The following is a 45,000-nucleotide window of genomic DNA, read 5'->3' as shown; positions in this document are numbered from 1 at the left end:
TTCTACCAACATCAAACACCAAGTAAAAAAAACTCAGGTTCTCACGAATATATATAATGCTATTAATACGAGATTAATATTTTATAATAATAAATTTATAAACATAAATTTAGCCATATGTGGAAAAGCAGTCATCATAGTAATGTAAATACATATACTTAGACCAACGCCATAAACACATGGCACAGTTAATAAAGAAAGTTACAACATTTACAAAAATAAAAATAAACAATTGCAAAAAATAATTCTTTATTTAATAAATAAATCAATATCTATAAAATTAAATATAAAGTTTGAATTGGCCAAATATATTAATTTAAAAAAATAAGACAAATAAAAAAAATAATCAATTATTAAAAAGTATTACTAATTTTAAAAAATTTAATAAATATGAAGAATAGTAGAAAAAATATTAAAAAATTAAAAAAATCAAATGAAGAAAAAATAACTAATTAAATGAATAATAATCCATCATATATGAATATAAGCTTATAGGTATATTATAATTTAAAATAATAAGCATATCGAAAGTTAAATTTGAAATAGAAAATACAAATATAATTAAAATTAATATAACTATTTAATATTTATATTTTAAAAAAAAGAATTGATATTTATAGTTAATATATAAAATTAACGAATAATATCTGATTAAATTTAAAATAATAAAAACTATTATTAAAAAATAAGAAAAAAATTCAATGCAAAATTAAAGTTTATGAATTTTTTAAAAAAAAGAAAATAACATCTAATATATAAATTTAACTATTTTTATTAGATACCATTTAAAAACGTATTAGACACTATTTAAAAAGTGAAAATTTTACTAGTATTTAATCACTAATATTTAGTCACTATTATTTGTCACTAAATAATTATTATTTAATTTATAGACTCTTCAATCTAAAATAATTCAAATTAATATAAATTAAATGTAAAATATAACTATAAACTATAACTTATATTATAAAATATTAATTAAAGCTATCTTTTTAAAAAAATAGAAATTGATAAAAAGGGAAATAAGATTTAAGAAAATATAACAATTGTTAAATCAATGAGGCTAAAAAAAAAGAAAAAATTAAAAAATTAGGAATTGTAGCTTCCTTAGAAGCTAGCAATTACATCTCCTAATAATTTAATAGATTCTTCTACGTTTTTACCTACAGGAGATCCTGCTACATACTGAGTTACACCCATTTCAGCTAAGCCTTCAATTTTTGGAATAAACTCATCAGGAGTACCACATACAGCGAAAGCATCGAGTGCTTCATCAGTTACTGCACCAATAGCTCCACCAAAGTCACCTTTAGCTAAGAATGCACCCATTTGTTCGTTGAATCCATCAGGTAATCCATGTCTTGCGATTACTGGAGGTGGGGAACCTGCTGCAATAAATGCAACTACGATTTTTGCTGCGTTTTTAGCTGCATCAGAGTCAGGACCAATTGAAGTAGCAGTGTATGCACCTACATCAAATGTTTTATCTTGGTCGCCAATTCCTTTTTTAATCATAGGCATAGCGGATTCATAATCTTTAGGGTTAGAAGCATTAATTAATACACCGTCAGCAATTTCACCAGCAGTTTCTAACATTTTAGGACCTTGTGCACCCATGTAAATAGGTATGTGTTCTTGTACAGCTTTTACTCCACCTAATGCTGCTCCACCTTCAGTTTTTCCACCTGCTAATAATGTGTTAATATCAGCGATAGCTGCTTTAATAGTAGATACAGGTTTAGTCCATTCAATTCCTAATGAATCGAAAGTAGCTTTGTCACCAGGACCAATACCGAAGGTAGCTCTTCCATCAGAAATTTCGTCAATAGTAGCAATTGCAGAAGCAGCAATTGCAGGACTTCTTACATATGGGTTGGTTACACCAGGACCCAATTTAATAGTTTCAGTTGCATTTGCAAGTAATGCTAAGGTTTCATATACGTTTTTGTTGTTGTAGTGATCAGTAATCCATGCGTATTCAAAACCGACATCTTCTGCTAATTTTACTAAACTTACAATTTCATCCAAAGGTTGATTTGGAACAAATTCGATACCGAACTTCATATTTATCACCAATTTTTATTATGTTATCTAGCTTATAAAGTATTTGTTATTTAAAAAATATAGAAAGATTTATATATTAAATCATAACTGTTTGATTTTTTATTAAAATAATAAACAAATAATAAATTTTTTTATAAAAATTAGTGCAAAATTAATTTTTTTAAAAAAAAATTAAAAAATATAAAAGTGGAAAAATCTTATTAAAAAATTGATAAGACTTAATAGAATATACAAAATAAATAATAATTCTTATAGAATATTAAAATAAACTACATTTTAATAATGAAATTAAAATTAAAATATAAATAATTAATTTCAATAGAATAGAATATTTAATATTATTCCAAGAAAATATTAATTAAATTATTAATAATATATCTTGATTTAAAAGATTATGCGATAGTTTAGAAATAAAAATAAAATTAATAAAATCTTCTATTAATAAAATCTTCTAATAAATTAAAAGTTTATCTGATTAATTAAAAAGAAAAATAAAAGATAAGAAATTATTGAAATTAATAAAAAATATAAATAAAAAACAACAATTAAATTATAGTGTTATAAAAATACTATCATTAAAATACAATTATTAAGATACAATTATTAAAATACTATTATTAAAATGTAATTATTAAATAAAATGTTTTTATTAGTAATGTATTAATGTGAATGTTAATTATAAAAAATTAGGTTAGAAAAAATGGAAATTAGAGAATTAACAAAAGAAATAAGGGATAAGTCAATAAAATATGCTAAACCTAAAGAATTAGATAGGCTTTCTACAAGCTGGTATCAGGAAGATCTTTTATATTCTGGAAAAGGAAAAACCATATTTTTAATCTTACCTACACCTGGTTGTTCATGGGCACTTGGACCAAGTGGTGGATGTACCATGTGCAGTTATATCTCAGATTGTTATCTTAAGCCAATTGAAAATTCTAAAATAATTGAATTATTTGAAAAAGAATTAAATAAATGGGATTATGGTGAAGATTATAAAAACGGTGATAAAATAGCTATAAAGCTCTTTGCAAGTGGAAGCTTTCTTAATCCTAAAGAAGTTCCAAAGGAAGCAAGAGATCATATATTAAACAAATTAGCTAATATGGAAGAAATCAGCGAAATTGTTGTAGAATCTAGACCGGAATATGTTAAAGAAGAAGTTTTAGATGAAATCTTCGATATTATAAATGATAAATTATTTGAAATTAGTATCGGTTTAGAAAGTTCTAATGAAGAAACTAGGTTAAATAAAATTAACAAAGGATTTAGTAATAAAAGCTTTGAAAAAGCAATAAAGCTAATCAAAGAATATAAAAAAAACTATAATATTAAATCTAAAGGATATATATTTGTTAAACCTATATTAACCTCCGAACAAGAAGCAATCGAAGAAGCAATTGAAACAGCAAGTTACTGTGAAAATATAGGTATGGATAGAGTTTCATGTTGTCCTGCAACAATCCATAGAGGAACATTGATTGAAAGACTTTGGAGAAGAGGGTCTTATCAACCTCCTTGGATTTGGTCAACTATTGAGGTAATTAACAGAATTAGGCAAAATGTAAAAATTCCAGCACTAATGGATACTTCAGGATTTGGTTCTAGAAGAGGCCCTTACAACTGTAAGAAATGTAATAAAGAATTAAAATACAGAATAATTGATTCAAACTTTGACCAAAGCCAAATTGAATATGATTGTGAATGTAAAAAGGAATGGGTAGCAGAAGTAAAATTCTCAGATTTAAATAAATCTAAAACCCCTATAAAACATTTGCCATTATATTAAGAAATATTCTAAAAATAATATATTAAGAAATATTCTAAAAATAATATATTAAGAAATATTCTAAAAATGATTATATTAAAAATATTTCATAAATAATTATATTGAAAAATATTCTAAAAATGATTATATTAAAAATATTCAAATATTTATAAATAATAAAAATTATAAAATTTAAAATAGGTATAATAAAATATATTAATAAATATAATAAATTTTAGCCAAATTAAAAAAAAAATAAGGAGGAAAAACCTTGCATAAACAAACTACAATAAGCATAATTGCAATTATTTTAGGAATTATTATCATTTCATTCCCAATGCTTGGAGTAATTGCAGCATCTAATATTCTCGGATTATCTGTTTTACTACTTGCAATCTTCTTATTAACCAATGGAGTTAGTGAAGTAGAATATAATACAACAAAAGGATTATTAAATACCATCTTAGGAATAATAATGTTAATAATAAGTTTAGGGTTAATCTTTAATCCAAGCATATTTACATTTTTAACTGCTTTAACTATTTATTTAGCAGGAATATTCCTAATTATAATTGGTTTAATCATCATCGTTGGAAACAGAGACAACAAGTATGGATTCTGGATGGGAATATTAGGAATAGTCTTAGGTGTAATATACATAATTATTGGAACCTACATTAACAATCCACTTATTCTTGGTTCATTAATCGGAATCTGGTTATTAGTAACTGGAGTATTAAACCTATTAAATGATGGTTATTAATCATCAATAAAATTTTGATATGAATAATAAATGAATAATAATTAAACTATTATTCATTCATAAACTACTTCTTTATAAATTATCTTAAAAATTAAAAATCTTTTTTTATAGTAGAAACTTATTAAAATTAATTATTTTTAAATTAAGCTATTAGGAAATAAACTATGATATCAATCAGTGCAGACTTTGATCCAGTTCATAAAGGACATGAAGAATTAATTAAAAAAGCTAAGGAAATAGCTGATAAAAAAGGTAGCGAGGTAGTTATCTATATGAACAAAGGATATAGTGCAAATCATGCCCCTTTTTTCACACCTTTTGAAGCAAGAGAGGAAATGGCTCTTGCATTAGGTGCAGATAAAGTAATTGCTATTGAAGGATTACACCACAGACTTATTTTATCTTATAGCGTTCCAATAAGACTTGCTAAAATGCATGAAGATGGAGTTACAGACTACATTACAGCAGCAGATATTAGTTTAAATCAAGTTAAAAGTTATGCTCAAAGATTTATTGATGAAGGTAGTTTTCTTGGAATGCCTCAAGATTTTCCTAACCGTAATGTAATTAGATGGTATGCCATAAATGAATTTTTATCAAAGAAGTTTAATCGTAAAATTGATTTCCATCTTATTCCAGAAGTCACATCTCCAAGAAAAATCTCTGGAAGATTTATTAGAAAAGATATTCTTAAAAATAACTTAGTTATAAGTGATGATATAAAAAAATTACTTCCTAAAACAACGATTGAAATTTTAGAAAGAGAAATCGATAATGGTACAATTCCTGGAAAAAGGAATATGAAAGTCTTAAAACATAAAATGAATACTTATTCTAGGTCCAGTCTGGCAAACATTGCTTATTTAAATGGTAAAGTAATTAATAAAATTGTGGAAGGTAGATTCTATAAAGAGGATGAAGAATCCATTTGGGCAAGCTTTAGAAGAGCAGATTATGGTCCAGTAATGACTCGTCTTGCAGCAACTTGTATTGAAGAAGAAGTTAGAAAAGAGGAAGTTTTAAAGTTAATGAGGGATTACGAAGAAAAAGGAGTTATTCCAAGTGAACAGAATGTTGATAAAATCATTGAAAGAGCATGGTATGTAGCTGAAGAAGTGGATAAAGGAGTATCTGCAAAAGAAGCTAACGAAAAATTCAGAAAAAAACACGATTTAAAATTGAATCCTCTAATGACACTTGAAGCAGGCCTTAATCTTACTAAATTCGAGGCAAAAAAAGTTCATGAAGGACTTGATGCTAATGTATTCATTGATAAAGATAATAAAATCTCATGTGAGATAAAAGAAAAAAAGATTAAAATAAAAACTAATTTAAAACTACCATCCAAAGAAGTTACATATTTAAGATATATTTTAGATTCTAGATATATTCCAGTAAGTGGAGAATTGATTAAAAATAAAAGAAATGATTATAGAGTAAAAATAACTATCCATAATTATTAAAAAAAAAAAGAAATGATTATAGAGTAAAAATAACTATCCATAATTATTAAAAAAAAAAGAAATGATTATAGAGTAAAAATAACTATCCATAATTATTAAATTATTTCTTATTTTTCTCTATTTTTTAATTTTTCAAATTTTTCTTTAGTAGCTAAAGCCATAATCTTAGTTTTTCTTCTCTCATCAACGTCATCTAAAAATTCTAAAACTTCTATTAGCTCTTCATATTTACGTTTAGATGAATTATATGAGCTAGATATACGTGACTTAGCAGAGGTTTCAAAATCTCTATTTTCAGTTAAGGATAATATTTGCCATAAATCTTCACTTAATCCTAATTTTTGAGCTGTTTCAAATGTTTCTATAAGAAGTGCTGAAACTCCTTTTGTATAAGAGCTTCTAAGAGTTTTTAATTTAGAAACATCCCCTATTTCCTCACTAACAACTTTAATATTTATTTTTACATTATCATTATGTGGAGGTTTAGTTCTAACCCTTTCAATAACATCTGCAAGTTCTTGAGCACGTTTACCTGAAAAAAATATGTTTAATTCCTCTGATTTTACTTTTCCCATAATAGCTGAATCAATAAAATGCTCATCACCAAGATAATTTCCAATTTGTTTTGCAGTGTTTGGGGATATATTATTAAAATCTAAAAATATTCCATTTGTTAATGAACCATATTTTAAAGCAATAGCTAAAGCACTTTGAGGAGTGTTAGCTGAAATTAAAATATCTGAATTATTAGCTACCTCTTCAAAATTATCTAGAACAGTTATATCAAGTGCATTAGCTAACTCTTTTGTTTTACTAGACCTACCTTCAGTTGAAGTTAAAACTTCAAAACCTTTAGATAATAATATTTTTGATAAAGTGTAGGATACTTCACCAAAACCTATAAATCCAAATTTCATACCATCACCATTATGTATAAAATGATTAAATAATTAAATAATCAGCATATTTAAAACTATAATTTATTATTAAATAATAATTAAATAACCTGCATATTTAAAACTATAATTTATTATTAAATAATAATTAAATAACCTGCATATTTAAAACTATAATTTATTATTAAATAATAATTAAATAACCTGCATATTTAAAACTATAATTTATTTATTTGAAAGTTTATAATGTAGTTAAAATATGAGAACCTTCTTTAACACCTAAATCTTTTGAAATAGCATTACATTTAGTACAGAACAATACAAAAACATCTTGCCCTTCTAAGTTCATCTCGGTTAATCCTTCATAATTTCCCATTCCTTTAGAAATAATAAAAGGAGAATTTTTCAAATATTCTTTAAAATCATCGGAAATCATAGATTCTACAACACCAACAGAATCAGATCCAGTAGTTATTAAATTAGCTACTTCATCAAGACCTGCTTCTAATGCTTCTTCCATACAAGCATCATTTAAAATAGGATTCTCTTTAACTGCTACTGTAATATCAACACCGTAATCTTTGATTTTTTCAAGTAAAAGCTTATCGAAAACAATCTCTCCAGTATTATCTACCAAATAAAGAACTTTATCATATTTTTTTAAAGCCTCTTCAAATTCATCAATCTTGTTTATTATTAATTCTTTTTCTAATCCTTCAAATATTAATGATTCAATATCAGTACCTAAATCAAAGGCGCCAAAATCAAGAATATTACCTACAATAGCTATTTTAACATAAGTTTCCAAGCTATCATCTTCTTTTAAAATTTCTCTTACCTTCGGCATTAAAGAAAGTGCAATTTCATTTCCTTGCTTTTTTTCATTAATATAAGGATCAAAGCATCCAGTTTCCTTTTTAATGTACTGATGAATCCTAGTTCCAGTAGCATTTGAAGACAATTCTTTAGAGAAATTTTCTCCAACAAAGGATAAAATATCTTTAATTAATTTAAATTTTAACTCTTCATCATCTGTTGCAAGTTCAATGGCCTCTTTAGCTTGTCTTAAAAAACAGGCCCCACATTCGTAATAAACTTTAATAGTATCACTACCAATAAATTAGAATAAAATTTTTAAATCATAACAATAATCAAAATATCCAAAAACTAATTTAAATATTTATGATAATAATCAAAATATCCAAAAACTAATTTAAATATTTTAAAAAATCCCATTATCCTCCATAGATAATTTGAATAAATTCTATTTCATCTTCATCTTCAATTAAAGCATCTTCAACTACAATATTTCCATTCTTTTTAGATACCATAGTTTCTGAAGATAAATCTAAATCATCTAAAAGGTCTTTAATGGTTATTTTTTTATCAGTTGACCTTTCTTCTGTTTTGTCTTTAATAGTAAATTTAAAATTCATATGAATCACTTTTATAAGTTTTTAAAATTATTTTCCCAATTCTTCTAAAAATGTACAATCTCCACAAAATATCATTTTCCCAATTCTTCTAAGAATGTACAAGCTCTACATAGCTTATTAGATGATGGTTCTCCACAACGTTTGCATCTATCAAATTCATAATCATGAGCTAATTCTTGACGAATAGCTGGCCTTATTTTATCAAATCCTCTAAGTGTAGAATACATTATTGTCGGATGTTCTTTAGTTAAATCTTTTAAAATATTAGAAACTTCCATTCTAAAAGATTCTTGAGCATAAGGGCAAGCTGCTAAATGAATATCCAAACCTTTGGCTAATGCATAAAGACCAATTTCTTTTTCTGGAATTTCTCTAAGTGGTTTAATTTTTACAGTAAACAATTCACTTTTAGATTCAGTTTTAGGACCTATTTTTGCTAAATTTTCAGTATTTCCCTCTAAATAATTCATTAAAATAGCTTGAGTTTCATCATCTAAATTATGACCTGTAGCAATTTTTGTTGCTTTAAATTCTCTTGCAGCTCTATTAATTATCCAACGTCTAAATACACCGCAGTAGGTACAAGATCCTCTATGGTCATCACGAGCCATAATCTCATCTAAGTCAATTCCAAAACTTTCTTTAAATGATACAACTTTATGTGGAATTCCTAATCTTTTAGCATGGGCTTTAGCTATTTCAACCCCTTCTTCTCTATAACCTGCAATTCCTTCATCAATAGTTACTGCACATAATTCTATAATATGTCTTTCAGCATAAGAATTAAGAATTTCAAGAGTTACTACACTATCTTTTCCTCCAGATAAAGCAACTAAAACCTTATCTCCTTTTTCAATAAAGTTTTCTTTCTTTATGGTTTGAATAACCTTTTTTTCAATGCTTTTTATAAAACAATCTTTACATAAAGCTTGTCCAGAGGCCTTTCTTTTAATAATAACATTTGGATTTCCACATTTAGTACAAGATTCCATAATAAAGTCATCCTTTATAAGATTAATAATATTTTTATAGGTATTTTTTAAAGTCATCCTTTATAAGATTAATAATATTTTTGTATATATTTTTTAAATCTGAAATATTTTAAATGGTTTTTAAACTATTCAAAATAATTCTTAATTACATATCAGCTACAAACTCTGCTAACTGATTTAGTGTACTTACTTCATAAACCTGAGCACCTGCTCCCCTATACAATGAAACACAGCTATCTACTACATCCCATTTCTTTTTATCTTCTGGATTTAAAATAATTATTTTTTTAGCCATAGTTGACATTTTAGAAATAAGTTCAACACTTGCAGGTATACCATTAACTTTTGGACCTGCCCAATCTCTACAGTCTGAAAGAAGAATTATATAAGATTTGTTACTTATATCCACCTGTTTCATAAATGATTCAAATGCAGTAAACATATTAGATGTTCCTCTAACCATCATATTACGCATACGTAGTAATCTAATCTCAGCAAAAGCATTTACCATATATTTTTCTTTAAGAAACTCAGTTGTTTCTATTGTTTTATTATCAAATTCAAACATACGTGAGTCTTTAAATGATTTTTGACATGCAAACATCAACATGAAAAACCAGCTACTAATCCATTCACAAGATCCACTGACATCATTTAAGAATAAATGTTGTTTCTTATGTGGCTTCTTTTTAACATGAACTAAGTCTATTGGTACTCCACCATACTTCATATTTTGTCTCATAGTACGGCGAATGTCAATCTTATTTGAACGAGCTAATCTTTTTCTTCTTGATTGTTTATTTGCAATTTTACGACCAAGTTCTACACAAAGTTCAAATATTCTTTCATCATATTTATTTAGTTTAGATAATTCACTGTTTAAAATATCATTATCACGAGCCAAATCTTTATTTCTCTCTTCAAGAACTGGTGTTCCTGCAAAGTATTCCATAGCTTGTTCTGCACCCATTTGAATTTTTTGTCCACCTAAACCATTTTGCTTAGTGATTTTCCATTCATGTTGAGAAAGTTTACCCTTCATACTACTAGGTTTGCTAGCTCTATTCAGTTCATCAGTTAAAGATTTCACTTGTTTTTTAACAAAAAAGCCATCAAAGGATTCATCAAATTTAGGAATATCATATTTACTTTTAACATAAATGGATCTAAAGGCATTTTTTAAAATGTCTAAATCATCATCTCCAAGGATATTATAGGTATCTATAGCAGATTGAGTAGACCTAATACTTACAGGCATTCCTTGACCTCTTAAATCATTTGATAATCTTACTATTCTCTCTTTCATGTTAAAACCTTTAACTAATAGATTAATAATCAAGATATTTTTAAACTAGTTAAACTGATTAGAATTATTTAACTAAATTCTAGTCATTTACAAACTCATTATTAAAATATTTAACTAAATTCTAGTCATTTACAAACTCATTATTAAAAATTTCTTTCATAACTTTTGCTTTGTCTGGTTCTGTTTTAATAGCTACTCCAATACTTTCTTGAAGTGCACCATCTACATTTTTATAATCTTTATCTAAATGCATTACAGAGTGAACCCAATCAATTGAAGCTCTTACAGATGGTTTTTTATTTAAGTTAAATGATCTAATTCTTTGAACAATATTAACAACTTTTTTAACTAAACCATTTTCTGCATCTGGCAATCTCGCTTTAACAATAGCAATTTCACGCTCAACTGAAGGATAAGAAATATATAAAAACAAACATCTGTCCTTTGTTTCTTCAAGTAAATTTCTTTGAGCATTTGAAGTTAACATTACTACTAAATCATTTTGCAAATCAAAAGTACCTAAATCATTTACAGTAATTTGTTTTTCACCTAAAGCTTGAAGTAAGAAACTTTCAACTTCTTCATCAGCCTTATCAATTTCATCAATAAGAAGAAGGGACGGGTTGTTATTCATAAAAGAAGTTAAAAGTGGTCTTCTTATAAAGAAATCATTTTCAAATATTGAATCTTCACCTTTTTTACTTCCTTTAAAAGCTTCTAGATGTAATAATTGTTTTTGATAATTCCATTCTCCAACAATTTGCTCGAATGTAATTCCTTCATAACATTGAATCCTAAAGAAGTCCCTACCTAAAGATTGAGCTACAGCCTTTGCAAGTTCTGTTTTACCTACACCAGGAGGTCCTTCAATTAAGACCGGTTTATTTAAAGATAAAGACAAAAAGACTGCAGTACTAATTTCATTATTAGAGATATATCCAGTACTTTCAAGCTTTTTTTCTATCTCATTTATAGCTAATTCTTCATCTGTCATTTAAAAACCTTTTTTAGTTAATTTAATATATAAAATTATAATAGATTTTAAGAAAATATTTAAATACATAACAAATTTTTAATTAAAAAAATATAAAAAATATATATTGTAGTATATAGTATATTAAATATTTGTTTAATTTATATAAATAATTTATTGTTTTATACTATAAAAACTAATAGATTTCAATGATTTAATTGATTTGGATTGTAAAATAATAATTATTAAAATAATCCATTAAAAAGAAATAATCATGTGATAGAATGAAAATTAAAAAATTAATTGCATTATTTTTTGTTTTTACCCTCCTTTTTGGAGGGATTTGCATTTGCACCATGTATATTTAAATAATCTTAAAACTATTAATAGATAATTACTTTTTCTAATACAATTAGTTTAATTAAAAAAAGTTTAATTAAAAAACATTTTAAATTTAGATTCATTTCAACTTAATTCATTTTACCTTAAATTAATTAGGAATAAAAAAATCATTAGAGTGCTCTTATTTTAAAAAAATAGATTAGAAAAAATTAATAAATTAATGAAAATTATAAGAAATTTTGAAAAATAGTAAAAAATTTCGAAAAACAGTGAAAGTTTCATGAAAAACAGTAAAAGTTTCATGAAAAATAGTAAAAAATCAGTAAATAATATTATTGGATAAATTCCTCTGGATCTTTGAATAAGTCAAAGTCTTGAACATATTCCTTTCCAGTTAAGATAGCTATTTCTGCTTTTTGTAATTCACTACCTAAATATGCAGCATGTTCCATCCTTGTAACTAATCCTTTTTTAATGATTTCTTCATAGATTTCACGAGCTGTTTTCCCTTTAAAAGTTATATCTGCTTGATTTCTCTTAAAGTGAGTTACTAGAAGAAAAGAATCTTTAACAGATGTTGCATGTTCTGCTCTTATTTTAAAACTACCTGCTTTATCCCTTATAAATTTCATCGGTTCTTCCTGTTTAACTATCTGAACTTCATAATCCTCTTGTTTTAAATCAAATCTTTTCCTTTTATCCTTAAATACAAGAAGATCAATTCCTAAATCCTTTGGAATAGATTGTCTATTTTTAGCTAAAAACATCATTTTAGAAGCAATAGCCAATTCTCTTACACTACCATGAGTTTTTCCACTTTCTTCAGGAGTAAATAGAATACTTGCACCAAGTTCCATAGCTATACCTGCAAGTAATGCATTTGCACCTACAGAATCCGTATCCATAAGTTCAATAACATTGCCAATTCCAAAGAACATTGGTTTTTTATCAAGTTTATGAAAATCATAAAATGAAATAATAGAATCTACAATACTTGCACTATTTACCGGATCAAGTATCAAATCACATACTAGATCAATACCTTCACAATTTGAAACTAGTTTTTTCATAGATTCAACACGCTCTTCTGGACTATGAGGCACAAAGCCTTCAGAGAAATTGGTTGGCAAAATCACAGCTGGAACATTCTTCTCTTTCAATAATGGAAGAATTTCTGCATAATTACCATTATCTAAACTTAAAACCAAGTCAATCCCATGATTTACAGCAGCTTCAATTTCTTTAGGATTTAAGGTGTCAATACTTAAAGGCCTATCTCCAACAATAGGTCTTAATGTATCTATTAAATCTGGTATTTCATCAGATCTATCTTCACCTGCAATCATACCAATATCTATCATATCAGAACCAGAAGCAACAAAGAACTCTGCTTTTCTGATTAATTCTTCTTTTGATAAAATAGGGGCACTTGCTATTTCAGATAATACTCTCATTGGGAAATCCTCACCTACTGGAAGGTTTCTAACAAGAATATTATTTTCCTTCTTTAAGAGTTCATCTCTTTTTTCCATATCATTTTCAAAGTCTTCAATGAATTTTAAAGCTTGTTTTTTCTTCTCTTCAATAATGAGTTTATCTGCAGGAGTGGACTGCGATAATTCTAAATCATCTACAAGGTCTAAAACCATAGCAAGGTCAGCTGCATCAGTAGATGCCTTATAACAAGGAATTTTAAATTCCTCTGCAATTAAAAAAGTATCTTTTCTTATTAAACCAGGAACTAAAATCAAGTCAATATCATCTAACCTATCTGAGAAATACTCATGTATTTCTTTTATTATTTGATTAGGAGTTAAAAAAGCAGCTATTTGTGTTTCTGCTATATGAACTACCGTTTCTTTACTTGATTTATCAGCCATTTCCTTTACTAAAGGATAAGCCAAGTGTCCAGTTATAATAAGTATCATAAAATTCCTCAGAAATATAAAAAAAGTAAAAATTCATTCATTTAAAACATTTTCGAGATATTGTTTAAGATAAGGTATGTCTTCTTGAATAGTTTCCCAAATAATTTCATCAATGACGGATTCATAATTATGAGCGTGTATATTTCTCATACAAATAATCTTGCTCCAAGAATATCAGGATATTCTGATTTGAATTCATCAGACAATCTTCCAACAAATTCACCAATATTTATTATAACTGAAGAACAAGCATCTTGAAATTGAATATCAGATAAATAAATCCCTTTGTCATCCCCAAAGCGATCCACATGGGCCTGCATACGATTACAATAGAAAATAATGCTTTCAACTGTCTTTTTATCTTTCTCGTTCATACAATAATACCTCATCCTTTTTAATGGCATTTAAAAAATTTTTATTAGAACTTCCTTTAGATACCAAATCGACATGACAATTGAATTCTTCTTCTAAATCCTCAACTAGGGACATATATTGAATTAAACCTCTTAATTCCCCTTTATCCATTACGAAATCCAAATCACTATCCTCATTTGCATTTCCTTTCGCATAAGAACCAAAAAGACTGATGCTATTAATACCGTATTTCATAACAATTGGAATAATCCTTTTTTGAATATCTTCAACAGTAACTACCATCATAATCACCTAAGGGAAATAAATTTTAAAAATCTTATTTAATGATACTATAAATTTTATTTATATTAAATCTTTTGAAAATCAAAAAATTCATGAATTCTTAATTATCCTCTAAACGAGCGTTTGCATGTCTATCTGCCCAACATTGAATTACCACACCAATTGGAAGCCCTGCAGTATGAGTATCCATTTTTAAAATCTTAACATCAAGTGCAGTTGTCCTACCACCAAGACCCATTGGCCCTTTTCCATCCTTATTTATCCTTTCAAGGCATTCAATTTCCATTTCTGCAATTGTTGGGTCTGGATTACGCTCTCCTACTTTTCCTAAAAGTGCCTTTTTACCTAATTTTAAAGCCATATCAGAACTTCCACCAATTCCTACACCTACAACAATAGGAGGACATGGCTTACCACCTGCCTTTAATGCAGTTTCTACAACAAAGTCTTTAACACCTTCAATTCCTTCTGCAGGTAATGCCATTTTAAGGGCATTGTTGTTTTCTGAACCAAAGCCTTTTGGCATGATAGTAAATTCTACATAATCTTCATCAATTAGTTCAATATCTATAATAGGTACTTTATCTCCCACATTACCTGAGTTTTTTCGTGTAATTGAATCTACTACATTTGGTCTTAAAGGTACTTCTGAAGTTGCTTTTGCTACACCTTTTTTGATTCCTTCATAAAGGTTTTCTACCCTGACATTACCAAGTTTTACAAAAATTATAGGAAGACCTGTATCTTGACACATTGGAATTGACTTTTCTTCAGCAAGTTCAATATTCTTTAAGATAGCCTTAATATTCAGTTGACCAAGCTCACTATCCTCTCGAATAAGAGCCTCTTCAAGTGCAGATTTAACATCATCTCCAAGAACGATTGCCGCTTGTTTATAAAGTTGATAAATAGTATCTTCAATTTGTTTTTCTCTTATCATAAAATCACATAAATTGACATTTAAAGAATAATAATTAAATTTTAAATTTTCTAAATAAATCTCATATAAAACTATTTAATTTATTTATTTAAATAATTTATTAAAATAGTTTATTAAAATTTATAACAAAATCATTAAAAAAAATATAAAAATCATTAATTAAAATAGAAATAAAAATAGTTTAAAAAAAATAGTAAAGATTAAAAATAAATAAAAAATAAGAATTTTTAAAGATTTAAAAATAGCTAGATTAAAATAAATAAAAAATAAGAATTTTTAAAGATTTAAAAATAGCTAGATTAAAATAAATAAAAAATAAGAATTTTTAAAGAATGAATCTTTAAAAATCTTTAGTTAAATTTTGAATAAACAAAACTAGCCTATTTTAATAAAGCTTGAATTTTCTTAAATCCCTCAGACATTTTTTCTTGTTTATCATGAATTATTTTTTCTGCATCATTTGTAAGTGCATGAGTTGGACAAGCTTCAACACATTTTTGGGTATCATAATTTTCACAAAGATCGCATTTAGTAGCTTGACCTATTTCATTGATGGTAATAGCTCCAATGGGACATACACTATGGCATAATCCACAACCAATACATTTTTCTTGCTTAATTGTAATAGCACCACCTAAAGCGACAATAGCTCCTTTAGGGCATACTGCAAGACAAGGTGCTTTTTCAGGACTACAATGCATACAGAATAAAGGGACCCCATCATGAACACGAATTGCATTATTTGGACAATTACGTTCACAAAGTCCACAATCTACACAAAGTTCGGGAGTAACTTTTAATTCATCCATTTTCACACCTCTTAATCTCCATCTAATGATTTTCTAGCTCTTGTATCAGTTGTAATAACACTGAGAAGACCTTTTTTCTTAGCAGGTTCATCCAAACTGCTAATTTTTTCAATGTGTTCTCTTTGTTTTCTTTTAATAACATTTGAAATATCATGAACCGCAATTGCTCTTTTAGAACAAGCTTGAACACATGCAGGACCTTCTTCTCTTTCTACACAGTGATTACATTTATGAGAATTACTATATTGAATAGTAATTGCACCAAATGGACAAGCCATTGCACAGAAACCGCAAGCAATACATTTAGTAACATCCACTCCTAAATTACTCATTGCACCAGTTGGACAAATAATCTCACAAGGAGCATCTTCACATTGTTGACAGCGAATAGGGAAATAAGAACCGTCTAATTCATGAATAGTGATTCTAGGAACTCCATGAACTCCTTCACATGCTTTTTCACAATCTAAGCATCCATCACATAATTCATTATCTACTATTAATTTCTCCAAAAGAGACCCTCCTTAGATACCTAATTCTTCACATTGATTATCAACGAATTCTTGTATTTCATTAATTTGTTCTTCTTTAAGATGTTTGAATCTTTTTTGAGCAGATAAGTATTCTATTACCTGTTTTCTTTCTTGAGGTCTGTAAGTTACTCTAAATTCACCATTTTCAATTTCAAATAATCCCCAAGCACCAGTTTCAACTGCAAGTCTTCCAAGTTGAATAGTTTGATCAGGTTTGAATCCCCAACCAGTGGTACATGGTTGTTGTAAGTGAATATAAGCAGGACCTTTAGTTTCAGCTGCTTTTTTAACTTTTTTCATAAAGTCCTCAGGATAAGCTATAGAAGCTGTTGCCACATATGGAATTCCATGAGCTGCCATAATGAAAGCCATATTTTTCTTAGGTTTATCTTCACCAAAACTTAAGTTTCCTGCTGGAGAAGTAGTTGTTGATGCACCAAAAGGTGTAGCTCCACTTCTTTGAATACCAGTATTCATATAAGCTTCATTATCATAACAGATATAAGTCATATTATGCCCTCTTTCCATAGCTCCAGATAAAGATTGTAAACCAATATCTGCAGTACCACCGTCACCACCAAAAGCAACGATATTTACATCTTCTTTTCCTTGTGTTTTTAATGCTCTTTCTACACCAGAAGCAACTGCCCCTGCATTTTCAAAAGCAACATGAATCCATGGGACTTCCCATGCAGTTTCAGGATAAGGAGATGTCATAACATCTAAACAACCAGTTGCACAAACAACAACAGTGTTTCTTCCTAATACTTTAAGAGCAAGTCTAACACCAATTGAAGCTCCACAACCAGCACAACCTCTGTGTCCAGGTGCCAATAATTCTTCTTCAGGAATTTTCATCCTATTCATCCTCCTTTAAGCCTAACCAAGTAACTTCTTTAACTGGGTTTTTAGTTAATTCTACAGCTTCTTCAATGTATTCAGGAATTACATCTCTTCCACCTAATCCTAAAATAAAGCCATAAGCTTCTTTGTGACATTTAGTTTTTAAGTCTGCGAAAAGTGCTCCACCAATACCAAATGAGAAGTTCTTATCAAGTACTGCTAATTTATCAGCATTTTTAACAATTTCATCAATTTCTTCAAAGGGGAATGGCCTGTAAGATCTAACTTTTAGAAGACCTACTTTTTCACCTTTAGCTCTTAATTCATCTACAACATGTCTTACTGTACTACACATTGAACCCATAGCTATAATAATAATTTCGGCATCTTCACATAAGTATGGTTCTACAAGACCATAATCCCTGCCGAATTTTTCACCAAATTCTGCACCTACTTCCTTAATTAAATCCATAGATTTATCCATAGCTACTTGCATGTCATATCTTGCTTCGGTATAATATCCAGGATCTGCAAAGTTACCTAAAGACATTGGTCTTTCAGGGTCTAAATATGCAAATTTAGGAACATATGGTCCTAAGAAGGTATCTACATCTTTTTGATCTAGTAAATCCACTGGTTCAACAGTATGAGTTAAAATAAATCCATCTAAACATACCATAACAGGTAACATAACTTCTTCATTTTCAGCAATCTTGTATGATTGAAGAATGGTATCAAATGCTTCCTGTGCATTTTCTACATAAATTTGAATCCATCCCGCATCCCTTTGTGCGATGGAATCTTGTTGATCATTCCAAATATTCAATGGAGCAGAAATTGCCCTATTTGCATTTGCCATTACTATTGGAGCTCTCATACCTGCAGCTGCAAATAATATTTCATGCATTAACATCAATCCTTGAGATGAAGTAGCAGTAAACACTCTTACCCCTGCCTCAGATGCTCCTAAAGTAGCACTAATCGCACTGTGTTCAGATTCTACTCTAATATACTCTGCATCTAAATCACCATCTGCAACAAACTGTGCAAGATATTCAGATATAGTAGTTTGAGGAGTAATAGGGTAAACAGGAACAACTTTTGGTTTAGCTAACTTTACAGCTTCAGCAACTGCTCTATTTGTTGTCATAATTTCTTTTGCCATAAAATTTTCTCCACTTATCTTATTTTATTAAATGATAGATATTCTCTATCCAATTATCAGCTTAAGAATAATTAATTATTATTACCAGAAGAATAATTAATTATTATTATCGAAAACTAAATCATTATTAACCAATAAGCTAATTATTAGTTTATCAATCATTAATCAATCTATTCTATTTCCATTTTAATAGCTTGAACTGGGCATTCTACATTGCAAATACCGCAACCTTTACAATAATCATAATCAATATCATGGTCCTTGTTTATACATCCTTCTGGACAGAACATGATACAGTTATCACAATCTACACAAGCATCTTTATCAAGGATTGGTTTAAAAGTTCTCCAACCACCTGTTTTATTTTTACGACTACTTCCAGGTTCACTAATTGCACATCCCATAGAAACCATTTAATCACCTTTTTTATAAATTAAATATGTAAATTTTATTCAACAGTTAAATTAAGCAATGTCATAAGCTTTCTGAGCTGCTGCTGCATTTTTTTCTCCTATTGGACCTGGGAAAGTTTCTTTAATTACTTCAAGAAGTGATTCAATACTTACTTCACCAGTCCTTTTAGCAAAGTATCCTAAAATAATAGTATTAACAATATTTACACCTAGATATTCTAATGCAATACCTGTAGCATCGATATCAAAAACTGTATGGTTTTCAGATTTAACTTCTTCATGAGTATTTATAATAACTTCACCATTTTCCTTCAATCCAAAATAAACATCAGCAACACTTAAAAGACCATCATCAAGAACTACCACATAATCAGGATTATATACCTGATATCTTAAATTGATAGGTTCTGCATCAATTCTAGTAAATGCCATAACAGGAGCCCCTCTTCTTTCTACACCGAAGAATGGGAAGGCTTGAGAGTATTTACCATCTTTAAATGCTGCTTTAGCTAAAATTTCTGCTGCAGTTACAGCACCTTGTCCTCCACGTCCGTGAAAGCGAATTTCAATCATTGATATTTCCTCCATTCTTTCATATTATTAATTTAATGTACATTATATATAAACATGTTGATTTATCATGATAAATTATTACAAATTATTATAAGATTCTTATAATTTTTATAATTTTTTATTGTTGATGAAATTAGCCTATTTAAAATTATAGATTTATTTATTTTACAAAATGAAAAAACTGAGTTTTTTAAAAATTTCAGGCTAATAAAATAGGCTAAAGAATTAGTTAAAAACTTCTTTTGAAGAAAATATTAAGAAAACATTCATAATAAAAAACATATATTATAAGATATTATAAGATATTATAAGATATTATAAGACATTATTAATTAAATTAAGTCTATAGCTTTAGTCAAAAGTATAAAAAATCTAAAAATTTATATCATATAAAGTTTATAAAGAATCTAGTAAAAATTTTTATAAAATTATTTAGAGTTATTCATAAATTTTTTAAAAAAAATATTCTAAAATAAATAAGAATTTTAAAATTTTAAAAAAATATTCTAAAATAAATAAGAATTTTAAAATTTTCTATTTAAAAAAAATAAAATAAATCATTATAAATAATGATAAATTGATTAATAAAATAGTAAAAAAATATCGAATAAAATACTAATAAAGCGATAAAAAAAATCATCAAATAAAATGATTATAAAGTGATAAAAAAATCATCAAAAATAATTATTAAATCATTAGTTTGGAGTGAATATTATGAGATTTTGTCCTAGCTGTGGTAAAGTTCTAATACCTAAAAACAATAAAATTGAATGTATCTGCGGATATGATGAAGAAATATCTGATGAAGATATATCAAAGGAATATAAGTTTGAAGGGGAGCGAAAAAAAGAAATAGAAGTTATTGTAACTGATAACAATGATCTTGCTCTGCCAACAAAAGAAATTACTTGTTACAAATGTGGAGGAACAAAGGGTTACTGGTGGACTGTTCAAACAAGATCTGCTGATGAAGCTCCAACTTATTTTATCAGATGTGCTAAATGTGGAAACACATGGAGACGGTCTAATTAAATAAAATATTAAAAAATTGATAAAATTAAGAAAATCAATCTAATAATATTAAAAAAATAAAAAAATTAGTAAAATTAAGAAAAACCACCAAATAATATTAAAAAAATAAAAAAATTAGTAAAATTAAGAAAAACCACCAAATAATATTAAAAAAATAAAAAAATTAGTAAAATTAAGAAAATTAATCTATCTCATCAACAATATACATATCATCATAATCCCCATGATCATTATAATCATTATCTTGTTTAACTCTTTTTAAAATTCTTTTTTTAATTGGATTATTAGGATCATCTGGATTGTTTACAAGAATAATTTCCTCTTTATAAATTGGAGGTTGCTTAGGATTTTTTTTATGATTAATATATGAATCATCATAATTAGAATCATCATAGAAATTACCATAATCATCATAATTTGGAGTATCGTGTTCCATATCTCCATTTAAAGAAACATCTTTATTAAATGAAGTATCTGAAGAAGCATCCTCATTAAATGAAGTATCTACTTTTCTTGCACCAGTTTTAGGTTTATGATTATTAATAAAACCATCTGAGCCAAGTATTTTTAAATTACCAGAAGATATTAAAATATTTAATATAACAACTATCAGTGCAATAACTACAAATAAAGCGAATAAGTAATCAAATCTATAGAACAATGCATAGAATATCTTTGATGTTATATCAGTTATGTCCATTAAACCTCTTAAAAGTAACAATACTCCTATTGATAAAACAACGGTACCATTACGTTTATCAATATTATTTGAATCAAAATATGGATAAGCTCCTAAAATGATTAAGCCAATACCCATCAATCTAAATAAATTATTTGCTACAGCAGCTTCTAAAATATCAAAAATCATATAAAATCTATAATGTAATGCTGATAGTAAAAATATTAATTCTATAATTCCTATAACAACTAATGGAAATATGTAAACTATTTCATTAGCTAATTTAGGTTTTCTCAAAGCACCTGCATCATATTTTTCTTCTGAATATCCTGAAAGTAATTGATAGAGAAATGAACTTAATACAGCTCCAATAACAGTACCTGAAACTCCTAAAACAGAGGTAAATAATGCTACAGTTCCAGAAATAAGTGCTGCCATTATAATATTAAAATGTTTAACCAATGTATCACCCACATTATTTCATTTATAAATTTGCATATTTACAATTAAAATTTATATTAATTTTATATTTTAAATCTTTATATTTTTCTAAACTCTAAATAAAATATACTTATTCTTATATTTAAATTAATTGATTATAAAATTTTACGATTTAGATGAAAAAAAGAAAAAATAATCTCTTGATTTAAAAAAAACTTAAAAATTACTATTTAAGTAATGATACCTTAAATAGACTAGATTAAAAAAACAACTTATCTTGCATTAAAAAAAAACTAATTAATTTAAATTAATTAGAAAAAAAGCCTTAGGGGGGATTCGAACCCCCGACTTCCACCTTACCAAGGTGGCGCTCTACCGGCTGAGCCACTAAGGCAAAAAATTAAATAAAGATAGAATAAATTCTAAAAAAAGTTATTATTTCTTAAAAATTTAAGAACGCGAAAATATAATAATTTAAGTGCAAGGGAAGGGATTTGAACCCTCGAAGGCCTACACCAAAGGATCTTAAGTCCTTCCCCTTTGGCCGCTCGGGCACCCTTGCATAATAACAACAATATAATGTTGAACCTTATTATATATAAAGGTTGTGGATAACTAGAGAATTCGATAATAAATATTAAAAATAAATAGAAAAAAGAGTATCTTCAAAGAAAAAAGATAAAATTTTAGCTAAATATTACAAAATTATATAAAGAAAAATAATTATAATTTAAAATAGTATTAATTAACTAAAATAGTTCTATTATAAAAAATTTTATTATAATAAAAAAATAGCTCTATTATAAAAAATATTATTATAGTAAATTAATTATAAAATTTATTTTTATATTTTATGAGGCGATAAATTGATAGTAATTGATTTAGAGGAATGTGGAGTGTGTGAAAAATGTATACCTATCTGTCCAAAAGAATTAATTGAAAAAAAAGGATATGCAATGATAATTAAAGATGGTTGCGATGATTGTGGTATATGCTTAGATATCTGTCCTTTAGGTGCAATATACGAAGAAGAATAAAATAGAAATAAAATAGTAATAAAATGGGAATAAAACAAGGCCAATACTAAGGATAATAACATGCTAACGGTGCTAATAATACTGATAGTGCTGATAATGCTAATAATTCAATAAAAATCAAATATAGGTTAAAACTATGAAAAAACCAAAATTTTTAAATAAAATTACAATTATTGATATTTTAATAATAATCTGCATCATTGGTGCAGTAGGATTTGCTATTTACCATATGGCAGATGATGATTCATCAAATGCATCTGCTACTTCTTTTGATTTATCAACCCATAATAAAATACTTGAAACCTATTTAGATTATTATCAAAATGGAAATAAAGTTTCAAGCACTGTAGTTGGTACTAAATCAAATACAGGTGAGAAAGTTCAGATAAATGGTACAGTCCTATGGCTTGGAGAAGCTGAGAATGATAAAGTAAACATTTTAATAGATAATAATGGTAAAAAATTAATTGCTGGATTCTACAAAGACATGCCAAATGCAGATGTATTCATCGATCAAATAAGCTTAGAAACAAATGGTGATACTTATACAAATATTACAGATTTTTTAGTTGCACCAAAAGAAATAAATAATTTTAATGACTTAATATCCGAAATACCTAATGGAACTGACTATGAAATCAGTACAGCCTTAGCTATAGATAACTTAGATAGTGTAAAATATCAGAAATTATTAAATGCTTTAAATAAAAATAAAAAACCCTGCATTGTTTTAAAAAGTGGTAAAGAGGAGGTACTTGAGATCAATAGAGCTAATAAAACTGATTTTGAAATAGTTAGCAATGTATTAGGAGACTTTAATGGCCAAACAAGTGAAATCCAAATTAGAATTTATAATTCAACTCCTAATGATTCTGTAGCTATTCAATCATCTTTTAATACTTTAAATATCGTTAAAACAACTAATTAAAATTATTAAAAACAACAAACTTAAAACATTAAAAAAAACTACTCATTAAAATTATTAAAAACAACAAACTTAAAACATTAAAAAAACTACTCATTAAAATTATTAAAAACAATAATTTTTATAAATATTTTAAAAAAAAACTAATTAAAATAATAAAGTGAAAATATGAGCTTGATATATTCTATTATTAGCACAATAACTAGAAATATAGAAAATACACTTAGAAACTCATTTTTATTTACAAGCATATTCAAAATACTTGGATTTATTGAAAATAAATGGATTAATAGCTATTTTAAGAGATTATATCCAAGTGAAAAATTTTTATCATTTGTAGATAAAAGTAAAATATTAAAAGAAGAATTATTTTCACCTCTTATTGTTTTATTTACATTTACTCTTTTTTTACTTCTTGCTACAGACCCTATATCAAAAGATTTGCAAAATACCATAGTTATTGCATTTATTAGTTTTTTTATTGGATCAATAATATTTCCAAGATTTATTTTAAATAATCAAAACACTGAAGACAGTAAAAACAGAGATAATGACAATAGTATTCCATTATTCAACACAAAAGACATATATTCAATTGGTTTTTGTCTTAGTTTAATTGGAATTATATTTTTATTTATAAGCATTGCATCTGTTGGAGGATTGCCAATATTAAAATCCTCTTTAAGATACTCCCTTAAGCCAGCACTTACAATGCCTGTTTTTTTAATAATTCCTGGAATTGGCCTAATCGCATCACACTATTTAAATCAATTTAAAAATAATGAAATTAGTCGCAGCCAAGCAAGATTTAGATTTTTAGTTTTAACAAGTATAGGAATTATAACTGTCCTTACACTACAATATAGAACACCGATTATTGCTATTTTGCTTATGATGGTTATAATTGCTTATTATGCTAGGATATTATCTGTTTGGGAAGTGATTATAGCTACACTATTAGGTGTTGGAGCAATTATAGGAATTGGTTATCTAAGATCTTTAAATGAACTTGCAATTAGTTCAAATACAAATCCTTTTTCTACTTTAGAATCTAGAGCAAACTTTACAATGCATGTTTTAAACTTATTAAATGAAATCTCTGGAAACTTTGGGCTTTTAAAAGGTAAAATGATAGCAAGTTCAATGCCTGGAAGCCCTCTTGGACCTAGAATGTTAGTGGGGAAATTAATAGCTTGGAGAACAGAGGTAACTGTAACTCCTACACTATTAGGTCAGATGATTGTAGATTTTGGTAAAATCGGTGTAGTTGTAGAAATGTCTCTACTGGGATTTATATTAGGAACTGGATATAAGATCATTAAAATTACAAAAGACTCATTTTATATTGTTCTATACAGCTTAATTTTAACCTATTCTATTTTAGGAGTAGAAACTGGAATATTAGACATACAAGTTTTATTCTACTTTTTTATAGCAAGCTTTATTTATCTAGCGCTAATTCTAAAGGATAAAGGTATAAGAATTTATTAAAAAAATAAAACAATTAAATCAGAGATATATAGAATATAAAATAGAATAATAAAACATGCTAAAAATAAATAAAAAAAGAAAAGAAAATTCATAGCAATGCTATGAACTAACTTTGGAGGTTGAGGTAAATAATAAACCAAATATTATTTACTAGTATTTGAAGATTTAAGTATAACCTTTGTTAGTTGGACCCTAAATTTTACTTTTTAAAAGCGATTATATGCAGAAGAAAATGATGTGTGTTTAAAGTAAAATTCATTAACTAAACAATTAATAATAAATTCTAAATTCAAGGAATTTAGATTCTTATGATTAAACTAATACTATCTAGAATTTAACTTGAATTTAAGAACTTATCATTAATAAGATTATTACAGATTTTTATTCAATAACACAATAATTTAGGTTTACCTAAATTTATTGTTAATTATAATTTAGTCTTCATAGTATATAAATCTTTCTAAATTTTTAGGCATACCTAAAATATTTAAAAATATATATAAAAAAATAATAAAATAAGAGGCAGTACATAGCAAACCTGGGATTAAAGAATACTATGTACCAACTTTGGAGATTGCTAAATAACATTAAGTTATTTTTTAAAATGGTCCTTAATAATCATAAAATGTCCTTATTAATTCAACAATGAATTTCATAAAAAGAATCATAATCTGCAAAAGAAAATGATGCCTCTTTGTGAAAATCATTTTAGAAGTTAACAATAATCTAAAGAAAGGGAGGAAGATCAAATAATATAGTTATTTATAAAAACTTTAGACCACTATTAACTGAACTAATAAACAACATAATTAAGATTTTTAAAGAAACAATAATATTTAGGTTTACCTAAATTTATTGTTAATTATAATTTGACCTTCATAGTATATAAATCTTTCTAAATTTTTAGGCATACCTAAATTTTAAAGGGTGTATAAAAATAAAATAAAATAAAATAAAAAAAGAGAATGAAAAAAATATTTCAACAAAGCTAAAAGATAAATAATGAAAACAATCTTTAAAATTAAGAAAAGAAAATTTCTAAATCTATAAAGATAAAGAAATGCCAAAGTAAGCTAAATCATTAGAATAAAACAATACAATTAATTCTAAAAGAAGGATAATGGCAATTATAAAAGCTAAATAAATATATTCTGGTTTTCCTATAATAGTTTTAGCATGGTATAAATTAGAATTGTCTGAAAAACATCTACTTGCCATACTTAGATAAATGTTCTCTCCCTTCTCATAGGCTTTTAGAAACATCATAGCTATGCTATAACCTACCTGTTTCAATCTCCACTTATAAGAAATATTAGAATTAAAAGGATCAAAGTTTCTAGATGCCATTGATTGGTGGATATCTCTTAATTCCTCTACAAAAATAAATAAAAACCTTACCATAATAGCTAAAATCATAGCTAGATCTCTTGGCATTCCAAGTTTTCTAAATGATTGTACCACTTCTTGCATAGGAGATGTAGATGACAGAATAACAATAGCTGTTAAACAAACAATCAACCTAGCAAATAAAAGAACTGTCCAATTTAAACCCGTGTCTGTTATAAACAACCAAGAATAAGGGCCTTGCCAAATAATATTACCGGAGTGTATAAATGGTTGAAGTGCTATAATAAAACCACCGAATGGCAAAAGAAGAACTACTCTTTTAAAGCTATATTTAAAAGATAATTTCGCCAAGTACATAATAATTAATAAGAATACTTCCAATACAACTGGAACAATTAATCTATCTGAAAAAACAGTAAAAAGGATAATCAATAAAATAGCAACAAGTTTTACCCTACCTTCTAAATTATGAATGATAGTATCTTTAGAAGAAATAAATTCTAATGTTCTAACTTGTTCTATAACCATTTTATCCCAACCAGATTAAAAATTTTTTAAAAAAAATACAAAATCTAAAAAAATTTCTAATATAAAATATTCCCTTTTAATTATAAATATTTATTCATTTAAATCAATAATTATTACTAATTAGCTAAATAAAAGCTAAAAAGTATTACTAATAAAGTTTAAAGTGAATTATTTAAAATTAAAAAAACAAGAAAAATAAAATATCCAAAATTAAAAAAATAGAATAAAAAGAATAAAAAAGAAAAAAAGTAGGATAATCTTAGATTAAAATATATTAAAATATAATTAACCTAAGATTATTTTGAATGAAGAAATATATAAGTTTATTCAGACTTTTTTAATGCATAACCTATACCTAAACCAAGAGCCAGTGTTATCAGACCGCCGAATATTAAAACACCGATTTCACCTAATTTGTCTAAAGGTTCATAGCTATAGTCTGGAAATGGTGACTCAATTACTGCAGATTCAAGATCTTCGCCAACTGCAGCATCTTCAGCAGATTTTTCTAGCCCGTCAGGATCACCAGATGCAATATAAGGAGATAATACTGCTAATGCAATACAAAATATAATTCCTATTACAATTAAATATTTATCACTTTGACTTAATTCCATATTCTCACCATCTAATCTCTGTTCCATGCCAATAAATCTGGTCTGAATTTTTCAAGGGCATAGATAACAATTACAGTTAATACTCCTTCAATTATACCGATAAACGCATGGTAAAGTGCCATAGAAGCAATTCCTACAGTCAATGGGAAAGTTCCTGCAATAGCCATTTCAATAGCTGCAACAACTGCTGCAACTAAAGTCGCAAGCCATGCTGCTAAAAATACAGAAGGATATTTTCCAAGAATTCCATTTAATCCCTTGTAGGTGAAAAGACCAGTAAATCCTCCAACAATAGCCATGTTAAATACATTTGCACCTAAAGCAGTAATTCCACCATCTCCAAAGAATAAAGCTTGTATAAGTAATACTGCAGTAAATACAAGAATAGCAGCTTCAGGAGCCATAAATACTATAGCAACTAATGCTCCACCAACCATGTGTCCACTTGTACCAAATGGAATTGGTATATTCATAGACATGATTGCAAAAATACCTGCAGCTAAAACTGCAAGTAAAGGTATACGTTTTTCATCAAGATTTTCTCTTGCCCATTTTCCTGAGAAGTATAATGCAACAATTAAAATTACATAATAGATTGCACATTGAGCAAGAGGTATAAAACCATCAGGTATATGCATATTATTTTTCCTCCAATTTTAGTTTTGAATAAATAAATCACACTATAAAAGTTTACTTTTAAAAATACTAATAAAAATATTAAAATTATTATGAATTATTATAAATTATTATTAAAAGTTAATACTGATTATTACTTTAAAAAAATCAACAACAATAATTCTAATAATTAATATATAAAAAGTAATACTTTTTTAATATAATCCCTAATTAAAGTAATAATTTAGTAATACGTATTAAGAATCCAATTATAGATTAAGTATTACTATAAAGTGATATATTCCTTTATTTGACAATTAAATAGAATAAAATATAGTAATTCTCATTTAAAACAAATAAACAATAATATTTATATAAGGAACATTTATAAATCTTTCTTTTGTATTACTAATAAATAAAATTCAATTAAAAAAGTAATACTTTTTTCCAGTAATAAAAAATTAAAACTTTTTATTAATGATTCATTTGCTTTAAAAAGCAATGAATAAAGATAAAAATAAAAAAACAAAAAAGTATTTAAAAATAAAATAAAAATAAAATAAAAATTAAATTAATATAAAAAAAATAAAATAAAACAAAAGATTATTCTTAAAAATAAGCTTAATGAAGAAATAAAAAATAAAAAATTAATAAAAAATTAGAGAAAAAGAGATAAAAAATCTTTAAATAAGCATTTAAATATCATATAATTCTTATTTTCATAAATATTGATTGAAATTAGAATCATCAAAATATGATTACAGTTAAACACAATGAAAGATAAAATATAATGATATAAGCATTCATTAATTAAAATGAGTAATATGGCCAATTTTTAAATAAAAAAACAATAATGAAATCTGAAAATATGATAAAAAATATAATAAAAATATTGAATGAAAATTAATAACAATAAATAAAAATAATAAAATAAAAAAATTGAGAAAAATTATTATTTTCCTCTTGCTTTTCTAGCTTTATAAGCCTTTATTTTAGCTTGAAGTCTGCTGATATAATCAAATTCTTTTTCATAGGACAAATCATTTTTATATCCGCATCTTGGACATTCTGCTTTATTACATCCTTTACAACCACTACAACTAGAACAAAGCCCTTCAGATAAGGGATCAAACTCATAGCCACACATTCTACATTGCATGATATCACCTCACTAAACTGATTCTTTAAATAAATATAATTCTTTAAACAAATAATAAGTTATGCAATAGCTCTTGGCCAATACATAATCACAAATACTCCAATTAATGCAATAGATGCACCAATTATATCAAGCTGATCAGGCAGAATATTATCTATTTTCCAGCCCCATAAAAGGGACAGCACTATAAATACTCCTCCATAAGCCGCATAAGTTTTACCAAATGTAGCTGGTTGGAATGTTGGAACAATACCATAAAGGATTAGAATAATTCCACCTAAAATAGCAAATTCTATTCCCTTAGCTTCTCTTATGTATAACCAAATTAAGTATCCCCCACCGATTTCAAAAAAGCCGGCAATAATAAAAAATATAATAGATTTTAATGTATCAATCATATAAAGACCTAATCAATCTATAAACTTTAATCAAATTCTCATTTCCTAATAAGACCTAATCAACCTATAAACTTTAATCAATTTCTCATTTCCTAATAAGACCTAATCAACCTATGAACCTTAATCAATTTCTCATTTCCTAATAAGACCTAATCAACCTATGAACCTTAATCAATTTCTTTATTTCATTTAATAATCTGAAATCCATATATTTTTAAAATTATAGTGATAAATCTAAAAAAACAGATAAATATAATCTAATATTAAATCAAATAAAGAAAAAAAAATAAAAAATTAGGAAAGGTTAAAGATTTAACCGAATCCTAAAGCTAATCCAACCATGTAAATAAAGAAACTAACGATATATGCAGTAACTAAAGTAACTCCACACATCATCAATGGATATTTGTATCCGCCAGTTTCTTCTTTGATTGCCCCAATTGCTGCAAAACAAGGAATATAAAGCAATACGAATACCATAAATACAAAAGCTGTAAGTGGAGTAAAAATACCTTGCATTGCAGCGGCTATTCCGGCTCCTTCCTCGGCCACTCCGAAGAGTGAGCTGAAAGTACTTACTACAACCTCTTTAGCAACAAGACCAAATACAAGTGCTACAGCAGGTTGCCATTCACCAAATCCAAGAGGAGCAAATACAGGAGCAGCTACTTTACCTACGCTACCGATTAAACTTTGTTCAGATCCATACTCTACTCCAGCTGGGAAGTAACTTAAAATCCAAATAACGATAGCTGCTAGAAGAATAATGGTACCTGCTTTTTTAATGAATCCCCAAGACTTCTCAAGGGTGTGCATTAATATACCTCTAATGGTAGGTAATTTATAGTCTGGCAATTCCATAACAAATGGAGCTTCCATTTCCTTAAATACAGTTTTTCTTAAGATGAATGCAACAATCATTGCTACAAGAATACCAATCCAGTATAAAGATGTAATAACTAGCCCTTGATTTGCACTAAAGAATACACCTACCAACATTACATATACAGGTAATCTTGCAGAGCAAGACATGAATGGTATAATCATCATGGTGATTAATCTATCTTTTTCATTTTCCATCGCTCTGGTTGCCATAATACCAGGTATTCCACAACCAAATCCTAAAAGCATCGGAATAAATGCTTTACCATGTAATCCAACAAATTTATGCATGATTCTATCAATGACAAATGCTGCCCTTGCTAAGTAACCACAGTCTTCAAGGAAACTGATGATTAAAAACAGCATCATAATTTGAGGTACAAATTCCAGTACCCCTCCCACTCCTCCGATAAGACCATCTACGAGGAATGAAGATAGCATAGTCTCCCCAAGTGTTGCAATTATCCATTCACCAATCATTTCAAATAATCCTGCAACAAAGTCCTGTAATGGGCCAACTTGATTTGCAACAATATCAAACATTAAATACATGATAATAACGAATATTGGTAAACCTAATATTCTGTTTGTAAGGATCCTATCAATCTTTTCACTCATAGTTGCTTTTGCAGAAGCAGGTTTAGTAAGAGATTCTTTTAACAAGCCTTCAATAAATGCATATCTTGCATTTGCAATTACTTCTTCACTACCTTCTCCAAAAATACCTTTTAAGTGATCTTTAACTTTTTGAGATTCATTTACAATATTGTTTCTCTTTGAAGACCCTTCAATTTTCTCCTCAACAATCTCATCATTTTCAAGTAATTTAATTGCAGTCCAGGATGAAGGAACATCAAGTAAATTTTTATCCTCCTCTATAACAGCTTGAAGTTCAGTGAGATGTTCTTTAAGTTCACTATGATAAACTAACTTTTTAGAAGAATCCACTGGATTTAGAGCTGCTTGTTCAATAGTTTTGAGTAATTCTTCTTTACCTATATCACTATTTGCTTCAATTTCAACTACAGGAACTCCTAATAATTCAGAAAGCTTAGTTGCATCAATAGTATACCCTTTATCTTGGGCATACTTATTCATGTTTAAAGCTATTACTAAATTAGCCCCAAGCTCCATCATCTGAACAGTAAGATACAGGTTTCTTTCAATATTCGCTGCATCTATAATGTTCACAATTACATCAGAGTCTTCATCTACTATAAAGTCCCTTGATACAATTTCTTCAATTGAATGAGCACTTAAAGCATAGTTACCAGGTAAATCTATTACTTCAACTTCATTGTCACTATGTTTATAATGACCTTTCGCTTGTGCTACGGTTTTACCAGGCCAATTACCTACATGTTGATTCAAACCAGTTAAAGTATTGAATAAAGTGGTTTTACCTACATTAGGGTTACCTGCTAGACCTATTTTAAGATTTGCCATGTTTATACCTTTAAAATTTTGTTTAAATAAATTTTAAATGAGTTAAATAAAATTTAATTAAAAGTTATTTGATTAAAAATCCATAATTAAAAATTTGTAAAAGTTATTTAATAAGAAATCTCTAATTAAAAACTTGTAAAAGTTATTTAATTAGAAATCTATAATTAAAAACTTGTAAAAGCTATTTAATAAGAAATCTATAATTAAAAACTTGTAAAATCATTATATCATATAATAAAAATGAAAATTATACATCTATGTCAATATTTTTCGCTTCTTTTTTTCTAAGACATACAGAGTATCCTTTTACTTTAATTTGCATAGGATCTCCAAGAGGTGCTACTTTTTCTACTATTACATCTGCACCTTTAACAAAACCCATACCGAGTAAATGTCTTTTTAACTCTAAGTCACCACCAGAACCATAAGAATTTAAGATTCCTGATTCTCCAGATTTAAGTTCACTTAATTTTTTTATCATTTATATAACCTCTCAAGAAATTTTTATAAAATAATTATCTGATAAATTGTAGATAAACTATAAAATAGGTAAATCTAACTAATAAATTGTAGATAGACTATCTTAAACCATTAGACTATCTTAAACTATCTAAACTAACTATTCCATCTAAATAAAATATAGATATTTATCAAAGAATAGTAGGTTTTTAACTAATAAGTAGGAAATTTAGGCACACCTAAAACTATTTCGCCATAATCTTCATATTTTGAGGTATTTGTAGTTTAATTAAAATTTTTAAAATTTAGTTTTAAAAATGGGGATATTTTTAAAATTAATTACATTGGTTTTTAAAAATATTTTTGGATTGTTAATTAAAATGAAAATAAAAAGACTACCATGGATAGATTAATTAGGCATGCCTAAAACCTAATACTATTTTAGTCTTCATAATATATAAAGTTTAGGTTTACCTAATGATAAATAGATTCAATAGCATTTCTTTTTAAAAAAATGAAAAAATTAGCAATATGATAAAAAGGTGAAAATATAAAAATATTTAAAAAAAATAAAATTAAAAGAAAAAAAGCAAATTTCAAAGCCATGCGAAACTAAGATAAGATTGAAACAGCAAACATTTTAAGAGCAACCAAATAAAATCTGCCATTAACTAAATTTAAATCAGATATAACTAAATAATTAAACTTTATTTTCAATATAAATGATAAATAAATTGTAGCATTGATATAATAATAGATATATAAAAATAATTGCTTCAAATTGAGATAAATCTTGTAGGGATTGAAAAATAAAAAATTTATAAGTTATTCCTAAAAAAATACAGTAGTATAAACATTTATCCTTTAGGTAAACCTAAAGACTTAAATAAAATTAATTCAAAAAATATTATTAATCCTAATAGTTGGAAAAAATTTCTAATTCTAGCTATCATAGAATTAAAAAAAAATATTATATTAATTCCAAACAGGAATAAAAAATATTATATTAATTCCATTATTTAGGAATAGGAAAATATTACATTAATTCCAAACAGGAATAAAAAATATTATATCCATTATTTTAGGAATAAAATTAAAAAGGTGAAAAAATGCACAGAAATATTGTAAGAAAAATGATAGAACATAAACATGCTTTAATTTTTGTTGGTGGAGTTGCAACTGCAATTGTTGGTAAAAAAATCTTGGAATCTCAAACTACTAAAGATTATGCTACAAAAGGTATGGCAAAAGTATTAACCTGTAAAGGTGAACTTGAAGAATCTATACAAGATATTAAAGACAATGCAGAAGACATTTACACCGATGCAAAATCCTCTAAAAAAGAAGCAGTATGTGTTGATGTAAGTTCTGAAGAATAAATACTGTCCATATTAGGTTCTTGAGAATAAATATTAGTCCTATTAAGTTCTTAGGAATAAATATTATCTATAATGTTATTTATATTAGGTTCTTGAGAATAAATATTATCCATATTTATTCAATTTTTTATTTTTACAAATTTTATACCAACAAATTTACAAATATTTTTTAAATTTAATTTTAATATTCTATTTTTATTTATAATTTAGAGGATTTATAATATTTTATTAATAAAAAAATATATTTTGTAACTAATATTGATAACCCTGATTTACGATTATTAAGCATGATTTACAATTATTGATAGCCATGATTTACGATATAGTTTATGATAAGGGTACTCGTTTAAGAGTACGTGCAGGTAAAGAAGCATTTACCAAAGAAGAAAGCTATGGCTTAACTGAAACATTACTAGAATATGATTTCATAGATGCAGTTTGCATTTCACATAGAAATGGAAGTATATTAATTTACTATAAGGCTTCTAGTAAAAGAGAAGAAATTCTTAATATCTTAAACAGAATAAGTCAAGCAGATCTTTATGAAACTAAAGCAACTGATAAAACTACTTTAAAAGAACTATCAGATGATTTCTTCTTAAGATTAGCTAAGCATATCCTTAAAAGATATTTATTTAAAGTAATTTTACCAATTCCATTTAGAAAAATAATAATGTTCTATCATGCAGCAGGATATATACTTAGAGGGCTTGACAGCTTAACAAGTTTTCGTGTGGATGTCCAGCTTCTTGATGGAACTGCCATAGCTGCATCATTAGTTAGAAGAAACTTCAAATCTGTAGCTTCAATGATGTTCTTACTATCTATCTCAGATATGTTAGAAGATTATACTATACAAAAAACTAAAAGTACATTAAAAAGTAGTTTAGCATTAAACATTGATAGTGTATGGCTAGTTGAAGAAGATGGTGAAGGAAATGAAGTTGAAAGGCAATCCCCACTATCTGAAATTAAAAAAGGAGATAAAATAAGAATAAGAACAGGTGCAATCATTCCTATTGATGGAGTTATTAGATATGGGGATGCCATGATCAATGAAGCATCAATGACTGGAGAATCATTGGCAGTACATAAAGTTGAAGGAAAAGCTGTACATGCAGGAACAGTAGTTGAAGAAGGATCAGTAGTTATTGAAGTGCATTCTGTTAATGATGAAACTAGATTAAATAAGATTATCGATATGATTGAAGATTCAGAAGAATTAAAAGCAGGTATTCAAAGTAAAGCAGAAAAACTAGCAGATTCAATTGTCCCTTACAGCTTACTTGCAACTGCAATCACATACTTACTTACTAGAAATACTACAAAAGCATTGGCGGTATTGATGGTAGACTTTTCATGTGCAATTAAATTGACCACTCCAATTTCAGTTATATCTGCAATGAAAGAAGCTTCAGACAATAGGATGATGGTAAAAGGTGGAAAACACCTGGAAGCATATGCTAATGCAGATACCATAGTATTTGATAAAACAGGCACTTTAACTAATGCCCATCCAGTTTTAGAAAAGGTTATTCCCTGTGGAAAATATGAAAGAGATGAAGTGCTACGAATTGCAGCATGTATTGAAGAGCATTTTGCCCACAGCGTAGCAACAGCTATTGTAAAACAAGCTGAAAAAGAGGGTTTACACCATGAAGAGCTTCACAGCGAAGTAGAGTACATTGTTGCACATGGGATTTCAACTACTTATGATGGCAAAAAGGCAATCATCGGAAGTAGACACTTTGTAGAAGAAGATGAAGGAATCAAATTCACTAAAAAGCAGGAAAAAATTATTGAAGAAAATGTAGATGAATATTCAGTAATCTATCTTGCAATTGGTAAAAAACTTCAAGGAATCCTATGTATTGCAGACCCTCTAAGAGATGAAGCCCATGATGTAATTAGCCAACTTAAAGAGTTAGGGATTACTAATATAGTTATGTTAACAGGAGACAGTGAAAATGCCGCAAATAAAATAGCTAATGATTTAGATATTACAAGGTATAAATCACAGGTTCTTCCTGAAGATAAAGCAAGCATCATAGAAGAAATTAAAGAAGAAGGACATCAAGTAATCATGGTTGGTGATGGAATTAACGACTCTCCAGCACTGTCTACTGCTGATGTTTCAGTAGCTATGAGAAATTCATCAGATATTGCAAGAGAAGTTGCAGACATCTCTTTACTTTCAGATGATTTACATGATTTAGTAACCCTTAGAAACTTATCAACCGGAATGATTGATAAAATCAATGCTAACTATAGAGATATTGTAATGTTTAATGGGTCTTTAATTGGACTAGGATTACTTGGACTTATTTCACCAACTACAAGTTCATCATTACACAATTTATCTACTATGATATTTGGCCTGAGAAGCACTAGAACTGTTCTAGATGAAAAAAAGCAAATTGCTATTAATAGAGAGGCAGTTAATAATGATGATGCACTAATTGGTGAGCCTGCAAAGTAAACAAAGATTTATGCAAACATCATAGAACTAAATTTAAACAAAGATTTATGTAAATATTATAGATAAATTCTATAAATTTACATTTTTTAATTTAATAATTTTATTAAATTTACTAAATTTACTAATTTTACTATTTTTACTATTTTTATTATTATAATAATTTATCATTTTTTAATCAAAATATTATTTATAATATATTTTAACATTGCTCATATCTTTAATTTTATCCAGATTATCATTTAGATAATAAATTAATATTTTTAAAGTTTTCTCTATACCACTCTTTTGGCGATTGTACAAATTATTAGAATTAGGTTTAATTAAATTAGCATTAACATCAGAGCTTGTGCTAATAATCATATCATCATCTACAATAGCCATAGCACCATAGCCAATTCCTGCAGTTGTACCTATTCCTATATCTGCATTTGATATTTTTTTAACAGCTTCTGCCATCAGTATAGACATTTCAATATCCCCAATGTCATCATAAACTTTAATCCCATCGATTAACTTTAAAGGCTCTAAAGGATTTTCAATTTTTAAAATAGATTTTACAGCATCTAAAGTAGGTATGAATAAACCACATGTAACACTTAAATCTCTTAAATCAAAAATAGAACATTTATTTTCTAATATTGCATCTTTTAAACAATCCTTTTGACTAGTATTAACTAAATTTAAATAGGAAGATGCAAAATTATCCTCATAACCTTGAGCAAAAGCATGTATTTCACGAGCTAAAATCCCATGAGTAAAACATTCTGCAGTAGCAATAGTAACCATATAAACACCTTTAAGTAGAAGAAAATTAAATAAAATGACTTTATATATAAAAATATCAAGATTCCAATTAAATGACTTTGAATCTATAAAAAAAATATCAAGATTCCAATTAAATGACTTTGAATCTATAAAAAAAATATCAAGATTCCAATTAAATGACTTTGAATCTATAAAAAAAATATCAAGATTCCAATTAAATGACTTTGAATCTATAAAAAAATATCAAGATTCCCTATTTTTTTCAATCAATAATTTTAAAGTTTCTCTTGTAATGACATTAGCGATATTATCTAAAACACAAGAAGTGATTGGAATTGAATCACGAATAAATTTATTAGTAGTTACAATCAAATGATTTTCTACAATCCCCTCTTTTCTTAATTCTTCAATAGCTGGATTTGAATCATCAAATTCAGAAATATCCCCTATGATAATTTCTTCATCCCCAATGCCAAAAATTCCAGCGGTTCCTATTGTTTTAGAACCATTTTCATGTGCTTTTTTAATAATATCTGCAGCAGTAGGTATGGTATTGCCTCCAGCTATTTCAATAACAACCACATCACCAGTGATTAAGTCCAAATTATCTTTAGAGATATACTCATTAATAGAAATAACCTCTCTAAAATCTTTTGAATGAGTAGAAATTTCCTTTAAAAAGTCAGCCTTATAGCTTCCTAATTTAGCGCCATACAATAAAAAAATTATATCAGACCCTGAGATCTTCTGACCATCAAAAACAGTGATTTTGGAAGGACCTCCCCTATGAACTTGTATAAGATTAATGCCAGTTCTTAAGCCTAATCTACCAAAGCCTACTAAATCTATACTTCCTTTTGGAATTAAACTATTTTCCATCTCTTGAATCATTCTATCAAACCATTATCCATAAAATCTATAGTTAATATAAATCAAAAAATTTAAAAATTATATATAAATAAAAAAATTTAAAACTTAATATAAACAAAAGAAATTAAAAAACTAGAACTCCGCAGAGATATATCTCCACGGAATGCCAGTATCAATCAGTTCTACAGGAACATCAATCTTTTCATTATTTTCAATTAATTCTTTCAAGGCAAACAATCCAGGAATCTCTATAATATGATGTGAAACATCTACTAAAGTAAGCCCTAACTTTCTAGCTAAAATTGCATTTGAATGGTTTAAATCTCCAGATAAAAATGCATCAACAGATCTATCTTTAGCTAATTTAATAAATTCTTTATTGCTTAAACCAAAACCTGAAACAATAGCTATCTTTCTAAGAATTTTATTAAAGTTTCCATCACTAACAAGTCTAAGATTCTCAGGACCAAATTTATAAGAAACCAAAGTTAAAAATTCATCTAATGTCTTAGCTGAAGAGCAAATCCTACCTATACCTGTTTGCTTATGAAAAATAGAAATAGGTTTTAAACCTAAATAATAAGCTAAAGCATCATTAGAGCCTCCTCCAATTATGTCCCAATTAGAATGAACAACATATGTAGGAGTTTTTGGCATGAATAATGGAGGATGATGAGAAATAACTAAATCCTCCTTATTAAATTTTAAATCATCCTCAGGTAATAAATCCATTACGATTTTAATATTTTTAATATCCAAATTATCAAAATTCTTTCCAAAATAGCCAATTTTATCATTTTTCAATGCGAATTTGCGAGGTATCATCTCATCTATAATATTAAAAATATCATTTGCATACATATTATCACCTAATTAAATATCAGTTGCATAGCCATTATCACCTAATTAAAAATATCAGTTGCATACCTACTATCACCTAATTAAATATCAGTTGCATAGCCATTATCATCTAATTAAGATTTCTGAATAAATTTCATCGATAAACTTTTCAATGAAATCATCACAGTCAAAAGGTAGGATAGTTGAAACTTTAATAACTGGAGATTCAATTAACTTTAAGAATTTATTTAAGTCCTTTTCTTTAAAGATAATCTCTTCAAAAAATGTCATTTCAAAAGAACAATAAAGAACACCATCTTTAGTTAATATCTTATTCATTGATTGTCTTAAAATATCTAATGCCAAAGTCATAGTTCCAGAAGTTTTTGTATTTAATCCTTTAGTTTTAAGAACAAATCGATAATAGGACTTAACTAAATTAACTCGACTGTATATATTGTTTTTATTTTTTAAAAAAGGATCATTTTCTTCAGCTATAGGATCTTCAATTAAAAATACCTTTGTATGAATAGATTCAGACTGATCTTCATTTATTCCACCTAAACCAGTTGTATCAACTACAACATCAGCATTTTTTATTAAATCTAAATCTGATGAAAACTTTATATCATATTTAAATTCAGATTCTTTAAGCTTGCTTTCCCCTTTAGGTTTAATGAAATTTCCATTTTCATCTTTGAAATTTATAGGATCTCCTAATTTAGAATTTATTAAACCCTCTAAATGAGGATAAATATCAACGATAGTTATGTCCTTAAAATTAGCATTTGATAAATATTTTGCAATAGCTATTCCTGTAAAATAAGTGCCAATAATTACAATCGAACTTTCTTTACCAATTATTTCTTTATTTGTTAAGCTATCAAATAAATCAAGTACAGCACTTGCTTTTTTATCTAAAATTAAATTAAAGATATCTATTAATTTAATATTTGATTTTACTGTAAAAACCTCTAAACTTATTCCAGTGTCATAGTCTTGATTGTTCATCTAAATCATTCAAAGAAATTATTTTAAAAATAAAAAACCCATATTTCCTATTTAAACAGAAAAAAAACTCACATTCCCCATTTAAATAATAAAAAACCCATATTTCCTATTTAAACAATAAAAAACTCACATTTCCCATTTAAATAATAAAAAACCCATATTTCCTATTTAAACAGAAAAAAAATTCACATTTCCTCTTTAAACCCAACTTTTTTTAATGCATCTAAAGTTTCTCTATAAACTGTTTTTTCTAATGATTGCTTATGAATAATATGGGAAGGAGAGGATGCCGCAGTTAGAATTCTAGATTTATTATCCATAAAAACTAAAAAAGAGCCAGAACCAGGGATTCCTAAACGACCTCTTGCAATAACCAAATCAGCATCTGATTGATCTATAGCTATTTTAGCCTTTGAAATAGCAGGAGTTCTACTAAAATCTGCATAATTAGTATTTACATCTAAATGCTCTGCAGGAGGAATCTTAAATCTTTTAAGAACTTCATTAATAACTTCTACTTTAATCCCATTTTTATTTGGAACTACAATCTTTGCATTTCTAATATAATTCTGAATTTCCTTAATCTCTTCTTCTGTATCTCCCTTACGGCTACCTTCATAAGATTGAATAGAAGCCTTTTTAATGCTTTCTTCAAAGGCCATTTTATCACCAAATAATAGTAAAATAATGATGTCATATCTAATACAAATAATGCATTTAAAATCTTTTTAAAATAAATTACACTTAAAATCTTTTTATAAATTAAGAATGCTTAAGCATGAAGTTGAACTTCAAGGCCTAGATCTTCAACTACTGAAATAACCTCATCTAAATTGCCATAATCTGGAGATCCCACTCCTTTAACAAATAATGGATAGTCTTCAGGAATAACAGTTGCTAAATTATTTGCTCCGGCAATTAAAGGAAGTTCAACATTTTTAGGACCAATAGTTGGTGTTGGAACAGTAATTCTAATATGGGGATAGATAATTCTTGTAATAGCTATTGTTTTTAATTGCTCTTCAATTGAGCAGGGAGGATAACTTTCCATTGGAGTATTTACATAAGGATTAAAGCCCATTATTGGGATTTCTTCCAAGCTATCAAAAGCTCTTAAAAACAATAAATGATTAACCCTATCTTCATAAGACTCCCCAATGCCTATCAATAAGCCAGAAGATAGGCCAACACCTCTATCAGATACCATTTTACATATATTGATACGATTAAATAATTTCTCACCAGGTTTGACAAAATTAAAAATCTCTTCATTAATCGTTTCTAAATTACAACAAATTGTATCAACATTATATTTTTTTAATTCATCTATTGCATCTTGAGTTAAGTCAGCACCTACATTAACTAATATTTCCAGTGAAGTTTCTCCTTTTACAATCTTTGTAGCATTAATTGCTTGTTTACCCCTGTAACCATGTCCTCCAGAGCAACTTATTCTTGGAATGCCTGATTTCTCAACACAGATTGCAACATCACGTATTTCATCATCAGATCTATAGAAAGCATCATAATATCCAATAGATGAAGTTTTAGCAGCAAAACCACAGTATTTACATCTTGGTTGAACTTGACATTTATTTGTAAGATGAATGGTAGATGTTAATTTAATCATATCAGAGCATTCATTACGAATGTCTGAAGCAATTTTATATAGTTTTTTTAAATTTTCATCATCATCTATTTCAAACAATTGAATCAGTTCATTTTTACTTAATTTTTCTCTATTTTTAGCCTTTTCTAAGATAGCTTCTATCAAGTTAACACCTTAACTACTTATAATTAAAATTAAATGATTAATAATAATTAGATTAATATTTTAGATTTTAGAAATTTTACAAAATATATAATCGGATTAGATTAAAAATATTAATCCTATTAGATCAAAAATATTAATCTGATTACATCAAAGATAATTATAAAAATAATAAAAATTTATGAATAAAGAATAATATAACTACCTCATTTTTTAAAAAAATAATTATAAAAAGCAAGCTTTAAATAATATATTAAAAATTTTAAAAAATATAACAATAAATAAATAATAACATTAATAAATATTGAATTATTAGATAATTTGTTATTATAATTTATCCATGAATTTAAATGAATCAAATTTTCCTCATGAATTAAATAATAGCTTATTATTTAATAGAAACACTAAAGAATTAAATTAATAGCATTAAACCTAAAACTCATAAAAAAGGTTAATGCCTTAAATTTAATTTCTTTAGTTTTGGTAGCTAAAATTATTCTTCAAGTGCTATTTCAACCATTATAACTTATAAAGTTATAAAGCTTATTTTGACCTTTTCTCTAAAGATTCCAATACAGTAGGTACAATTTCAGATAAAGGACCAAAGTTCATTGAGTCTGCAGTACCTAATAATGCACCAGGATTTAAAGCATCATCCATTTTGTCGATACCTTCATTTTGCATTAATGCCACTACATTAGTCAATGCTTCATTAGCCATACTTTGTGCAAATCCTGCTGGTGCACCTAAGATTTGGGTTACAGTGTCTCTGTAAGATAAGATACCTGCATAAGTAATAGCAGTTACTGCAGAACACATATCACATACCGGACCTACCATGTTTGCAGGTAGTGTGAATGCGGAGCCTCTTGCTTTTAGACCTAATTCCATTAAAGTATCAATAGATGCCTGATCAGCAAAACCTTCTGCAATGTATACTTGACCTTTCATTTCAGGTACTGCACCTGGGTGGTAAGAAGCTACATTTACATTTTTACCTAAATCTTCAAAGATCTTGTTTAAGCCTGGAGTTGGAATGGTACATGCATGGGTTACAATTGCACCCTCTTTAATAGAGTCTACGAATTTTTCAATGATAGCTGGTTGCATACCTCCTTCAGGTAACCAAGTCATAATCCAATCTGCATCAGCTACTGCTTCACAATCATCAGTAGTTACTTTCATTCCCAAATCTTCAGGGTGGGTAAAGTGAATTGCACCATTGGATGGTTTAGGAATAGTTTCAGCTAATTCCCCTACTTTTGCTCTGATTGCAGGCATTACATCTTCCGGATTTCCTGCTTTGTGTGCAGCGATTACTTCTGCATAATCAAAGTCATCTACAACAGTAAATTCTCCATCAAATACCGGATCAGATACAACTATTTCATCTACTCCAGCTAATTCTAAAAGTTCTGCACCCATTTCAATAGTGGAATGAGTCATTGCAATGTTTTCTTTTCCACTTATCTCTGCAACTTCACAAGCTCTAGAAAAATTTGTAATACCACTAGCTGCATGAGTTCTATAACAGCCAGCACCTAAAATTGCTACTTTCATTTTTAAATCTCCTTTATATTATACCACCTTGTTAAAAAAATATATAAAAAGTTTAAAAAAATAAAGATAGTTAAAATATTAGAAATTCTAACTAATTCAAAATTCTTAAATCATTTATATACATTTTTACTTAGAAAATTTTATTACAATATTGTATAACTTAAGCTATAGAATAATGGAGTTGAGCTTTAATTAAGTTTTAGGCAATATATGAAATTATAAATCATGATCTCTTAAAGCTTTAATCAGCTTTATAATCTCTTAAAGCCTTAAACAGCTTTATAATCCCTTAAAATTTTAATCACCATATAATTTTTTAAAGCCTTAATCAGCTTTATAACCCTTTGAAGCTTGATAAATTCCATTAAAAAGCTTTTAAATTACTAAGTTAAACTAAGCAAGTAATACAAAAACGAATTTTTTAACAACCTAGTAATACTAATTAACAAAGTAGTAATAATAAATTTATTGTAATACATATTTATAATTATTTATTACTTATTGAGCCATATGAAACTAGAAGTAATACTCGAAAAATTATATTAAAAAATTAATCCCATATAATTATTGAAATCATTTATAGACACTTAAAAAATCTTTTTTTAATATTTTTTGACATTTAAATTTTTGGCTTTGTTTAAATCTTATTTTATAATTAATTGGTATTGGTTTATGAATGTAAACATTAGGTGTGATATTGATATTTTTCTAGCTTTTTTGCTTCTTTTCTAAATAGCTGTATAATATGCAAGTAAATCTGGAAATAATTCTAAAAGTAATAGTATTCACACATTTTTTGTATAAGATTTTACTTAAAAAACAAAGCTTATTTAAATCATGAAATATATGTTTTTTAAAGTATTTCTGCAAAAATCAGGAACTTTAGATTAATTGTAAAAATGAATTTAAGCTAATTTAAAATCTTTTTAAAGATAAATAGGGTTTTTAAGTGAATAGAATTTAAATAAAGCTATTATTGTTTAAAAAAATAGATTTAATTTTAAAAAATAAGGAAAAAAAGATAAGGGTTTGCCTCTTATCTTTTTTTATTTAATTCTTATTGTGTTTTTTATTTTTGCTTTACCGTATTGTGTGTAAATCCTGTGTTTGCCTTTTCTTAGGTATTTGATTTTTAGTGTTGCAATTCCGTTTTTATTTGTTTTGATTTTATATTTTTTTCCATCAAATCTAAATATTATTCTCTTTTTAGCTCGTGGTTCTCCTTTAGTGTTTACCAGCTTAACATAGAATTTGATTCTCTTTCCTTTTTTCATTACAATAGTTTTAACAGTCAATACAGGTTTAACAGTGATTTTATTCTTTTTGATAAATTTACCGTATTCTGTTGTTATTGTATACTTTTTGGCTCTTGGTTTCAGTGATATTTTTAAGCTTGCATAACCAT

Annotated in this window: 42 protein-coding genes, 2 tRNA genes and 1 pseudogene; 9 read left to right on the top strand and 36 right to left on the bottom strand. The window is 27.0% G+C overall.

The features are described from left to right. Positions 1-1,107 precede the first annotated feature (1,107 nt). Entirely contained in the window at positions 1,108-2,064 is a 957-nt protein-coding gene (gene mer / locus BM020_RS05005; RefSeq protein WP_067145505.1) for a 5,10-methylenetetrahydromethanopterin reductase, read from the bottom strand. Positions 2,065-2,764: 700 nt separating this feature from the next. Here mer and BM020_RS05000 point away from each other — a divergent pair. From BM020_RS05000 to BM020_RS04990, 3 genes are all read left to right on the top strand, one after another. Next, on the top strand, positions 2,765-3,853 hold the full coding sequence (locus BM020_RS05000; RefSeq protein ID WP_067145503.1) for an archaeosine biosynthesis radical SAM protein RaSEA: 1,089 nt from the start codon (positions 2,765-2,767) through the stop codon (positions 3,851-3,853). A gap of 250 nt (positions 3,854-4,103) precedes the next feature. Continuing rightward, positions 4,104-4,595: a DUF308 domain-containing protein gene (locus BM020_RS04995; protein WP_067145501.1), complete on the top strand. Its 492-nt coding sequence runs from the start codon at positions 4,104-4,106 to the stop codon at positions 4,593-4,595. 164 nt (positions 4,596-4,759) lie between these two features. Next, complete coding sequence (locus tag BM020_RS04990; RefSeq protein ID WP_074798455.1) at positions 4,760-6,058, top strand: adenylyltransferase/cytidyltransferase family protein; 1,299 nt, start codon at positions 4,760-4,762, stop codon at positions 6,056-6,058. A gap of 107 nt (positions 6,059-6,165) precedes the next feature. Here the strand turns inward: BM020_RS04990 and BM020_RS04985 are convergent, their stop codons facing one another. The 17 genes from BM020_RS04985 to porC all read right to left on the bottom strand — a co-directional run bounded on the left by BM020_RS04985 (position 6,166) and on the right by porC (position 19,864). Then, complete coding sequence (locus tag BM020_RS04985; protein WP_067145497.1) at positions 6,166-6,975, bottom strand: NAD(P)-binding domain-containing protein; 810 nt, start codon at positions 6,973-6,975, stop codon at positions 6,166-6,168. Positions 6,976-7,195: 220 nt separating this feature from the next. Next, positions 7,196-8,056 carry a damage-control phosphatase ARMT1 family protein gene (locus tag BM020_RS04980; RefSeq protein WP_074798453.1) on the bottom strand — a complete coding sequence of 287 codons (861 nt, stop codon included), beginning with the start codon at positions 8,054-8,056 and terminating at the stop codon, positions 7,196-7,198. Positions 8,057-8,189: 133 nt separating this feature from the next. Beyond that, positions 8,190-8,390, bottom strand: coding sequence for a MoaD/ThiS family protein (locus BM020_RS04975; RefSeq protein WP_067145494.1), 201 nt, complete (start codon positions 8,388-8,390; stop codon positions 8,190-8,192). A 71-nt stretch (positions 8,391-8,461) separates the two neighbouring features. Continuing rightward, entirely contained in the window at positions 8,462-9,382 is a 921-nt protein-coding gene (locus BM020_RS04970) for a TIGR00269 family protein (RefSeq protein ID WP_067145492.1), read from the bottom strand. Between the two features lie 145 nt (positions 9,383-9,527). After that, entirely contained in the window at positions 9,528-10,688 is a 1,161-nt protein-coding gene (locus tag BM020_RS04965) for a VWA domain-containing protein (protein ID WP_074798451.1), read from the bottom strand. A 121-nt stretch (positions 10,689-10,809) separates the two neighbouring features. Next, positions 10,810-11,682: an AAA family ATPase gene (locus BM020_RS04960; protein WP_074798449.1), complete on the bottom strand. Its 873-nt coding sequence runs from the start codon at positions 11,680-11,682 to the stop codon at positions 10,810-10,812. Between the two features lie 653 nt (positions 11,683-12,335). Continuing rightward, positions 12,336-13,931, bottom strand: a complete 1,596-nt coding sequence (locus BM020_RS04955) for a dihydropteroate synthase-like protein (protein ID WP_074798446.1) — start codon at positions 13,929-13,931, stop codon at positions 12,336-12,338. Between the two features lie 33 nt (positions 13,932-13,964). Further along, positions 13,965-14,081: a HepT-like ribonuclease domain-containing protein gene (locus BM020_RS04950; RefSeq protein ID WP_083405374.1), complete on the bottom strand. Its 117-nt coding sequence runs from the start codon at positions 14,079-14,081 to the stop codon at positions 13,965-13,967. Then, positions 14,078-14,305: a ribonuclease HepT family protein gene (locus BM020_RS04945; protein WP_074798443.1), complete on the bottom strand. Its 228-nt coding sequence runs from the start codon at positions 14,303-14,305 to the stop codon at positions 14,078-14,080. Before BM020_RS04945 ends, BM020_RS04950 begins: the two co-directional genes overlap by 4 nt. Continuing rightward, on the bottom strand, positions 14,289-14,588 hold the full coding sequence (locus BM020_RS04940) for a nucleotidyltransferase family protein (RefSeq protein ID WP_074798441.1): 300 nt from the start codon (positions 14,586-14,588) through the stop codon (positions 14,289-14,291). The genes BM020_RS04945 and BM020_RS04940 overlap by 17 nt, the downstream gene beginning before the upstream one ends. A gap of 100 nt (positions 14,589-14,688) precedes the next feature. Further along, entirely contained in the window at positions 14,689-15,528 is an 840-nt protein-coding gene (locus tag BM020_RS04935; RefSeq protein ID WP_074798439.1) for a fumarate hydratase, read from the bottom strand. Between the two features lie 380 nt (positions 15,529-15,908). Then, a complete protein-coding gene (locus tag BM020_RS04930; RefSeq protein WP_067145478.1) occupies positions 15,909-16,337 on the bottom strand; it encodes a 4Fe-4S dicluster domain-containing protein in 429 nt (142 codons plus the stop codon). Positions 16,338-16,348: 11 nt separating this feature from the next. Next, positions 16,349-16,849 carry a 4Fe-4S dicluster domain-containing protein gene (locus tag BM020_RS04925; protein WP_067145476.1) on the bottom strand — a complete coding sequence of 167 codons (501 nt, stop codon included), beginning with the start codon at positions 16,847-16,849 and terminating at the stop codon, positions 16,349-16,351. A 12-nt stretch (positions 16,850-16,861) separates the two neighbouring features. Beyond that, positions 16,862-17,728 carry a pyruvate synthase subunit PorB gene (porB, locus tag BM020_RS04920; protein ID WP_067145474.1) on the bottom strand — a complete coding sequence of 289 codons (867 nt, stop codon included), beginning with the start codon at positions 17,726-17,728 and terminating at the stop codon, positions 16,862-16,864. A 1-nt stretch (position 17,729) separates the two neighbouring features. Then, on the bottom strand, positions 17,730-18,878 hold the full coding sequence (gene porA / locus BM020_RS04915; protein ID WP_074798437.1) for a pyruvate synthase subunit PorA: 1,149 nt from the start codon (positions 18,876-18,878) through the stop codon (positions 17,730-17,732). Between the two features lie 170 nt (positions 18,879-19,048). After that, positions 19,049-19,291 carry a pyruvate synthase subunit PorD gene (gene porD / locus BM020_RS04910; protein ID WP_067145471.1) on the bottom strand — a complete coding sequence of 81 codons (243 nt, stop codon included), beginning with the start codon at positions 19,289-19,291 and terminating at the stop codon, positions 19,049-19,051. Positions 19,292-19,342: 51 nt separating this feature from the next. Continuing rightward, a complete protein-coding gene (porC, locus tag BM020_RS04905; RefSeq protein WP_074798435.1) occupies positions 19,343-19,864 on the bottom strand; it encodes a pyruvate synthase subunit PorC in 522 nt (173 codons plus the stop codon). A gap of 714 nt (positions 19,865-20,578) precedes the next feature. Here porC and BM020_RS04900 point away from each other — a divergent pair. Beyond that, positions 20,579-20,896, top strand: a complete 318-nt coding sequence (locus BM020_RS04900; protein ID WP_074798433.1) for a transcription factor S — start codon at positions 20,579-20,581, stop codon at positions 20,894-20,896. A gap of 181 nt (positions 20,897-21,077) precedes the next feature. Here the strand turns inward: BM020_RS04900 and BM020_RS04895 are convergent, their stop codons facing one another. The 3 genes from BM020_RS04895 to BM020_RS04885 form a co-directional block, all read right to left on the bottom strand. Beyond that, complete coding sequence (locus tag BM020_RS04895) at positions 21,078-22,037, bottom strand: hypothetical protein (protein WP_074798431.1); 960 nt, start codon at positions 22,035-22,037, stop codon at positions 21,078-21,080. Between the two features lie 300 nt (positions 22,038-22,337). After that, positions 22,338-22,410, bottom strand: a tRNA-Thr gene (locus BM020_RS04890). A gap of 85 nt (positions 22,411-22,495) precedes the next feature. After that, positions 22,496-22,578 (bottom strand) — tRNA-Leu (locus tag BM020_RS04885). Between the two features lie 304 nt (positions 22,579-22,882). On the opposite strand from BM020_RS04885, the gene BM020_RS04880 reads away from it, so the two are divergent. The 3 genes from BM020_RS04880 to BM020_RS04870 all read left to right on the top strand — a co-directional run bounded on the left by BM020_RS04880 (position 22,883) and on the right by BM020_RS04870 (position 25,469). Then, positions 22,883-23,053, top strand: a complete 171-nt coding sequence (locus BM020_RS04880) for a 4Fe-4S binding protein (RefSeq protein ID WP_234970519.1) — start codon at positions 22,883-22,885, stop codon at positions 23,051-23,053. 136 nt (positions 23,054-23,189) lie between these two features. Beyond that, positions 23,190-23,981 carry a hypothetical protein gene (locus BM020_RS04875; protein ID WP_074798430.1) on the top strand — a complete coding sequence of 264 codons (792 nt, stop codon included), beginning with the start codon at positions 23,190-23,192 and terminating at the stop codon, positions 23,979-23,981. Positions 23,982-24,146: 165 nt separating this feature from the next. Continuing rightward, entirely contained in the window at positions 24,147-25,469 is a 1,323-nt protein-coding gene (locus BM020_RS04870) for an oligosaccharide repeat unit polymerase family protein (RefSeq protein ID WP_074798427.1), read from the top strand. A 1,044-nt stretch (positions 25,470-26,513) separates the two neighbouring features. Here the strand turns inward: BM020_RS04870 and cbiQ are convergent. From cbiQ to BM020_RS04835, 7 genes are all read right to left on the bottom strand, one after another. Beyond that, on the bottom strand, positions 26,514-27,344 hold the full coding sequence (gene cbiQ / locus BM020_RS04865) for a cobalt ECF transporter T component CbiQ (RefSeq protein WP_074798425.1): 831 nt from the start codon (positions 27,342-27,344) through the stop codon (positions 26,514-26,516). 323 nt (positions 27,345-27,667) lie between these two features. Continuing rightward, positions 27,668-27,961, bottom strand: coding sequence for a PDGLE domain-containing protein (locus tag BM020_RS04860; RefSeq protein ID WP_074798423.1), 294 nt, complete (start codon positions 27,959-27,961; stop codon positions 27,668-27,670). An 11-nt stretch (positions 27,962-27,972) separates the two neighbouring features. Continuing rightward, positions 27,973-28,599: a cobalt transporter CbiM gene (gene cbiM, locus BM020_RS04855; protein WP_067145454.1), complete on the bottom strand. Its 627-nt coding sequence runs from the start codon at positions 28,597-28,599 to the stop codon at positions 27,973-27,975. Positions 28,600-29,528: 929 nt separating this feature from the next. Next, positions 29,529-29,735 carry a hypothetical protein gene (locus BM020_RS04850; RefSeq protein ID WP_067145452.1) on the bottom strand — a complete coding sequence of 69 codons (207 nt, stop codon included), beginning with the start codon at positions 29,733-29,735 and terminating at the stop codon, positions 29,529-29,531. A 59-nt stretch (positions 29,736-29,794) separates the two neighbouring features. Then, on the bottom strand, positions 29,795-30,133 hold the full coding sequence (locus BM020_RS04845; RefSeq protein ID WP_200781248.1) for a YnfA family protein: 339 nt from the start codon (positions 30,131-30,133) through the stop codon (positions 29,795-29,797). Positions 30,134-30,445: 312 nt separating this feature from the next. Next, entirely contained in the window at positions 30,446-32,461 is a 2,016-nt protein-coding gene (feoB, locus tag BM020_RS04840; protein WP_074798421.1) for a ferrous iron transport protein B, read from the bottom strand. A gap of 247 nt (positions 32,462-32,708) precedes the next feature. Then, the gene (locus BM020_RS04835; protein WP_067145448.1) at positions 32,709-32,942 is read right to left on the bottom strand and encodes a FeoA family protein; all 234 of its coding nucleotides are present in this window, start codon (positions 32,940-32,942) and stop codon (positions 32,709-32,711) included. Positions 32,943-34,029: 1,087 nt separating this feature from the next. On the opposite strand from BM020_RS04835, the gene BM020_RS04830 reads away from it, so the two are divergent. Continuing rightward, the gene (locus tag BM020_RS04830) at positions 34,030-34,299 is read left to right on the top strand and encodes a DUF6110 family protein (protein WP_067145446.1); all 270 of its coding nucleotides are present in this window, start codon (positions 34,030-34,032) and stop codon (positions 34,297-34,299) included. 310 nt (positions 34,300-34,609) lie between these two features. Beyond that, positions 34,610-36,778, top strand: a complete 2,169-nt coding sequence (locus tag BM020_RS04825; RefSeq protein WP_067145444.1) for a heavy metal translocating P-type ATPase — start codon at positions 34,610-34,612, stop codon at positions 36,776-36,778. Positions 36,779-36,961: 183 nt separating this feature from the next. Here the strand turns inward: BM020_RS04825 and BM020_RS04820 are convergent, their stop codons facing one another. From BM020_RS04820 to BM020_RS09585, 8 genes and pseudogenes are all read right to left on the bottom strand, one after another. Then, the gene (locus BM020_RS04820) at positions 36,962-37,564 is read right to left on the bottom strand and encodes a UPF0254 family protein (protein ID WP_074798420.1); all 603 of its coding nucleotides are present in this window, start codon (positions 37,562-37,564) and stop codon (positions 36,962-36,964) included. Positions 37,565-37,786: 222 nt separating this feature from the next. Then, positions 37,787-38,434 carry a ThiF family adenylyltransferase gene (locus BM020_RS04815; protein WP_067145440.1) on the bottom strand — a complete coding sequence of 216 codons (648 nt, stop codon included), beginning with the start codon at positions 38,432-38,434 and terminating at the stop codon, positions 37,787-37,789. A gap of 111 nt (positions 38,435-38,545) precedes the next feature. Further along, positions 38,546-39,274: a Nif3-like dinuclear metal center hexameric protein gene (locus BM020_RS04810; protein ID WP_067145439.1), complete on the bottom strand. Its 729-nt coding sequence runs from the start codon at positions 39,272-39,274 to the stop codon at positions 38,546-38,548. Positions 39,275-39,379: 105 nt separating this feature from the next. Then, positions 39,380-40,264 carry an SAM-dependent methyltransferase HcgC family protein gene (locus BM020_RS04805; RefSeq protein WP_074798418.1) on the bottom strand — a complete coding sequence of 295 codons (885 nt, stop codon included), beginning with the start codon at positions 40,262-40,264 and terminating at the stop codon, positions 39,380-39,382. Positions 40,265-40,449: 185 nt separating this feature from the next. After that, positions 40,450-40,926, bottom strand: coding sequence for a DUF3236 domain-containing protein (locus tag BM020_RS04800; RefSeq protein WP_067145435.1), 477 nt, complete (start codon positions 40,924-40,926; stop codon positions 40,450-40,452). Between the two features lie 110 nt (positions 40,927-41,036). Continuing rightward, complete coding sequence (gene hmdB / locus BM020_RS04795; protein WP_074798416.1) at positions 41,037-42,038, bottom strand: 5,10-methenyltetrahydromethanopterin hydrogenase cofactor biosynthesis protein HmdB; 1,002 nt, start codon at positions 42,036-42,038, stop codon at positions 41,037-41,039. A gap of 540 nt (positions 42,039-42,578) precedes the next feature. Further along, the gene (gene hmd, locus BM020_RS04790) at positions 42,579-43,595 is read right to left on the bottom strand and encodes a 5,10-methenyltetrahydromethanopterin hydrogenase (protein WP_067145430.1); all 1,017 of its coding nucleotides are present in this window, start codon (positions 43,593-43,595) and stop codon (positions 42,579-42,581) included. Between the two features lie 1,046 nt (positions 43,596-44,641). Then, positions 44,642-45,000: pseudogene (locus BM020_RS09585) on the bottom strand (hypothetical protein); the annotation flags it as partial.

The sequence above is a fragment of the Methanobrevibacter olleyae genome (assembly GCF_900114585.1).
Lineage (GTDB): Archaea > Methanobacteriota > Methanobacteria > Methanobacteriales > Methanobacteriaceae > Methanobrevibacter > Methanobrevibacter olleyae.
The sequence above is the reverse complement of the archived record's forward strand: the minus strand, read 5'-3'. Positions and strand labels throughout refer to the sequence as shown.

What these genes read in the sequence shown, in the direction of transcription:
- BM020_RS04875 (WP_074798430.1), top strand. Translation starts at nt 23,190, where the DNA reads ATGAAAAAACCAAAATTTTTAAATAAAATTACAATTATTGATATTTTA.
- feoB (WP_074798421.1), bottom strand. Translation starts at nt 32,461, where the DNA reads ATGGCAAATCTTAAAATAGGTCTAGCAGGTAACCCTAATGTAGGTAAA.
- cbiM (WP_067145454.1), bottom strand. Translation starts at nt 28,599, where the DNA reads ATGCATATACCTGATGGTTTTATACCTCTTGCTCAATGTGCAATCTAT.
- BM020_RS04810 (WP_067145439.1), bottom strand. Translation starts at nt 39,274, where the DNA reads ATGTATGCAAATGATATTTTTAATATTATAGATGAGATGATACCTCGC.
- BM020_RS04985 (WP_067145497.1), bottom strand. Translation starts at nt 6,975, where the DNA reads ATGAAATTTGGATTTATAGGTTTTGGTGAAGTATCCTACACTTTATCA.
- BM020_RS04950 (WP_083405374.1), bottom strand. Translation starts at nt 14,081, where the DNA reads ATGAGAAATATACACGCTCATAATTATGAATCCGTCATTGATGAAATT.
- BM020_RS04965 (WP_074798451.1), bottom strand. Translation starts at nt 10,688, where the DNA reads ATGAAAGAGAGAATAGTAAGATTATCAAATGATTTAAGAGGTCAAGGA.
- BM020_RS04990 (WP_074798455.1), top strand. Translation starts at nt 4,760, where the DNA reads ATGATATCAATCAGTGCAGACTTTGATCCAGTTCATAAAGGACATGAA.
- porD (WP_067145471.1), bottom strand. Translation starts at nt 19,291, where the DNA reads ATGGTTTCTATGGGATGTGCAATTAGTGAACCTGGAAGTAGTCGTAAA.
- BM020_RS05000 (WP_067145503.1), top strand. Translation starts at nt 2,765, where the DNA reads ATGGAAATTAGAGAATTAACAAAAGAAATAAGGGATAAGTCAATAAAA.
- porA (WP_074798437.1), bottom strand. Translation starts at nt 18,878, where the DNA reads ATGGCAAAAGAAATTATGACAACAAATAGAGCAGTTGCTGAAGCTGTA.
- BM020_RS04900 (WP_074798433.1), top strand. Translation starts at nt 20,579, where the DNA reads ATGAGATTTTGTCCTAGCTGTGGTAAAGTTCTAATACCTAAAAACAAT.
- BM020_RS04845 (WP_200781248.1), bottom strand. Translation starts at nt 30,133, where the DNA reads ATGATTGATACATTAAAATCTATTATATTTTTTATTATTGCCGGCTTT.
- mer (WP_067145505.1), bottom strand. Translation starts at nt 2,064, where the DNA reads ATGAAGTTCGGTATCGAATTTGTTCCAAATCAACCTTTGGATGAAATT.
- BM020_RS04815 (WP_067145440.1), bottom strand. Translation starts at nt 38,434, where the DNA reads ATGATTCAAGAGATGGAAAATAGTTTAATTCCAAAAGGAAGTATAGAT.
- BM020_RS04870 (WP_074798427.1), top strand. Translation starts at nt 24,147, where the DNA reads ATGAGCTTGATATATTCTATTATTAGCACAATAACTAGAAATATAGAA.
- BM020_RS04825 (WP_067145444.1), top strand. Translation starts at nt 34,610, where the DNA reads ATGATTTACGATATAGTTTATGATAAGGGTACTCGTTTAAGAGTACGT.
- BM020_RS04860 (WP_074798423.1), bottom strand. Translation starts at nt 27,961, where the DNA reads ATGGAATTAAGTCAAAGTGATAAATATTTAATTGTAATAGGAATTATA.
- BM020_RS04850 (WP_067145452.1), bottom strand. Translation starts at nt 29,735, where the DNA reads ATGCAATGTAGAATGTGTGGCTATGAGTTTGATCCCTTATCTGAAGGG.
- BM020_RS04830 (WP_067145446.1), top strand. Translation starts at nt 34,030, where the DNA reads ATGCACAGAAATATTGTAAGAAAAATGATAGAACATAAACATGCTTTA.
- porC (WP_074798435.1), bottom strand. Translation starts at nt 19,864, where the DNA reads ATGATTGAAATTCGCTTTCACGGACGTGGAGGACAAGGTGCTGTAACT.
- BM020_RS04835 (WP_067145448.1), bottom strand. Translation starts at nt 32,942, where the DNA reads ATGATAAAAAAATTAAGTGAACTTAAATCTGGAGAATCAGGAATCTTA.
- BM020_RS04975 (WP_067145494.1), bottom strand. Translation starts at nt 8,390, where the DNA reads ATGAATTTTAAATTTACTATTAAAGACAAAACAGAAGAAAGGTCAACT.
- BM020_RS04940 (WP_074798441.1), bottom strand. Translation starts at nt 14,588, where the DNA reads ATGGTAGTTACTGTTGAAGATATTCAAAAAAGGATTATTCCAATTGTT.
- cbiQ (WP_074798425.1), bottom strand. Translation starts at nt 27,344, where the DNA reads ATGGTTATAGAACAAGTTAGAACATTAGAATTTATTTCTTCTAAAGAT.
- BM020_RS04820 (WP_074798420.1), bottom strand. Translation starts at nt 37,564, where the DNA reads ATGGTTACTATTGCTACTGCAGAATGTTTTACTCATGGGATTTTAGCT.
- hmd (WP_067145430.1), bottom strand. Translation starts at nt 43,595, where the DNA reads ATGAAAGTAGCAATTTTAGGTGCTGGCTGTTATAGAACTCATGCAGCT.
- BM020_RS04945 (WP_074798443.1), bottom strand. Translation starts at nt 14,305, where the DNA reads ATGAACGAGAAAGATAAAAAGACAGTTGAAAGCATTATTTTCTATTGT.
- BM020_RS04935 (WP_074798439.1), bottom strand. Translation starts at nt 15,528, where the DNA reads ATGATAAGAGAAAAACAAATTGAAGATACTATTTATCAACTTTATAAA.
- porB (WP_067145474.1), bottom strand. Translation starts at nt 17,728, where the DNA reads ATGAAAATTCCTGAAGAAGAATTATTGGCACCTGGACACAGAGGTTGT.
- BM020_RS04805 (WP_074798418.1), bottom strand. Translation starts at nt 40,264, where the DNA reads ATGAACAATCAAGACTATGACACTGGAATAAGTTTAGAGGTTTTTACA.
- BM020_RS04960 (WP_074798449.1), bottom strand. Translation starts at nt 11,682, where the DNA reads ATGACAGATGAAGAATTAGCTATAAATGAGATAGAAAAAAAGCTTGAA.
- BM020_RS04955 (WP_074798446.1), bottom strand. Translation starts at nt 13,931, where the DNA reads ATGATACTTATTATAACTGGACACTTGGCTTATCCTTTAGTAAAGGAA.
- BM020_RS04930 (WP_067145478.1), bottom strand. Translation starts at nt 16,337, where the DNA reads ATGGATGAATTAAAAGTTACTCCCGAACTTTGTGTAGATTGTGGACTT.
- BM020_RS04800 (WP_067145435.1), bottom strand. Translation starts at nt 40,926, where the DNA reads ATGGCCTTTGAAGAAAGCATTAAAAAGGCTTCTATTCAATCTTATGAA.
- BM020_RS04970 (WP_067145492.1), bottom strand. Translation starts at nt 9,382, where the DNA reads ATGGAATCTTGTACTAAATGTGGAAATCCAAATGTTATTATTAAAAGA.